Below are 56,712 nucleotides of genomic sequence, written 5' to 3'. Positions count from 1 at the left end.
GGATTCAACGATGTGAACGCTTTGCGTGGCCGGGGGCTGGGAGGGCCGGGGGATTTTTGTAGATTCCGCACGCAAAGAAGCGTCCAGTGGACGCTTCGTCTTGCGCAGGACCTGACCGAGAAAAAATCCCCCGGTCCTCCCAGCCCCGACTCGCACGAAGGGGATGTCGTTTCCCGATTTATGGATTTACCTGCACACATGAAGTTGCGGTGGCAATCGTCGCCGCATAAGCGTATAGTAACGACTGTTTTGTCGGCTCCTGCCGTCAATTCGTCATGCCCAAGACAGCCATCGCGGGTATGGCGCACGTCAGGAGGCACGAGGCTAACCCACGAGGCCAACCCCGTGCTTAAAACCCCAGTAAGGAGTGAAAATGGCTGAGGAGAAGTACATTCCCCGTCTCAAGACCAAGTACAACGACGAGGTCAAGCAGCTCATGCAGGACAAGTTCCAGTATGAGAACGTCATGATGATCCCCAAGTTCGAGAAGATCGTCGTGAACATGGGTGTCGGCGAGGCCGCCACCGATTCCAAGGCTATCGACGGCGCTGTTCGCGACCTGCGCGTCATCACCGGCCAGCAGCCCATGGTCACCCGCGCCCGCAAGTCCATCGCCTCCTTCAAGCTGCGCGCTGGCATGCCCATCGGCGCCAAGGTCACCCTGCGCGGCGACCGCATGTGGGAGTTTTTCGATCGTCTGACCTCCGTCGCCATCCCCCGTATCCGCGACTTCCGCGGCATCTCCGCCAAGTCCTTCGACGGCCGTGGCAACTTCTCGATGGGCGTCACCGAGCAGCTTATCTTCCCCGAGGTTGACTTCGACTCCGTCGACCACACCCGTGGTATGGACATCACCATCGTCACCACCGCGAAGACCGACGAAGAGGCCAAGGCCCTTCTCGACGCCTTCGGCTTCCCGTTCAAGAAATAGGTTCTTAAAGCCCCGGGTTCCACAGGCGGTGCGCGAAGAGCACGTGCCGCCTGTCCGAGGCGCATATATACGTATGTGAGGAGGAAATAAGTGGCTAAGACATCGATGATCGTCAAGTGCAATCGCAAGCAGAAGTTCTCGACCCGCGAGTACACGCGCTGCCAGCGCTGCGGCCGTCCGCACTCTGTGTACCGCAAGTTCGGCCTGTGCCGTGTCTGCTTCCGCGAGCTGGCGCTCAAGGGCGAGCTTCCCGGCATCAAGAAGGCCAGCTGGTAAGTCACTGCCAGCGCGCCCATCTCATCTATGAGGTGGAGCGTACGGAAGACGTGCCTTACAGGCTTCCCCGCTAAGGGTGGGGGAGTACCGAGGGCACGGACTCATCAAGAACGAAGGAGAATCCACATGAATCTCACCGACCCGATCGCAGACATGCTCACGCGCATCCGCAACGGCAATGCTGCGAACAAGGCCGAGGTCTCGATGCCGAGCTCCAAGAAGCTCGTCGAGATCGCTCGAGTCATCTACGAGGAGGGCTACATCGAGGGCTACACCGTTGAGGACACCGCCCCCGCCAAGACCCTTCACATCACCCTCAAGTACGGTCCCAAGAAGGCCAAGGTCATCAACGGCATCAAGCGCTACTCCAAGCCTGGTCTGCGCAAGTACGCCGGCGTGAAGGACCTCCCCCGCGTCCGCGGCGGCCTCGGTACCGCCATTGTTTCCACCAGCCAGGGTGTCATGGCCGACCGCGATGCTCGCAAGAAGGGCATCGGCGGCGAGGTCATCGCCCTCATCTGGTAATTCGCTTAGGCGAGTAGAAGGAAAGGAGAACACCGTGTCTCGTATCGGTAAGAAGCCTGTCCAGATTCCCGCCGGAGTCGAAGTGGCAGTTGACGGCACTCACGTGTCCGTGAAGGGCTCCAAGGGCACCCTTGAGGCCGATTTCTATGAGAAGCTCACCATCGAGGTCGCCGACGGCGTGCTGACCGTCTCCCGCCCCGACGACGAGCGTGAGACCCGTGCCCGCCACGGCCTCACCCGCGCCCTGATCCAGAACATGGTCATCGGCGTCTCCGAGGGCTACACCAAGGTCCTCGAGCTCGCCGGCGTTGGCTACCGTGTTCAGCTCAAGGGCAAGGACCTGGATCTGTCCCTTGGTTACTCTCACCCGGTGATCTACACCGCCCCCGAGGGCATCACCTTCGAGTGCCCGGACAACACCCACATCCACGTCAAGGGCATCGACAAGCAGCAGGTCGGCCAGGTTGCCGCCGAGATCCGTGCCAAGCGTCCGCCGGAGCCTTACAAGGGCAAGGGCATCCACTACCTGGGCGAGCACATCCGCCGCAAGCTCGGCAAGGCCGCTAAGTAGTAGAGCGCTTCCACGTCGTAAGACCAGCACCCCGTCAGGTGCTGGCAGGACTTCATAAGGAGTTTCACATGAACAAGCAACAGGCAAAGCGCGCCGGCCTCAAGCGTCGTCAGCGCCGTGTCCGCGGCAAGATCTTTGGCACCCCGGCTCGCCCGCGTCTGCGCGTCGTGCGTTCCAACGCCAACATCTACGCCATGATCGTCGACGACACCAAGGGTCACACCCTCGTCTCCGCCTCCACCCTCGAGGCCGAGTTCAAGGGCACGACCACCAGCAACAAGGAGGCTGCCGAGAAGGTCGGTAAGCTCGTGGGCGAGCGCGCCCTCGAGGCCGGCATCAAGACCGTTTCCTTCGACCGCGGTGGCCGCGTCTACCATGGTCGCGTCAAGGCCCTCGCCGACGGTGCTCGCGCCGCCGGTCTCGAATTCTAGGAGGTAAGAGCATGGCTCGTAATCAGCAGAAGCAGCAGCGCGAGGCCTCCGAGTTCGAGGAGCGCGTCGTTTTCATCAACCGCGTCGCCAAGACCGTCAAGGGCGGTCGTCGCATGAGCCTCGTGGCCCTCGTGGTCGTGGGCGACGGCAAGGGCAACGTCGGTCTGGGCATGGGCAAGTCCGCGGAGGTGCCGCTGGCTATCTCCAAGGCCTCCATCGACGCTAAGAAGCACATGTTCCACGTTCCCGTGACCGCCGAGGGTACCATTCCCCACGACGTTCAGGGTGAGTTCGGTGCTGCTAGCATCATCATGCGCCCCGCTGTCGAGGGTACCGGCGTCATCGCTGGCGGTGCCGTCCGTCCGCTCTTCGAGCTGGCCGGCATCAAGAACATTCTGTCCAAGTCGCTCGGTTCCGACAACGGCCTGAACATCATCAAGGCCGCTGCCGAGGGTCTCAAGCAGCTCTCCACCCCTGAGGATGTCGCTGCCCGCCGCGGCCTCACCGTCTCCGAGATGTTTGTTGGCAAGAAGGAGAACTAGGCATGGCTACCATCAAGATCAAGCAGGTCCGCAGCATCAACGGCTGCAAGGAGGATCAGCGCCGCACCGTCCGCGCCCTCGGCCTGCATCGCATCAACGACACCCGCGAGATCACCGACAATGAGGGCGTGCGTGGCATGATCTTCAAGGTCAAGCATCTCGTTGAGATTGTGGAGGAGTAACAATGCAGCTTCATGACCTTACTCCGGCTCAGGGTTCCACCCACAGCCGCAAGCGCGTCGGTCGCGGTAACTCCGGCAAGGGCGGCACCTACGCCGGTCGCGGCCTGAACGGCCAGGGCTCCCGCTCCGGCGGCACCAAGGGCGCCGGTTTCGAGGGCGGCCAGACCCCGCTCGCGATGCGTCTCCCCAAGCTCCCCGGCTTCAAGAATCCCCGTCGTATCGAGTTCACCGCTGTGAACGTCTCTACGCTCGAGGTCAAGTTCGAGGACGGTGCCGTTGTCGACGGTGCCTCCCTCAAGGCCGCTGGCATCACCAAGTCCGAGTTCGAGCCCGTCAAGGTGCTCGGCGACGGCGAGCTCTCCCGTAAGCTCACGGTCAAGGTCGACAAGGTCTCCGCTTCCGCGAAGGCCAAGATCGAGGCCGCTGGCGGAAAGGTCGAGCTTCCGTGCTAACTGGTTTGAAGAACACCTTCCGCATCAAAGAACTCCGCGGAAAGATTCTTTTTACCATCGCGATGCTCGTTGTGTACCGTATCGGTGCGCACGTTCCCGTGCCCGGCATCCCCTTCCAGGCGATGTCGGGCCTTTTCCAATCCGCTGGCGATACCTTCGCCAGCGGTGCGATGGCCCTGCTGAATCTTTTCTCGGGCGGTGCGCTCTCTTACGTGTCCGTCTTCTCCCTGGGCATCATGCCCTACATCACGAGCTCCATCATCATGCAGATGCTCCAGGCTGTTGTGCCCAGCCTGCATGAGCTGGCCCGTGAGGGTGAGGTTGGCCAGACCAAGATCACCCAGTACTCTCGTTACCTCACGCTCGGCCTCGCCCTGCTGAACTCCGTTGGTTACCTCTTCCTCTTCAAGAGCTTCGGTATCCAGTTCAACGGTGCGGGCGCCCCCGAGATCATCTTCGACATTATGATCGTGGGTACGCTCACCGCGGGCGCCATGCTCATCATGTGGATCGGTGAGCTCATCACCCAGCGCGGTATCGGCAACGGCATGAGCCTGATCATCTTCGCCAACATCATGGCCGGTCTGCCTCAGGCTATCTTCCAGTCCATCGAGGGCGGCAACATGGGCGTCATCACCACGCTCGTCATCCTCGTCGTGATCCTGTGCGTCATTCCGTTCATCGTGTACCTCGAGCGCGGTCAGCGTCGTATCCCGGTACAGTACGCCAAGCGCGTCGTCGGTCGTCGCATCATGGGTGGTCAGTCCACGTATCTGCCGATCAAGGTGAACACCGCCGGCGTCATTCCGATCATCTTCGCGAGCGCCCTGCTGTACTTCCCGGCTCAGCTTGCGGTCTTCTTCCCCAACGTCGGTTGGATGCAGGCCTTTGCCGGAGCACTGTCCAGCGGCTGGATCAACTGGATCCTGAACGTCGTCCTCATCGTGTTCTTTGCCTACTTCTATACGTCCATGGTCTTCAACCCGGACGAGACGGCTGAGAATCTCAAGAAGCAGGGCGGCTTCATCCCCGGCGTTCGTCCCGGTAAGCAGACGGCTCATTACATCAAGAATGCGCTGAACAAGATTACGCTCCCGAGCGCAATCTTCCTCGCATGCATCGCCATCGTCCCCTCGATCGTGTTCTCCTTTACGAACAACGCGCTCATCCAGGCCTTTGGGGGCACTTCGGTTCTGATCATGGTCGGTGTTGTCATGGACACCATCGACAAGGTCGAGAGCCAGCTCAAGATGTACGACTACGACGGTTTCTTCAAGTAGGTCTCAAAGGAGTCTCTCATGAACATCGTGTTGTTGGGCGCCCCCGGCGCCGGTAAGGGCACCCAGGCCCAGCGCCTCGTCGCCGACTACGGCGTGGCCCACATCTCCACCGGCGACCTGCTTCGCGCTGCCGTCAAGGCTCAGTCCGAGCTCGGCGTCGCCGCAAAGAAGTACATGGATGCAGGCGAGCTCGTCCCCGACCAGCTTGTGATCGATCTCGTCAAGGAGCGCCTTGCCGCCGATGACGCCCAGAAGGGCTTCATCCTCGACGGCTTCCCGCGTAACACCACCCAGGCTGTCACGCTCGACACCGAGCTTGCCGCCATGGGTCGCGAGCTCGACGGCGCCCTGCTGGTCGACGTCCCGGCAGAGGTCATCATCGACCGCCTGTCCTCTCGTCGCACCTGCCGTGACTGCGGCTACACCGCCGGTCCGGACACCACCGTGTGCCCGTCTTGCGCCGGTGAGATGTATCAGCGCGACGATGACAAGCCCGAGACCATCAAGAACCGCCTCGATGTGTACGAGAAGAACACCAGCCCGCTGGTCGAGTACTATCGCGGTCAGGGCATCCTCAAGGTCGTCGACGGCAACCGCGACATCGACCTGGTGTACACCGACGTGAAGGCTGAGCTCGGTCTATGATCAAGTTCAAGTCTGCCACCGAAATTGAGCAGATGAAGAAGGCCGGAGCGCTGTCTAAGATGGCGCTCCGTCACGTCGGGGCGATGATTCGTCCCGGCGTGTCCACCTTCGAGCTCGACCAACTCGCCGAGCAGATCATCCGCATGCATGGTGGAACCCCGGCCTTCAAGGGTTACGGCGGCTTCCCCGGCTCCATCTGTGCATCCTTGAACGATGCCGTCGTGCACGGCATCCCCAACCCTGATGTCATTCTGCGCGACGGCGACGTGATTTCCATCGACACCGGCGCCATCGTGGATGGTTGGGTGGGGGATAATGCCTGGACGTTTTACGTCGGCACCCCCTCTGTTGAGGTCAAGGGTCTGTGTGAGTGCACGCTCGACTGCCTGAAGGCTGCCATCGAGCAGGCCGTTCCCGGTAACCATATCGGTGATATCGGCCACGCGGTGCAGTCTCTCGCTGAGGCCAATGGCTACGGTGTGCTGCGCGACTACGTTGGTCACGGTATCGGCCGCGCCATGCACGAGGATCCCAATGTGCCGAACTACGGCAAGAAGGGTCGCGGTGTGAAGCTCGAGGCCGGCATGGTCATCGCAATTGAGCCGATGATCACGCTCGGATCCAACCGCGTTCACACCGGCGCGGACGGTTGGCTCGTCAGTACCAATGATGGCCTGCCCGCGGCTCACTACGAGAACACGGTTGCCATCACCGAGGATGGCCCCGTTATTCTCACCCAGGATGCCAAGGGTCCATGGTGCTCGATGTCCGGCGGTGTCATGTAAGCTGATCCATCATGACGGGTCAGGAAAAAATTATGTAGCGATTGGGAATTTCCCGATCGCGTCTTTGGCATGTAGTAACATGCAATGCTGCTGTCGTTTTCAAGAGAAAGATGATTGCCTTGAAGAAGGAAGACGCCATCGAACTTGAAGGTACGGTCACTGAGCCGCTGCCCAACGCCATGTTTCGCGTTGAGCTGGAGAACGGTGTGTCCGTTCTCTGCTCGATCTCCGGCAAGATTCGTATGAACTACATCCGCATTCTCCCGGGCGACAAGGTCACGGTGCAGCTGTCTCCGTACGACCTCACCCGCGGTCGCATCACCTATCGCTATAAGTAGCGACAGTCTTTGTGCCGGCACAGGAGGAAGGGGAGTGCTCTGCCCCCGATACCCGCGCCGTGCATCCAGCCATTCGTTGTAAACGCCTGCGGCTGGGCGAGTAGATAACATTCCACCTTGTAGCTTGAGCACTACCGAAAGGAAGAACGATGAAGGTACGCCCTTCCGTCAAGAAGATGTGCGATAAGTGCAAAATCATCCGCCGCCATGGCAAGGTCCTCGTGATCTGCGAGAACCCGCGCCACAAGCAGCGCCAGGGCTAAGAGAGGAGATCCACAGTGGCCCGTATTAACGGTGTCGACCTTCCGAACGAGAAGCGTGCGGAGATTGGTCTGACCTACATCTACGGCATCGGCCGCACCACCGCAGCGAAGATGTGCGCCGATCTCAACATTGTCGACGGCACTCGCATCAAGGACCTCACCGAGGAGCAGATCTCGGCGATCCGCGATTACATTGATCAGAACGGCCTGATGGTCGAGGGTGACCTCCGTCGTGAGCGCTCCCAGAACGTCAAGCGCCTCATGGACATCGGCTGCAACCGTGGCCTCCGTCACCGCAAGGGCCTCCCTGTTCGCGGCCAGCGCACCCACACCAACGCTCGTACCCGCAAGGGTCCGAAGCGTCAGATCGGTGCCAAGAAGAAGAAATAAGGGAGACTGACGCATAATGGCTACTGCAAAGAACAAGCGCGGCGCCGCCACCCGTATCAAGCGCGCCGACCGTAAGAACATTTCCGTGGGCCAGGCTCACATCCGTTCTACGTTCAACAACACCATCGTTTCCATCACCGATCCCGCGGGTAACGTCATCGCCTGGCAGTCGGCCGGCACGGTGGGCTTCAAGGGCTCCCGTAAGTCGACCCCGTTTGCCGCTCAGATGGCCGCCGAGGCTTGCGCCAAGGCCGCTATGGAGCACGGCATGCACAAGGTCGCCGTCTTCGTTAAGGGCCCCGGCTCGGGCCGCGAGACCGCGATCCGCTCCCTCCAGGCCGCCGGCCTCGAGGTCGCCAGCATCCAGGATAAGACCCCCATCCCGCACAACGGCTGCCGCCCCAAGAAGCGTCGCCGCGTGTAACTGAAAGGATCGATTTACTATGGCAATCGACAGGACTCCGGTTCTCAAGCGCTGCCGCCAGCTCGGGATCGATCCCGTTGAGCTGGGTTACAGCAGCAAGAAGGAATCTATCCGCCAGCCCAAGCGCCGTCGCAAGGAATCTGAGTACGGCATGCAGCTGCGCGAGAAGCAGAAGGTCAAGTTCATCTACGGTGTTCTTGAGAAGCAGTTCCACCACTACTACGAGCACGCTCTCCGCATGGACGGCGTCACCGGTGAGAACCTCATGACCATCCTCGAGACCCGTCTCGACAACGTTGTGTTCCGTCTCGGCTTCGCTCGCACCCGCAAGGAGGCTCGTCAGACCGTCCGTCACGGCCACTTCACCGTGAACGGCAAGCGCGTCGACATCCCGTCCTACCGCGTGAAGGCCGGCGACGTCATCGCCGTTGGCGAGAAGTTCCGCGACCTGCTCCCCATCAAGGAGGCCCTCATCTCCTCCGAGCGCTTTGAGGTTCCCGGCTGGCTCGAGGTCGACATCGAGAAGCTTTCCGGCAACGTCATCTCGCTGCCCTCTCGTGACCAGATCAGCGGCGATATCAACGAGCAGCTCATCGTCGAGCTTTACTCGAAGTAATCGTTCGCGCGCTACGCTGGAGGTATTACATGTCAGAATTCATCAGGCCCCAGGTTCACGTCGAGGAGATCAGCGACACCGCTGCTCGCGTCTCCGTCGAGCCTCTGGAGCGTGGATACGGCGACACGCTGGGTAACTCCCTGCGCCGTGTGCTGCTGTCCTCGCTCGAGGGTGCAGCCGTCGAGGCCATCCAGATCGATGGCGCCCAGCACGAGTTCACCACGATTCCCAACATGGTCGAGGATGTCACCGACATCGTCCTGAACGTGAAGGGTCTCGTGTTCCGCACGCTCGGTACCACGGACGAGGGCACTGCGACCATCTCGGTCGACGGTCCTTGCGAGGTTACCGGCGCTGACTTCTTCATCCCGTCCGAGTTCGAGCTCGTCAACCCCGATCAGCACATCGCTACCCTCACCGAGGGCGGTCACCTGACCATGAGCATGCGCATCGGGTATGGTCGCGGTTACGTGTCCTATGAGCAGAACAAGCGTGACAACGACCCGATCGGCATCATCCATGTCGACTCGCTCTTCTCGCCGGTCAAGCGCTGCGCCAAGCTCGTCGAGGCCTGCCGCGTTGGTCAGCACACCGACTACGATCGTCTGGTCCTCGAGATCGAGACCAATGGCGCGATTTCCCCGCGTGACGCCGTCGTCTCCGCTGCCAACATCATCAACCAGCACATGGCTGCGTTCATGACCCTGGCCGACGAGCCCGAGGCGGAGGAGGAAGTCTCCATCTTCGCCCCCGAGGTTACGAGCGACAATGCCGAGCTTGATAAGCAGATCGAGGATCTGGACCTTTCCGTCCGCTCCTACAACTGCCTCAAGCGCGCTGGCATTCACTCCGTGCGTCAGCTGGTCGAGTTCTCCGAGAACGACCTGCTGAACATCCGCAACTTCGGCGTGAAGTCGATTGAGGAAGTCAAGGACAAACTTGAGTCCATGGGTCTCAGCCTCAAGGCTTAACCCAGGTATTAGAGGAGAACCAGACCATGCGTCACAACAAGAAGAAGGGCCTGAAGCTCGGCACCGATGCCAGCCACACCAAGGCCATGAAGAAGAGCCTTACCAAGGCGCTCTTCGAGAACGATCGCATCAAGACCACCGAGACCCGCGCCAAGGCGCTGCGCAGCTACGCCGAGCCCATCATCACCTGGGCCAAGAAGGGCGACCTGCACTCTCGTCGTCTCGCCATCGCCAAGCTCGGCGACAAGAACCTCGTCGCCGAGATCTTCGACAAGGCCGCTCAGGGCATGTGGGCCGACCGCAACGGCGGTTACACCCGCATCATGAAGCTCGGCCCGCGCAAGGGCGACTGCGCCGAGATGGTCATCATCGAGATCGTCTCCGAGCCCTGCACCCCCAAGGCCAAGAAGGCTGCACCGGCCAAGAAGGCCGCTGCTCCCAAGGTCGTTGAGGCTGAGGAGGCTGCCGAGGTCGTCGAGACCGAGGCTGCCGAGGCTCCGGCTGAGGAGTCCGCTGAGTAGCTCATGCTACTTTGCTAGCTGCATACGAGGGCGGTTCTTCGGAACCGCCCTTTTTCGTATCCTGCATTGGTTTAGATTTGAGGGGAGTGACATGATCGACCTGCATGGGGTGTCTATTGCCTACGACGGCACCGCCGTGATTAACGGAATGTCCTTCAACATCGCTCCTGGAGAGATTGTTGCCCTGGTGGGGGAGAACGGATGTGGCAAGTCCACGCTTGGGCGCGCCATATGTGCAGCTCAGCTCGTTGACGGAGGTGCCGTGGTTGTTGACGGTCACGACCCTTCCGCCAGTGAGCTGGAACGCTTGCGCGTGCGCGAGCTGGTTGGCTACGTCCGACAGGATCCGCTCGATCAAATCGTCTCGTCGCTCGTTTTCGATGAGGTTGCGTTTGGACCTCGGAACCTCGGCATCGATGAAGACGAGGTTGCCCGTCGCGTCGACGAGGCCCTGGAATTGTCATTGCTTCACGGATTTGACCAGCGGGTAACAACAGAACTCTCCGGTGGTGAGCAGCAACGTCTTGCACTCGCCGGTGTGCTGGCAATGCGCCCGCGCTATCTGGTGCTCGACGAGCCTACCTCCCAACTTGACCCTCGCTCCCGTGAGCTTATGCGCGGCCTGTTCACCGCGCTCTCCCATGAACGCGGGTTGGGCCTCGTCCTCATAACCCATGATGACGACGAGATAGCGCTGGCTGATAGGGTCATCGTGTGTGACGGATCCGTTGCTCGCGGTTCGGCCTGTGGTGAGGCTCATTCTGGCGCCGAGACCCGCATCGAAGCTGGCTTACGAGTCGACGTTGGACGACGAGTCACTGGCGGAGCTGCAAGAGAGACCGTAGTGTCGCTCGATGGCGTTGTATCCTCTCGCGGCGGTCGAACGGTTCTCGACGGCGTGGACCTTGATCTGCACGCCGGTGAGCTTGTGATACTCGCCGGCGCGTCCGGCGCTGGAAAATCTACGCTCTCCTCCCTCGCTGCCGGTCTGCTCGAGCCCGATGCAGGCACTGTGCGTGTATGCGGGCATGCCGCGACGCCGGGGATGGTGGGAGTGGCGTTTCAGCAGCCGGAGGCGCAGTTCTTTCACGATACCGTCTTCGATGAGGTGGCCTTTGCCCCGCGCAACGCCGGCTTTGACGAGGGAGAGGTCCGCGTGCTTGTGGAGCGGTCCATCGGGGCGGTCGGGCTTCCTGTGGAAGTTCTTGAACGCTCTCCGTTTGAGCTTTCGGGTGGCCAGGCGCGCCGCGTGGCAATCGCCTCGGTCATTGCTTTGGATGCGCCGGCTTACATCTTCGATGAGCCGAGCGCTGCTCTTGACGCGGAGGGCCGTTCATTCATCCATCGACTCGCCTGTGAACTCGTCAATGAGGGACGCGCGGTGCTCGTTGTCACGCACGATCTGCCGGAGTGGGAGCGTCTTGCCGACCGTGTGCTCGTGCTGGAGGGCGGTGTGCTTCGCCCAGATCATCTTGAGGGCACTCAGGCCCGTGCTGCCCATGCCGACGAGCCATCGGCCCTCAAGAGGCCTTCTGCGCGTTCTCAGGCTCCTATGGGGCCATTTGGCGGTTATGTGGCGGGTACCCTGCTCGCCCATGTCGATGCGCGCGTTAAGATCGCGGTGCTCCTTGTCGCCACGCTGGGCGTCTTTACCGCTGCCGATGCGTGGGAGTGGTGCTTCTGGTTCGCCGCGCTTGCGGTCACGGTGTTCAGTGCGCGCATGGGCGCTCGCGATGTTTTGCGCGGCATGCGGCCCGTCGCCATCATCTTGATGTTTACGCTTGTGGCCAATCTCGTCTCATGCGACGGACATGGAGCGGTGCCGCTTGCGGGTCCCGCACGTCTCGATCCTGCCGGCGGGATGAGGGGCGTCACCGCCGTAGTGCGCATTTTGATTCTTGTGGGATTTTCCCTCGCGGTTTCGTCTTCAACCACCGCCACACAGATCAGCGATGCGGTCGTGCGCCTGCTTCGTCCCCTTGCGCATTTCGGCATGCCCGTGGCCGCCCTCGGAACGGTGCTGTCGCTGGCTTTGCGATTTATACCCTTGGTGAGCGAAGAGCTCGGCCGTATCCGTCTGGCGCAGCGCGCCCGCGGGGCCCGCTTCGATGAGGGCGGTCTTGTCGAGCGCATTCGCATATGGGGGTCGGTGCTCACACCGCTCGTGGTGGGCCTGTTCCGTCGTGCCGACCGTCTCGCCGAGGCCATGTCGGCCCGTTGCTACGATGCGTCTTCCGAAGGGCGGCTGCCCGTACCGCGACCGCTCGGCCGCCGTGACCGAGCGTTGCTTGTGGTCTCTCTGACGTCCATGGCGGCAGTGATCGCCGTTTCTTTGATAGGATGAGCCCGATGAAAGGGGATTCCATGACCAAGACCGCCACCGTTGACGCCTTGTCCGTGTCCGGGGCCTATCCAGCTGTCGATGAGCTCGATGGGACGCTCGTATTCCGCCTGGGTTATGACGGTGCCGCCTTCAGCGGATTTGCCGAGCAGCCCGAGGGCCTGAGGACCGTGGCGGGCGAGGTTCGAAGGGCGCTCGAGACGATCTTGCGCCGACCTGTCGATTTGACGTGCGCCGGTCGTACGGATGCCGGTGTTCACGCCGTATCGCAGTATGTGAGCATTCCCGCGCATGCCGATGAGCTTGCCATCACGCATGCCCGTTGGATGCGCGCCATGGCGGCCTTGCTGCCCTCCGATATCGCCTTGAACGCCGTATATCATGCGCGCCCGGGGTTCTCCGCCCGTTTTGACGCTCGCTCGCGTACCTACACGTATCGCATCGTCACGGGGGATGCGCGTCCGCTGCTCACGCGATCCGTCACGTGGTGGCATCGACTGCCGCTCGATATGGATGCCATGGAGCGTGCCGCGGCGTGCCTGGTGGGAGAGCATGATTTCAAGAGCTTCTGCAAGACATCCTCCGCTATCGACAAGCCCACGTGCCGCAATGTCATCGCCGTCTCGTTTGAGCGGGCATCGGCATTGGGGGAGGAGCACATCGCCTTTACTATCACCGGCAATGCCTTTCTGCATTCGATGGTGCGGACGATCGTGGGCAGCCTGGTCGAGGTCGGGGCGGGTCGAAGGGACGAGCGCTGGCTTTCCGACGCCCTGGCCGCCTGCGACCGCCGGGCCGCGGGCCCGACGGCGCCTGCACGCGGCCTGTGTTTCATGGACGTCGCCTATGACGAGGGTGCTCTGACATCGTGCCCGTAGGCCCTTGGAATCGTAAATTTTGCAACATTATTCACCTTGTGCTTATCAATTGAGCATTCTATGCAAGAATGGTTCAAGCATAAGTAAGAAGAGGTTCGAGAGGGCCTGAGTTACGGGCGTGTTCCGCTGCAAGCGGCGCGCCCGCAATGGGGACGGTGATTTCCATGGCTAAGAAACGCAACGGTCGTCAAGACGCTATCCGCGAGATCGTGCGCACTGCGGATGTTCGCACGCAACGGATGCTCGTCGATGAGCTCAAGGCGTGCGGTTTCGACTGCACCCAGGCGACCGTGTCGCGCGATATTGCCGACATGGGCCTGCACAAGCTTCCTGAGGGCATGTACGTCTTGGCGGAGGACCTGCATCTGCAGCGCATGGTCTCCGAGCTGGTGATCGGCGTGCAGCGCACTGAGAATCTCGTGATCATCAAGGCTCAGCCCGGTACGGCTCTCGGCATCGCCGCGGCCATCGATGCGGCCGAGCTGCCCGATGTCCTCGGTTCGCTTGCCGGCAACGACACCATCCTTGTCATTACGCGGACTGCCTCCGACGGCGAGCAGTTCGAGCTCATGATCGGCAAGTTGAGGAGTGTGCGCAAGTGAGCCCCATGATCGTGCACACCGTGCTGTTCACTTTGCTTGTGGTCCTTCCCATCGCCCTTATCGCGCTGCTCGTATCCTATTGGCGCCGTTCGAGGTAGGTCGCGTGATGAACGGTCGGTTGGCGTAGCGCACGTGCGGGTCTTAGGTGCCCGGTGCGCCTGTCACGCTGCCGGCTCGTTTCCTGCCGCGTGCCCATGACGGCCCTGGAGCTGCAATATGGATTGATATGAAATCGCCCCCGTCGCATGGCGGGGGCGATTTGCGTGTACCTGTGCAGGGTGCGTGCTATTGGGGCGTCGTGGGGGTTGTTCCGCCGGTCTCGGGGGCAGGAGTCACGGGAGGCTGCGGGGTCACGGGAGGCTGCGGGGTCACGGGAGGCTGCGGGGTCGTGGGGGTCTGAGGCTGCTCCTCCTGAGCCTCGTCATCTCCAGACTCCTCCTCTTGCTGAGCTTCTTCCTCGGCCTGCTGCTGTGCGGCGAGCTCCCCGGAGGACTTGGTGTGGGAGAACTTCCACTCGCTGTTGGGCTTGTACTCGGGCGTCGGACCCTCGGGGAATTCCTCTCGGGGCGTGTCGGCCAGGACGGCCTTCATGAAGGCCTTGAAGACGGGCAGGGTCATCGTGCTGTTGTTGACGTTCTTGATGGGCGTGTTCGTGCCGGAGTGGCCGACCCAGATCGAGACGGAGAGCTGGGGGGTGTAGCCGCAGAACCACAGGTCCGTGGTGTCGGAGGCAGTACCGGCGGTTCCCGTCTTGCCGGCGATGGGCTGCTTGATCCAGGGGTTGCCGGTAACGCCGGTGCCGCCACGCTCCATGACGGTTTCGAGGACCTCGGTCACGGCCGCGGCATCGCCGGCGGTGAGGGCCTGGGTCTTCTCGTCCTTGTGCGTGTACACGACCTCGCCGGTGCGCGACTTGATCTCGGTGATGGCAACGGGTGCGCGGTGCTCTCCGCCGTTGGCGAAGGAAGCGTAAGCGTTAGCCATTTGCAGCGTCGTGACGTCGCCGGTGCCCAACGTCATCGAGAGGACGTCGTGCATCGAGGAGGTGTCCAGACCGAGGCTCTTGCAGGTCTGCAGGATGTTCTGATTGCCGATGGTCTCGGCCAGCTGCACGTAGCCGGTGTTGGAAGACACAGCGGTCGCGGAGGCAAGGGAGCGGTACCCGTAGTTGTGATTACCAATGTTCTGGATCTTGATGTCCTCGCCACCGGGATTGTCCCAGTACATGGGGGACTCGCAGTTGATGGTGATGTTGGGATTCACACCCATCTTGATGGCGGTGGCCAGGGTGAAACTCTTGAAGGAGGACCCGGGCTGGCGTTTGGCGGTCGCATGGTTGACGTGGTTGGGGTCGGCATTGTAATCGCGGCCGCCGACCATGGCCTTGATGTGACCGGTTTTGGGGTCGACCACGCTCATGCCGATCTGCAGGTCGTTTGCGGCAGGGTACTTGTTGATGTTCTCGACGGCAGCGGTCTCGGCGGCCTGCTGGATCGCGGGGTCGATGGTGGTGGTCACGGTGAGGCCGCCCTTGAACAGGACGTCGGTGGAGAACTCCTCCTGCAGCAGGGATTTCACGTAGTCGACGAAGTAGGGATGCGCGTACACGGAGATGCCGGTGTCGGAGGTCTCGGTGACGTTGAGTGCGAGCGGCTCGGCTACGGCGGCGTCGTACTCATCCTGGGAGATGGTCCCGATGCGCAGCATGTTGCCGAGAACCTTGTTGCGGCGGTCGACGGCCACATCGGGGTTGACGGTGGGGTCGTAGTACGAGGGCGAGTTGGGCAGGCCGATGAGCAGCGCGGCCTCGGCGAGCGTGAGCTCGCTGGCATTCTTGGAGAGGTACGTCTTGGAGGCGGCCTGGATGCCGTAAGCGCCATGTCCGTAGTAGATGGTATTGAGGTACATCATGAGGATTTCGTCCTTGGAGAAGATCTTCTCCATCTCCATGGCGATGAAAGCCTCGCGCACCTTGCGCTCGATGGTCTGGTCAAACTGCTCTTCGGACAGGATGGTGTTGCGCACGAGCTGCTGGGTGATGGTCGAGGCGCCTTCGGATCGGCCGGAGAGCTGTGCCAGGACGGCGCGTCCGATGCCGATGATGTCGACGCCGCTGTGCTCGTAGAAACGCTCGTCCTCGACGTCGACGGTGCCCTTGAGGACCCACTCGGAGACCTTGTCGGCCGTGACGCTCTCGCGATTCTGGACAAAGAACGTGGCGATCTCGGTGCCCTGGGAGTCCAGGATATGCGTGGGCTCGCTCACGAGGTACTCGTCGGCATCCGTGTAATCGGGGAGATCGGAGAGCCAACGGTTGATGTTGCCGAGCATGCCGATGCCGAACGCGATGCCGGCGACGAGGAGAAAGCCCAGCACGGAGAAGAGCACGACGGGGGTGGCGTGCGTTTTTGCGCGAGAGCGCGCATGACGCTGGCGAGGACCCATAGTTGACCTCCTGCGATCCAATCGGGCGAGGAGCCCGGTCACGTACACATAGATAGCTGATACGATACCGCATGCGAGGACCAGCGCCCGCGTGGCGTCGGGTCCTTAAGCTAAATTACATGCTGGGAAAGGGCGAATATGGTTGAGCTTTTGGCGCCTGCGGGCACTCCCGACGCGTTGCGGGCGGCGATAGCCGCCGGCGCCGATGCCGTTTACGTGGGGCTCGGATCGTTCAACGCACGTGCGGCCAACGGGGGCTTCTCGCTTGCGGAGCTCTCTTCGGCGTGCGTGCTGGCGCACGCCCACGGGGCGCGTGTCTACGTGACGCTCAACGTGTACGTGCGGGATGACGAGCTCGGCGATGCCGTGGCGCTGGCGGGCAGCGCGCTTGCCGCGGGCGCCGACGCCCTAATCGTCGCGGATATGGGCCTCATTGCTCGTATCCGAGCCGCGTTGCCCGATGCCGAGCTGCATCTGTCCACCCAGGCAGGCGCGCAGTGCGCCGCCGCCGTGGACTTTGCCGCGCGCGAGCTCGGGGTCGAGCGCGTGACGTGTGCCCGTGAGCTGTCGGTGGCCGAGTTGGCCGAGCTGTGCGCCACGGGCGTTGAGATCGAGGCGTTCTGCCACGGGGCGATTTGCATCTGCTATTCCGGAGCCTGCTCATATTCAGCTTTGATGCGGGGCCGTTCGGCAAATCGAGGCGACTGCACCCAGCCGTGTCGCCTGGCTTATGAGTTGCAGGATGGCTCGGGCGCGGTCCTTGCGGGTGGTGCCTGGGAACGCGGGCGTGCGGCGGAAGAGCAGGCGATGCGCCCCGATGGCGATCGCCTGCTGTGCCCACGCGATTACCTTGGTATCCGGCATATCGCCGAAATGCTCGAGGCAGGTGTCTCGGCATTCAAGATCGAGGGCCGCATGAAGAGCCCCGACTATGTGTACAACGTGGTTCGATGCTATCGCGAGGCGCTCGATGCCGCCTTGGCAGGTCGAACGCTCGGCGATATCGAGCTCGACGGGTTGGAGGCGTGCCTGGCACGTTCGTTCAGCCGCGGTTTCACCTCGGGATACCTCGAGGGCGGGCATGCTGCCACCGGCAGCGATCTCATGAGTGTCGAGCGCGCTATCAACCAGGGCCTGCGGGTCGGGCATGTTGTGGAGCCGCGCTACGAGGGGGCGCTGGTGGCGTTCGACTGCGAGCTGGCTGCCGGTGACATGCTCGAGATTCGCTCGACCCCCGGCCCCGATGCGCCGGCCGACGTCCCCAAGCGCTGGCCGATCGTTCCGTGCCCGCGCGATGTGGCTTCGGGGGAGGAAGTGCTCATTCCCTGCAAGCGAAAAGTCGAGGCGGGCAGCGCCGTGCACGTGGTCCGCTCGGCGAGCACGATTTTGGAGGTCGAGGCCGCGGTGCGGGAGATGCGCGAAGAGGAGGTCCGCCTGGCCGCCGCAGAATCCGAGGGCGTGGCGCCCGGGGCGTGTCTCGAGGCGTCGGAAGCCGGTGCCGGACGTGAAGGGATTGCTGCCAGCGAGTTGGGCGTCGATTGCGCGTCTGCCGAACCCGCTCGCTTTGCCCATGTTCGCCGTCGCCGAGAAAATGGGGCGGTGGGCGAACCGGGCGCGGGCGGTGCGTGCGCGGTCGAGCCGGGTACGGTCGAACCGGGCGAGGGCGGTGCTTGCAAATCGCCTCATACCGCTGTCGACCTCGGCGAAGTTTGCCGACTCGAGGACCTCGAGGGCGTGCGAGCCGCTTGTGAGCGTGTCGTTCGCGGAGAAGCCCCCGCCGTCGTGGTTCGCAACATCGGTCAGATTCCGACGGTTCGTGCTGCCGGTGTACCCTGGGAGGTAGGGTCGCCGCTGCAGGTGTGGAACGCCGAGACTGCTCGCGTCCTGGTCCGCCTCGGTGCGCGTCGCGTTTGGCTCCCCGAGGAGCTCACAATAAAGGACCTCGCGTCGGTTAGGGCTCAGATGGAGGACCCCGCATTGGGGGACCCTGCGACGGGAGACCCCGTGCCGGAGGAACTCGCGTCGGCTCGGATGCATTGTGCCGGGGCGGCGGGTGCCTCATCTGCGGAGTCTGCGGAGAGCCCTCACGCCGTCGAGCACCATCATCCGGGCGACATCGTCGACATCGCGGCGGACGGCTCGGCGCCCCTCATGATCACAGAGCACTGCCTGCTTACTGCCGAGGGCCCATGTTCGAACAACTGTCCCACCTGCCCGCGCCGCCTCGCGAGTCGGACGGGCGATCGCTTCCTCGTCGAGCTCGATCGCAAAAGCTCGGGAGCGCGCCTTACCGTGCGTGTGGATGAGAAGGGCAGGACGCGCCTGTATCGCATGTGACGACGGTGCCGCCCGTGATGGGGTCGGCGTCGCATGATGTGCCCGGCGCAGGCGTGGGCGCTCGTGTCACGGGTGATTGCAGACGCTCGTTCAGTTCGGCTAAACTTAACTAATCTGTCGTTTCTCAGCACCGCCCGTTCGCGCCATCCGGGCGCGGTCGCGGCGAGGGTGCTATGACCCTCCAGGAAAGGTGCATCTCATGTTGCCCGTAGACGAGCAAATGCGCATCATCACCTCTGGCGCTTCCAAGATCGTGCCCGAGGCCGACCTCAAGAAGAAGCTCGAGCGCGGCGTGCCGCTCAACATCAAGCTGGGCGTCGACCCCACGAGCCCGGACCTTCACCTCGGCCATGCCGTCCCGCTGCGCAAGATGCGCCAGTTCCAGGACCTCGGCCACCGTGTGACCCTCATCATCGGCAACGGCACCGCCACCATCGGCGACCCGTCCGGCAAGAACTCCACGCGCCCGCAGCTCACCCAGGAGGAGGTCGAGGCCAACGCCGCGACTTACGTCTCCCAGGCCATGAAGATCCTCGACCCCGAGAAGACGACCATCGTCCACAACGGTGACTGGATGTTCCCCATGGACCTCAAGGAGCTCCTCTCTATCGCCTCCAAGTTCACCGTCGCCCGCATTCTCGAGCGCGATGACTTTACCAAGCGCTATCAGTCCCAGACGCCCATCGCGCTGCACGAGTTCCTGTACCCCATCATGCAGGCGTACGACTCGGTCAAGATCGAGGCCGACGTCGAGATGGGCGGCAGCGACCAGCTTTTCAACCTCCTCGCCGGCCGTGAGCTCATGGAGAAGATGGGCATGGAGCCGCAGATCGCGCTTACCATGCCGCTGCTCGAGGGCACCGATGGCACCCGCAAGATGTCCAAGTCCTACGGCAACTACATCGGCCTCACCGATGCGCCGGCCGATATGTTCGGTAAGACCATGTCGATTCCGGACGAGATGATCGGCAAGTACTATCGCCTGGCAAGCTCGCTCGCGCCCGCCGAGGTCGACGCCATCGATGCCGCGCTGGCCGACGGCTCCGCCAACCCCTACGAGCTCAAGCGCGCTCTTGGCCGTGATTTGGTGACCACCTATCACTCCGCCGAGGACGCCGTGGCGGCCGAGGCCGAGTTCGATCGCGTTCACAAGAATCACGACCTGCCCACCGACATTGCCGAGGTTTCCGTCGAGATCTCCGTCAATGACGAGGGTCTCGTGTACCTGCCCGCCGTGTTGCAGGCTGCCGGTCTGGTCCCGAGCGCCGGTCAGGCTCGTCGCGACATCGACGGCGGCGGCGTCAAGCTCGACGGTGAGGCCATCGCGCCCAAGACCTACAACGTGGACCCCGCGACCCTCAAACCCGGCACGGTCCTGCAGGTCGGCAAGCGCAAGTTCGCCCGCCTGGTCTAAGCTCCGCCCTGTGTAAAAGGGGACGGGTGCAAATTGCACATTCAAAAGGTCGATCGGTTTCCCGGCCGGCCTTTTTCTGTGAAATGCGGCCATTCGTCTTCGGTTCCGATGACGGGCGGGAGCCAATGGCGGGCCGGTGACGGGATCTGGCCGGTAATCGGCTGGCCGGGTCCTCTTGTGCGTTTCGATTGGGCGCGCGTGGGTACCATGGGTGAAATGTGAACGCGCGCGAAGGGCAGGTGCCGTGATATGGAACCCGATCTGGTCAAACTCATGCAGGCTTTGATCGATGTGGCCGAGGGCCGTGCGCCGGCGGACCTTGTGTTCGTGAATGCGCGCATCGTCGATGTGTATCGCTTGCGCGTGGCGCGCGGACAGGTTGCGGTGAAGTCCGGTTGCATCGCGGGCGTGCTGTTCGAGGGTCGCGATTGCGAGGACGCCTCCGTTCCCGCATGGGAGGCGATGCGCGTCGTCGACTGCCAGGGCCGTTACCTCGCCCCTGGCTTCATCGATGGCCACCTGCATATCGAGAGCTCGAATATCCGCCCGGCTGAGTATGCCCGCATGGCCCTCGCCCGCGGCACCACCACCGCCATCGCCGACAGCCACGAGATCGCCAACGTGTGCGGCCTCGACGGCCTTGCGTTCATGATTGAGGACGCCTCGCGCGCGCCGCTCGACATTAAGTTCATGATGCCCTCCTGTGTCCCCGCCCTTCCCGACGAGCAGGCGGGTGCGGTCATTACTGCGGCGGATATGCGGGCCTTCACGGACGAACATCGCGGCGCGATCTTCGGCCTGGGCGAGATGATGAACCTCCCCGGGGTCTTTGGCGCCGACGAGGAGACGTGCCGCCGCATCGCGGTCGGCGCGCAGACCGTCTCCGGCCAGGTGGACGGTCACGCGCCCATGACGGCGGGCAACGACCTCAACGCCTATGTCGCGGCCGGTGTCATCGCCGACCACGAGAACACGGGGGTGGAGGAGGCGCTCGACGAGCTCTCCCGCGGCATGTACGTGATGCTTCGCGAGGGCACCTGCAGCCACGACCTCGCCAGCCTCGCTCCGATCATCCTCGAGAACCCCGCGCTCGCGCGTCGCTGCTGTTTTGCGACGGACGATCGCGCCCCCTCGGACGCGCTCAATATCGGCATGATTGATAACGCTTGCCGCGTGGCGGTCGAGGAGGGGATCGACCCGGTGATCGCCATCTCCATGGCGACGCTCTCCACGGCGGACGTCTTCGGCCTCGACCACGGCACGCTGTGCGCGCAGGTCCGCCGCGGCTCGATCGCCCCGGGCAAGCGCGCCGACATCCTGCTGCTCGACGACCTCTCGTTCACCGAGCCGCCGCATCGCGTGTACAGTGCGGGTGAGCTCGTCGCCGAGGACGGCGCCTTTGTGGGACGCGTCGCCCCGGTTGACTCGCGCTGCGGCCTGCTTGAGCTGGAGGGCCGCCTGCGCGATACCGTCCATCTGCCCAAGCTCTCGCTCGACGTCTTTTCCTATGAATTCCGCCCCGGCGAGGCCGTCATCGACGTGCTTCCCGGCAACGCCGTCACCGGCACGGCGCATCCGGAAACGGATGAGGGTCTACGCCGCATCATGCTCATTGAGCGTCATGGCCGCGGCGTCGCGGCACAAGGGGCCGGCGTGGACGGCGGCGGGCCTGCGGGCGCGGGGCTGGCGGGAAAGCACATCGGCCAAGGTTGGGTGCGCGGTTTTACCATCACGGGCGGGGCCATCGCGAGCACCATCGGACACGATTCGCATAATGTCTGCGTGGTGGGAGACAACCCGGCGGACATGCTCGCGGCTGTCGAGGCCGTGGGGCAAGGCGGCTTCGTTCTCGTGCGGGACGGCGAGGTCGTCGCCAAGATCGACCTGCCGCTCGGCGGCCTCATGAGCGATAAGACGGCGGAAGAAGTCGCCCGCGAGCACGATTCCTTCATGGGGGCGGCCCGCGCGATGGGCATCGAGCCTCCACTCGACCCGATCATGGGCATGATCTTCCTGCCGCTGCCCGTCATTCCCACCCTGCGCATCAGGCCCGAGGGCATGTTCGACGTGACCAGGTTCCAGTACGCATAGGGGATTGAAGCGCCCTGAGCGAGCGTCCTGAGCTGCCCTCGGTTTGAAGCTCCTTTGATGGGGGCTGCTTGCGACGTGGCCGACTGGGTACCCTAAGGTGAAGCCGCAGGATCCGTGCGATTGCGTCTGCCGACGCGCGGACCTGCCGATATTTTGGGAGGTCACACGTATGGCCAGCAAGATAAAACTCATCGCCTCCGATATGGATGGCACGCTCCTCGACGAAAACGGCCAAGTGCCGCCGGAGACGTTCGACCTCATCCTCGCCCTGAGGGGGCGCGGCGTGCGTTTCGTCGCGAGCTCCGGGCGCCGGTACGATCGCCTCTGCGATTTTTTCTCTCCGGTGAAGGACCGTATGGATTTTGTCGCGTCCAACGGCGCCCAGGTCTTTGCCGATGGCGTACAGATCGATCGCGAGGTCTATTCGCACCTTGCGATTCGTCGGCTCGCCAAGACGGTCGCCATGTTCCCCAACATGCACCTGGCGCTGTTCGACCGGACCAAGTCCTATCTTCTCGACGATGAGGACAAGTTCGTGCGCGAAGTCGATAAGGACCTGCCCAATGTCGAGCGTATCTACGAGCTGCCCTCGCCGCAGGTGAGCATCATCAAAGCGAGTATCTTCTGCGATGACGGCAACGTGATGGACAACGCCTACGTGCTCCAGCGCGAGCTCGGTGGCCTTTTCACGTTCGCCCCCTCGGGTAGTTCCTACATCGACGCCATGCAGCCAGGCATATCGAAGGCATCGGGCATCGCCCAGGTCATGGAGTATCACGGTATCGATGCGTCCGAGGTCATGGCGTTCGGCGACGCGATGAACGACTATGAGATCATCCGCTTTGTGGGGACGGGCTGTGCGATGGCGAACGGAAGACCCGCCTTGCGTGCCGTGGCAGATCGCGTGATCGGCAGCAATGTCGAGCATGCGGTGCAGTCCGAGATGCGACGCGTTCTCGAATCTCTGTAACGGGCGAGAGCCTTCGCCCCCTCGACCGTGGATTGTACGTGGTCGGAGGCGAAATCGGATAGACTAGGAGCACTGCATCGCAATGGAGTGCGCTTCACCACAAGGTCGATTGCGCCGCCTCACATCGTTCGAAAGGACCCCCTCATGACAGAGACACCTTCCAGCCGCGTGGTCATCACCGTCCTTGGCAAGAACCGCCCTGGGATCGTCGCCGGTGTGACGAGCATCCTCTCCGAGGCGAACGTGGATATTCGCGATATCACCCAGAGCATCATCGAGGATATCTTCACCATGACGCTTCTCGCGGACGTTTCCAGCGCGACGCTCGATTTCACGCAGCTCCAGGAGGAGCTTGTTTCCGCCGGTGAGACACTCGGCGTGACGGTCGAGATGCAGCGCGAGGACGTCTTCCAATTCATGTACCGCCTGTAGCGGCATGTGCCGCGGGATGGGCATTGCTCCATCCGTCGGCTCGCTGCGCCAGACTCGTTCAGCCCGCCCCGGCCGCGTGCCGGGGCGCTCGTCAAAGAAGGAGCCCCATGTCCTACGACGCGCATAACATCTACTATCGCTTTGACGATCACTTGAGTCGCCTCGTCCTCGACTACGAGGCGAGCCGTCGTGTGGACGGGGCGTCCGAGCGCCTGTATCACGACATTCCCTCGGAGGAATACGGTGAGGATATCTTCCACGCCTACGACGTCAAGCGCGGCCTGCGAAATGTCGACGGGTCCGGCGTCGTTGCCGGTCTCACGCGCATCTCCGATGTCCATGGCTACAAGCGCGTCGATGGGAAAGTCGTGCCCGATGAGGGTCATCTGATCCTGCGCGGCTACGACATCGAGGATCTCATCACCAATGCGCAGGCCGAGGGCCGCTTTGGCTACGAGGAGGTCGCCTACCTACTCATCACCGGCGAGCTTCCGACTGCCGAGGAACTCGATGATTTCAACGGCCGCCTCGGTGCCTATCGTCACCTGTCGAGCGAATTCGTTCGTCAGTTCCCGATCACCACAGTGAGTCCCTCGATCATGAATGCGCTCCAGCGCGCCGTTCTGTTGCTGTACGCGTTTGATGCAGACCCCGACAACATCACGCCCGAACATGAGGTCGACGTCGCGATCTCGCTGCTGTCCCGTTTGCCGCGTCTGGCTGCGTTCGCGCAGACCTTCCATAGCGCCCAGGTGAGCGGCAAACGCGCGTCTGTCCCCATTCCCGAGGCGGGTTTTTCGACCGCCGAGGCGATCTTGCAGATCCTGCGCGGCGAGGACGGTTACACGCGTGAAGATGCCATGCTTCTCGACGTCATGCTCATGCTTCACGCGGAGCATGGCGGTGGCAACAACTCCACCTTCGCCTGCCGCGTGCTTTCGAGTTCCGGAACGGATGCCTATTCCGCTTATGCCGCGGCGATCGGCTCGCTCAAGGGCCCGCGCCATGGCGGCGCCAACGCCAAGGTCATGGCGATGCACGAGGACATCCGCGCCAACGTTGGTGACTGGGAGAACGAAGACGAGCTGGCTGCCTATCTCGAAAAGATCCTGCGCCGCCAGGCGTTCGACGGCAGCGGCCTCATCTACGGCATGGGACACGCGGTCTACACGCTTTCCGACCCGCGTGCGGTGCTGTGCAAGCGCTACGCCCGCGGCCTTGCGAACGCCAAGGGCATGGGGGCGGAGTTCGAGCTCATTGAGCGCATCGAGAAGCTCGCGCCCCAGGTGATGGTCGATGTCCGCGGCACCACCAAGCCCATCTGCGCGAACATCGACTTGTACACCGGTTTCATCTACAAGATGCTTGGAATTCCCGAGGCCATGTTCACGCCGCTGTTCGCCGTCGCCCGTACCGCGGGCTGGGCTGCCCACCGCATGGAGGAGCTCATTTGCGCTCACCGCATCATCCGTCCGGCATATCGCTCGGTGCTCGAGTCCGGTGAGTACATTCCGCTGGACAAGCGCGCCAAGTACCGCGGCTGTATCGCGGGATAGGGACGCGTCGTCTGCCGAATTGGGGACGTGGTGCTTTTGTGCACCCGTCCCCTTTCCTTGTCGGTGTGGTAGCATTGACAAGATATTTTGACTTGGTCGGAAACCAAGTCACCCCTTTGTCCTGGTCGGTAACCAGGACGCGACCAGAAGAGGAGCCCTGCCATGAAGTCTGGCATCCATCCCGAGTATGTGGAGTGCACGGTGCGCTGCAGCTGCGGCAACACCTTCAAGACCCATTCCACCAAGTCCGAGATCCAGGTCGAGCTCTGCAACGAGTGCCACCCGTTCTACACCGGCCAGCAGAAGTTCGTCGACACCGGTGGACGCGTCCAGCGCTTCGCCGACAAGTTCGGTGGCGCCGCTCAGGCCGCCCTCGAGCGCGAGGCCGCCAAGAAGGCCGCCAAGCAGGCCGCTGCCGAGGAGGCCGCTGCCAAGAAGGCTGCCGAGCGCGAGGCCAAGCTTGCCGAGAAGGCCAAGCGTGCCGCTGAGTACGAGAAGAAGGCTGCCGCTGAGGCCGCCAAGAAGGCCGAGGAGGCTCCTGTCGAGGAGACCGCCGCTGAGGCCGAGGTCGAGACCGAGGCTGCTGCCGAGTAGCTTTCGTCTGGCATGACGTACGCATAAAGCCCCGTGCCCGTTTGGGTGCGGGGCTTTATGCATATATGTGCGCGAGACATGTGCTACGACGCGGGCGTTCGAGGGGCCATAAGCGCTACGGAGATAGTTTCCCTGTGAGGACGTATATCTTGCGCATAGTATGCGTTCCATTTGGCTAAAGTTTCCTTAATTGTGTCTATGCCCCATGCATAGCAGCATGCGGATGCTCCGTGTGCGTGTGTATGGGTCATCGTGAAGAGGAAACCAAATGGGATTCGTTTCTAAGCTGCTCTCCTTCGGCGCCGACAAGGACCTGAAGCGTTATTGGAAGACCGTCGATGCCATCAACGGTCTCGAGCCCAAGTACCAGGCCATGGACTCCGAGGAGCTCCAGGATCAGACGAGGGTCCTGCGCGAGCGACTCGCAGCGGGGGAGACCCTCGACGACCTGCTGCCCGATGCTTTCGCCGTTGTGCGTGAGGCCTCTCGCCGCACGCTCGGCCTGCGCCATTTCGACGTGCAGCTCATCGGCGGAATGGCTCTGCATGACGGTATGATTTCCGAGATGAAGACGGGCGAGGGCAAGACCCTCGTCTCCACGCTTGCCGGCTATCTCAACGCACTCGCCGGTAAGGGCGTCCATATCGTCACCGTCAACGACTATCTCGCCAAGCGCGACTCCGAGTGGATGGGCCATATCTACCGCTTCCTCAAGCTCGAGGTCGGTCTGCTGCAGAATGGCATGCCGCTCGATCAGAAGCGCCGCGCTTACGATGCCGATGTCACATACGGCACCAACTCCGAGTTCGGTTTCGACTACCTGCGTGACAACATGGTTCTGCGCGCCGGTCAGCGCGTTCAGCGCGGCCACGCATTCGCCATCGTCGACGAGGTTGACTCCATCTTGATCGATGAGGCGCGCACGCCCCTCATCATCTCCGGTGCCGGCACCAAGAGTGCCAGCACCTACAAGGATTTCGCCCGCGCCGTCCGCGGCCTCACTCAGGGTGAGGAGGTCAATTTCGACATGCTTTCCGGTGAGGCGGTCGAGGCCACCGGTGACTTCGTCATGGACGAGGCCAAGCACACCATCGCCGCCACCGAGCAGGGCCTGAAGAAGATCGAGCAGCGCCTCGGTATCGAAGATATCTACAGCGATCTGTCCGGCGCCCTCGTCAACCATCTGCAGCAGGCGCTCAAAGCCCAGTACATGTTCCACCGCGACAAGCAGTACGTGGTGACCAACGGCGAGGTCAAGATCGTCGATGAGTTCACCGGCCGCATCATGGAGGGCCGTCGCTACTCCGAGGGCCTGCATCAGGCCATCGAGGCCAAAGAGGGCGTGCTGGTCCGCGAGGAGAACCAGACGCTGGCCACCATCACCCTGCAGAACTACTTCCGCCTCTACGACAAGCTCTCCGGCATGACCGGTACGGCCATCACCGAGGATGCCGAGTTCCGCGAGATCTACAACCTGCCCGTTCAGGTCATCCCCACCAACCGCCCCGTCGCCCGCGTCGATCACGACGACCTGGTGTACCGCACCATCGACGCCAAGTTCAACGCGGTCGCCGATGAGATCGAGCAGCGCCATGCTGCCGGTCAGCCCGTCTTGGTGGGCACCGTGTCCATCGAGAGCTCCGAGCGTCTGTCTCGCCTGCTCAACAAGCGCGGCATCAAGCACGAGGTCCTGAACGCCAAGTTCCATGAGCGCGAGGCTCAGATCGTCGCTCAGGCCGGTCGCCTGGGCGCCGTGACCATCGCCACCAACATGGCCGGCCGTGGTACGGACATCTTGCTCGGTGGCAATGCCGAGGAGATGACCGTCGAGGAGCTCATGGGCTTCGACTTTGGCGTGGACGCCACGGTTGTCGAGCGCATTCTGCGCGAGGCGAACTGGGAGCTCGTGGATGGCATCGAGCGCGGTGCCGAGCGCGTGGGCGAGCCCGCCGAGCGCGAGGGCTTCCCGCTCATGCTCACCGGCCTGCAGGAGCTCGGCATCGATATCACCGCCGAGCAGCTCGCCGATATCGCCCTCAAGCGCGAGCAGATCGGCGACAAGATGGCCGCCATGTGCCGTGCCGAGCACGATCGCGTTGTCGCGGCTGGCGGTTTGACTGTCATTGGCACCGAGCGCCACGAATCTCGTCGTATCGACAACCAGCTTCGCGGCCGCGCCGGCCGTCAGGGCGACGCGGGTGAGACTCAGTTCTACCTTTCGCTCGAGGACGACCTCATGCGTATGTTCGGCGGCGAGCGCATGGAGAAGATCTCCAACCTCATGGTCGCCACCGAGATGGGCGACGACATGCCCATCCAGCACAAGATGATTTCCAAGGCCGTCGAGGGTGCCCAGCGCAAGGTCGAGAACATCAACTTCTCCATGCGTAAGAACGTTCTCGAGTATGACGACGTCATGAACAAGCAGCGTCAGGTCATTTACGCCGAGCGTAACAAGATCCTGGATGGCAAGGACCTCTCCGATCATATCGACGAGGTCATTGGCGACACCATCAACCGCTGTGTGACGGAGTTCTGCCCCGTCGACTCCCATGATGGCGAGCGCGATCTCGAGGGTCTGCATAAGTGGGTCGTCGAGCTCACCGGACGCCCGGACGCCCCCGCGTTCGAAGATGCGCCCTACAACGCTCTGTGCGAGCAGGTCCTCGACTTTGTGAAGCACATGTACGACGCCAAGGCCGAGCGCCTGGGCTCCGACCTCATGGGCGAGCTCGACCGTCAGGTCATGCTGCGCGTGATCGACACGCGCTGGATGGGCTACCTGCAGGAGATGGACTACCTCAAGCAGGGTATCGGCCTGCGCGGCTTCGGCCAGCGCGATCCTCTCGTCGAGTACAAGACGGAGGCCTTCCGTGCCTTCCGCATGTTGGTTGACACCATGTACGAGGATTATCTTCGCACCGTTTTGCGCACCGAGTTCAAGGACCCGGGTGCGGTCCGCAACCGTCTTGAGGCCGAGAAGGCCCCGGCCCTGTCCGGTGTCCGCATGAGCGGCCCGGCCGAGGTCGACGGCGACACCGGCTCTTCGACCATCCAGCAGCACGCCGCCCAGCAGGCTGCCACCGCCGGCGCCGGTCATGCCCCGCAGGGTGCCGATGGCACGGCCGGCTCCACCGTGCGCACGTATCGCAAGGACGAGAGCGGCGACCCGTATGCCAACGTGGGCCGCAATGATCCCTGCCCCTGTGGCAGCGGCAAGAAGTTCAAGAACTGCCATGGCAGGAACCGCTAATGGCCGATGAGAGCCGCAGCGTTGTGACCCCCGCCGATCTGGACGCCCTCGAGGCGCGCCTTACCGAGGTCGAGGCATATCTGCACATCGATGAGGCCCGCGGCCGCGTGGGCGAATTGGAGCAGGCGAGCGCCGCCCCCGGTTTTTGGGACGATGCCGATGCGGCTCGCGCGCACATGGCCGAGCTCGCCCAGGTGAAGGGTGACGTGGCGCTTGTGGATGGCGCGCGTGAGCGCCTGTCCGACGCCCGCGCCGCCCTCGAGCTCGCCGAGGAGATGGGGGAGGAGGGCGGCGCTGAATTCGTCGCCGAGGCCACCGAGGCCGCTGCCGAACTCACGCACTCCATCGATGAGATGGAGCTCTCCAGCTGGTTCACCGGTGAATTCGACCATGGCAGCGCGATTCTGTCCATCAAGCCCGGGCAGGGTGGCCTGGAGGCCCAGGATTGGACCTTCATGCTGTTCAAGATGTACATGAAGTACTGCGCCCGCCGCGGTTGGAAGGTCACGGTCAACGATTGCCCCGCCGCCGAAGTCATCGGTATCGACCGAGCCACCATCACGGTCGAGGGCAAGGACGCGTTCGGCATGCTTCGCGCTGAGGCCGGTGTGCACCGCCTGGTGCGCATCAGCCCCACGGATGCCAAGAAGCGCCGCCAGACCACCTTCGCCGGCGTCGAGGTCATTCCCGTTCTTCCCGATGACATCCAGATCGAGGTTGCGCCCGACGATATTCGTGTGGACGTCTACCATGCGAGTGGCCCCGGTGGCCAGGGCGTCAACACCACCGACTCCGCGGTCCGCGTGACGCACATCCCCACGGGCATCGTGGTCACCTGTCAAAACGAGCGCAGCCAGATTCAGAACAAGGCCGCGTGCATGCAGATCCTGAAGGCTCGCCTCTACGAGCTCGAACTGCAGAAGCGCGAGGACACGCTCGACGAGATTCGAGGTCCCAAGACTGAGATCGGCTTTGGCAACCAGATTCGCAGCTACGTCCTGTATCCGTATCAGATGGTGAAGGACCTGCGCTGCGGCGTGGAGACGAGTAACGTCGACGGCGTGCTGGAGGATGGCGACCTGGACCCGTTCATCATCGGGTATCACCGTTGGGCAACCGAGCAGGCGGAGTAGGGCACATGGCACGGCGTATCGACATCAACCGCATCATTCAATCTCAATTCATGCGTGACCTGCCGGCCATCATGCTCGGTTGCGCCATCGCTGCGTTCGCCACGGACGTGTTCATGATTCCCAACGGTCTCGCGGCAGGCGGGCTCACCGGTCTTGCAACCATCATCGCCGAGCTCGGCCGTAGGGCCGGCATCAGCCTGCCCGTCGGTATACAGACCATCGTCATGAACGCGCTGCTGCTGCTTGTGGTGGTGCGCTCCGGTGGCCTCAAGTACGTCGTGCAGACCGTCACCGGTTTTGTGCTCTTCGGCTTCTTCACCGACCTGTTCGCCCCGTTCGTCCTGCACCTGCAGCATGAGGACATCATGCTTTCGGCGCTGTGGGGCGGCATCGTGTCGGGCATCGGTTACGGCCTGGTGTTCCGCTGCGGCGCCAACACGGGTGGGTCGGATACCATCGGCCAGATCATCGCTCGCAAGAGCTCCCTGCCCGTGGGCGCCACGGTCATGGCGATCGACGTGGCGGTGTGTGCGGCGTCGGCGCCGGTGTTCTCGGTTGCCAACGCATTGTACGCAGCCCTGTCCATGGTGCTCATGGGCTATGTAGTGGATATGGTCGTCGACGGCGGCAACACCCAGCGCGCCGCATTCATCATCTCCGACCATTTCGAGGATATCGAGCACGACATCCTGCATGCCATGGACCGCGGATGCACGCGCCTGATGGCTCAGGGTTCCTGGACCAAGAAGGACCGTCCGGTCCTGTTCTTCGTGCTTTCCCGTCGCGAGATCTCGATCATCAAGACCATCGTTTACGAGCACGATGCCGACGCGATGCTCATCATCACCGACGTGAACGAGGCCATCGGCTACGGCTTCAAGTCCGTCGGCTAGCGCGCGCCACGGACCTCAATGTAGGGATAGTCCCTAAATTGAGGCGGGCGCGTCTGCCGTGTTGCTTTGATGGTAGCGGCCCCATCTTGCTAAAATATTCAAGTCTGTAGTTCAAACGCACGACTCTAAGGAGCTCTAGTGGGTAACCACTTCCGTACGCCGAGCGAAGAGCCGGTGACGCCGCAGGTGCCGCAGGTCGGCACGCCCGCGCCGTCGCACGCCGAGCCTTCGTCCTCCGCGCAGGACCGCCTGTTTGAGCAGCCTGTCCAGCATTCCGTATTCGATGCCTCCGCACCTGCCGCCGACATTGCCTCGGCTGAGGGCTTTGCGCCCTTGCACCAGCGCGAGGCGGCCGCGGCGCCTCAGGCTGCCGCCAATCCCCTGTTCAGCGTTCCCTCGCCCGAGGATGTCCCGGCCTCGCGCCCGAACATCCCCTCGCCGATGGATCCCGCTGTGCCGGCGCCCCAGGAGACCGCCCAGCCCGGTGTCTTCATGACGCAGGCCGGTCCCGCCTCCGGCGTCATCACCGCCGATCAGGCAGATGAGGTCGCATCCCTGGACGCGGCGCTCGCTAACAACCCCGACTTCACCACGGTGTTCGCCCCGGTCGAGGATTCCCGTGCCCGCCAGGCCCGCGAGGCTGGTGTCGAGCCCGTGATCCTCATGGAGCACGTCACCAAGGTCTACCCCGCGCAGCCCAACAAGCCCGCGCTGGACGACGTGAACCTCGAGATCTATCCCGGTGAGTTCGTCTTTCTCGTCGGTCACTCCGGTTCCGGCAAGACCACGCTGCTCAACACGATGCTTCGCAACGTCAAGCCCACGAGCGGCCGCGTGATCGTCGCGGGCCAGGACCTCATGAAGATCAAGAACCGCAAGATCCCGTTCCTCCGCCGTCAGATCGGCGCCGTGTTCCAGGACTACAAGCTCCTGCCCAATCGCACGGCTTACGAGAACGTGGCGTTCGCCCTGCAGTGCATCGGCAAGCCCAAGGCCGTCATCAAGGCCCAGGTTCCCGAGGTGCTGCGCCTGGTCGGCCTGGCCGAGCAGATGGACTCCCTGCCCGATCAGCTCTCCGGTGGCGAGCAGCAGCGCGTCTCCGTTGCCCGCGCCATGGTCAACCGCCCGCCGCTGCTCATCTGCGACGAGCCCACGGGCAATCTCGACCCTGCGATCTCGCTGGGCATCATGAAGCTCCTCGAGCGCATCAACCGCACCGGCACGACCGTGATCGTGGCCACGCATGACCGCGCGATGGTCGACTCCATGCAGCGCCGCGTCATCGCCCTCGAGGGCGGCCGCGTGATCCGCGACCAGGAGAGGGGAGGCTACGGCAACTATGGCGCCTTCTAATTTCGGCTATTCCATCAAAGAGGCTTTCCGCCACTTCTTCCGCAACTGGACGACGTCCTTCGGCGCCGTCATCACTATCTTCCTGTCGCTGTTCATCATCGGCCTGTTCATCATCGGCTCCGTGCTGGTGAACTCCGCGATCGGCAACGTCGAGGACCAGGTGACCATCCAGGCTTACATCTCCGACAGCGCTTCCGATGAGGATGTCGAGGATTACCAGGATGAGCTCGAGCGCATGGACAACGTCAAGAACGTCGAGTTCGTGAGCAAGGAGGACGCGCTGGAGGAGTACAGCTCCACCATCTCCGGCAACGCCGACGCGACGCTTTCCGCTCTGGACGGTCAGAACCCCCTGCCGCGCTCCTTCCGCATCGAGATGGAGGACCCGTCCCAGGTCGAGGCCATGGCCGAGAAGATCAAGGACGATTCGGGCTTCCGCAAGATCGTCGATGACGCCGATCCCGAGGTCGACGACAAAGACGCCGATGTGGCTGAGAACGTTCGTTATGGTCAGGAGGAGGTCGGTCGCCTCTTCCAGCTGACTGGCTACATTCGCGTGGCCGCTGTGGTGTTGGTTGCCCTGCTCACCTTCGTGGCGTTCATCTTCATCAACAACACCATCCGTCTGTCCATCACCGCCCGTCGTCGCGAGATCGCCATCATGCGTCTCGTCGGCGCCTCCAACGGCTTCATCCGCGGGCCCTTTATCACCGAGGGTGTGCTGCAGGCCCTGCTCGGCGCCCTGTTCTCCATCGGCGTGCTTGAGCTGTTCCGCAACCTCGTCATCCCCAAGGTTGCTGAGAGCATCAGTTGGATGAGCTTCGCCGTGCCGATGAACATCTACTTCGCAACGTACGGCTCGCTTGTGCTGCTCGGCGTGATCATCGGCCTGTTCGGCTCGGCTATCGCCATGAGGCGCTACCTCAAGGTGTAGCGCGCGAACATTGTTCGATCCCATCGGAGACCCCCTGGGATATCCCACGTAAACGTCCTTGACCGGCGAGCTATGCTCGTCGGTCTGCGGAATGTTTACTTAGGGATGTCCCAGGGGGTCTCCTGCTCTCACGATGCTGCGCGCGTGTTGGGCATGGTCGTGGGGGTGATGTTGGCCCTGGTGATGCCTTGGCTTCGGCGGCTTGGCTTTTGGTGCGGACCGGGCAGGGGCTTGTTGGGTTGGGTAAAAGGGGCGGTAGCTTAGATTTCACCCTGTGATTGAAAGGAATGCATGGGTAGAGGTAGACATTCGAAGAACGGACGGCGTGGGCCCGCTCGGTCGCGGAGGCTTCCGGGACTGACGGGAACGGTGCGGGTGTATGACGCTCGCGCTGAGGTGGAGACGGCCGAGGGCGTGTATCGCCTGGGATCGCGCTCCATGCGCGAGGCCATGCCGGGAGATCGCGTATATGTGAGTTTGCATCGCGGCAAGGGCGGAGCCCGTCGTGCCGTTGTGGAGCACGTGATCGATCGTGCCGTCGCGGCGATTGTGGGCGTGTTCGAGCCTGCGGGGCCGTTGGGCGCCGTGCGCCCGCTTGACGCGCGCATCAAGCAGGATTTCTTCGTGCTGCCAGCCGACGATTCCCCGCGGCGTTTGGGTGTGGAGCCGGGCGACATCGTGTCCGCGCGCATCGTGGACTATCCGTCGCGCACGGAGTCCGGCGTGGTGACGCTCGAGCGGCGCATCGGCGATGCCAACGAGCCGAGTCTGGGCATCGAGTGCGTCATGGCCCGTTATGGGCTCGTGGACGGCTATCCGCAGGCAGCGGTCGACGAGGCTGCGTCGCTTGCGGTCGATGTCGAAGGCGCCCTGGCCGATCCACTGCGTCGTGATATCCGTGACCGCTTCGCTATAACCATCGACCCGGTGGATGCGCGCGATTTCGACGATGCCATTTCCGTCGCGCGCACGGTTCGCGGCGGATGGATGCTCGGTGTGCACATCGCGGACGTCTCGCACTACGTCGACTGGGAGAGCGCCATAGACCTCGAGGCGCGCCGCCGCTCGACCTCGGTGTACCTGGCCGATCGCGTGCTGCCCATGTTGCCTGAGCGTCTGTGCAACGACCTATGCTCTTTGCGGCCCGATGAGGACCGTCTTGCCTTCACGGTCGACATCGAGCTCGACGCCCAGGGTCGCGTGCGGACGTACGAGCCCTATCCGAGCGTGATTCGCTCTCGCGTGCGCATGGATTACGGTGCGGCCGACGCGCTGCTGCGGGAGGGCGAGCCGGATGGCGCCGCACTCGACGCCGCGGCACGTGGACGCGCCGAGCTTGCCGTGGAAGCCGCTCGCGACAACGGCGTGGACCTGCGCGCATTCCTTCGCAACGCCGATGCACTGGCCCGTGCACGCCGTGAGATCCGCCACAAGCGGGGCTCGATCGACTTCGACACGCCGGAGGTCCACGTCCTGCTCGATGAGGCGGGCATGCCCGTCGATATCGTCACGCGCGAGCGCACGGCCGCGACGAGCCTGGTCGAGGAGGCCATGCTGCTCGCCAACGAATGCGTCGCCGAGTTCCTGGCCGATCGCGATCTGGTTTCTGCCTATCGCGTTCATGAGGACCCCTCTCCCGACAGCTTGGCCTCGGCGGCCAAAACGCTCACGGAACTCGGGGCCGTGGAGGGTGGGCTCGCTGCGGGCATCATGCTCGGCGACCCTCGCGCTATTAACGCGGCGGTCGAGGATGCGGCGGGCACGGCGTTTGCCCCACAGGTCAATGCGCTGCTCCTGCGCGCTCAGCAGCGAGCCGTGTACAAATCTCATAACGAGGGTCACTACGCCCTCGGTGCTCGGGCGTACTGCCATTTCACCAGTCCGATTCGCCGATACCCCGATCTGATTGCGCATCGCGTTCTCAAGGTCGCCCTCGCCAAGCATGAGCTTGGGAAGAAGGAGGCGGCTGCTCGTGCTCCGCGACTCACGGGCAAGGGTCCGCAGGCGCTCGGGGCGATTTGCCCGCAGCTCTGCCGACAGGCGAGTGACAACGAGCGAGCGGCCGATGCGGCTGCGAACGCCTCGCAGAAGGTGAAGGTTGCGCAGTTGTACGCCGGTCGTATTGGAGAGCGGGACACGGGAACCGTCTCTTGGATCTCCGACCTCGGTGCATTCGTTCGTCTCGATGCGACAGGTGCGGAGGGGCTGATCCGCATGAACGCCCTGGGTGCCGAGTGGTGGGATTTCGACGATGTGCGCCTCACACTCACGGGCGAGTCGACGGGGACGAGGGTCGGCCTCGGCTGCCGTGTGGTGGTGGAGGTTGCGAGCGTGAACGTCCTGCGCGGACACCTTGACCTCAAGCTGCTTCACGTGAGCGGGTCGGCGTCGTAGTTGACTTTGGCTTAAGCGGTGGGGCGTCGCGCCCGTCCGCTCCGTGCGCTACACTGAGATTTCGACTCTATCAAGGAGGACACTATGGAAATGCCCATTGCGGCGCATGACATCGACTATGCCGAGAATCTGCTCGCCGAGGGTGAGCTTGAGACAGCGGCCGTGTTGTTGGAGGAGCTCGCGTCTGAGGCGGGGGAGTATGCCGACACCGCGTGCATCGCCACGGACGCCCGCCAGTGGTTCAGCTTCTCGAGCCCGTTCGAGTATCTTGCCTATCGCCGTGTCGAGCGCGATCCTCGCGAGCTCTCACAGGTCGAGGCGCCTTTCGATCGCCTGTATGCCGACCTGGCCTACATCTACATCCAGCGTCATGAGTACGAGTCCGCGCGCGACGCCCTCAAGCAGGCTGTGCGCTGGAACCCGATGAACTGCGCGCATCGTCTGAACCTTGCCGAGGTGTTTCGAGCTCTGGGCGACACACAGGAGTGGGCCGCGCTTTCCGCTTCCGTGCTTGACCGCGCGACCACGCCGCAGGCCCTTGCTCGTGCTTTCGCCAACCTTGGTCAGTATTTCCTTGCGGGCGAGAACCTGGCCGCTGCTGAGGGCTGCCGTCGTGCCGCGATTCGCGCCTGCGATGCCGATGCCGCTGCAACCGCTCTCGCCGCGCAGCTCGATAAGGAACATCCCGAGCTCGGCGAGCTTTCGGACGAGGTTGTGAACAAGCAGCTCGAGGAGCATGGCATTGGCACCGGTGCGAACGCCGAGATCGCCGTTTGCCTTCTCATGTGCGCGACAGATGCCGCTTCCGAGGGCGATCGCAACGAGGCGACCCGCTTGACCCTGCTCGCACGTGACTTGGTGGGCGCCCCCGCATGCGAGGCGCTCATCCGCCTGATTCGCGAGTCCGACGCCGAGCTCGCCCGCGAGCGTGAGGAAGCGGCCGCTGGCCAGGGAGCCGCGTCCGCAGAGTCCGACGACGGCGAGGCGACCGATGCCGCACCCGCCGCGCCAGCCGGCTCCGCGTCTTCGGATTCCGTCGACTTCAAGGACGGTGAGTAGCCATGGCCGATGGATTCGCCCGCAAGCCGCGCCGGGAGAAGAAGCTGATCGCCAAGAATCGCTCCGCGCATCATGAGTATTTCATCGATGAGACGTTTGAGTGCGGTCTTGAGCTCGCCGGCACCGAGGTTCGCAGCTTGCGTGAGCGCGCGTGTCAGATCACCGACTCCTTCGCCCTCATTCGCAACGGCGAATGCTGGCTGCACAACGTGCATATCCACCCGTACTCCAACGGCTCGATCTTCAATCGCGACCCCGATCGTCGCCGCAAGTTGCTGTTGCATCGCAAGCAGATCGACTACCTCGACGGCAAGTTGCGCATGCGCGGTGTTGCGCTCGTCCCGCTTGAGCTCTACTTCAACGAGGACGGCCGTGTGAAGCTGTTGCTTGGCCTCGGTCGCGGCAAGAAGCTCTACGACAAGCGCGAGGACATGGCAAAGCGCGACATGCAGCGTGAGATCGACCGCGCCCTCAAGCAGCGAAGCCGATAGTTGGCCGGGATTGTCGAGTGTCCGTCTGCGCCTATTTCGGCCGTCCGCGCCAAGTCCTATACTGGAGGCAAGCGCCTTCAGAAAGGGGAGTGCCATGGCAATCGATTCAACTGCGATGTTCGCTATGAGTTACGGGTTGTACGTGGTGTCCGCCGAGGCCGACGGCCTCAAGGCGGGATGCGTCGTGAACACCGCGGTGCAGGTCACGGCGGACCCGATTCGCATGAGCGTGGCGGTCCACAAGGACAACGTGACCGCCGGCGTCATCAAAAGCGCGGGCGCGTTCACGATTACCGCGATCGATCAGACGGCCGACATGCCCTATATCGGTAACTTCGGCTTCCGTACTAGCGACACGTATGACAAGTTCGCCAAATACGAGACTGCGGTCTCCGAGGTGGGGAGTCCGTATTGTCCCGAGCATGCATGCGCCGTGTACGGCTGTCGCTTGATCGACACGGTCGACGTGGGTACGCATTACTTGTTTGTCGGCGAGGTGGAGCAGGCCGAGCGCCTTTCGGATGAACCCCCGCTCACGTATGCGTACTATCACAGCACGCTCAAGGGCAAGACGCCTCCCAAGGCGAGTTCGTATCAGGCCGAGTAAAAAGCTCTTGCTAATAGGAAACAATTCCAGTAACATATTGGCAACGAGAGGTTCCGAGGTTCATTCCGCCTGTGTGTGGCATTTGGAACTTGGGTATACTCTGCTTACGTTCATTCGCCTGTGAAAGGAGCCATCATGGCTGACAAGACTTACAAGTTCGTTTGCGTTGTTTGCGGCTTCGAGGTCGAGGTCGACACCCCCGAGCTGCCCGAGGACTACGTCTGCCCCGTGTGCGGCGTTGGCCCGGATGAGTTCGAGGCCGTCGAGGAGTAACTCACATCCGCCACTGCCAGGTAACTGGATCATCAAGGGGACGTCTCTTCGGAGACGTCCCTTTTTGTGTGTCTGGTGAAGGGGCGGGGTCTTGGCCCGCCGCGATGGCGGGCACTTGGCCCACCGCGATTGCGGGCAATTGGTCCGCCGCGACGGCGGGCTCCTATGGGGGGATCCTGATCTTCAGTGCGCTTTTTAATCTTCGGTGCACCTGTCGACGAAAATTGCCGTGGAAATTGGCCTGTAAGTGCACCGAAGATTCCAAAGTGCACCGACGTTTGCCGAACTGCACCGAAGATGTGTTCGGTGACGAGGGTCATCCTGGAATCGAAGGCCTGTCCGGGACCCCAGGATCGGTTGCCAGCCCGGAATCGTCTGAAACCTACAATGTTCTCTCTCCGGCAAGCGGTACGCCGGCGGTGGCCAGTAGCTGAAAGAAATAAGACGTGTCGAGAGCCTGGGCAAATGAGAATCGGAGGATGACCGCTCCTGTCAAGTTGAGGTGCGATTCGCGTAGCCTTTCGGCTCGCATGGACTGGACGGCCAACTCGGTTTTCTCGACTTTGGAATGGCGTGCGCCCTTGGTGAGATATTTTGCAAATCCATCGAGCTCGGCAAGAATGTATCTGCCATCCGATAGTTTCCAGCCTAAATCTGCTCGCTTCGACACTCCGGGCATCATCGGATCCTCAATTTCGATTTGAAGCTCCGGTGTTTCAAATCCGAGCTCTATGATGACTGCCCGGACAATAGATTCCCCACCGTTTTCGCTTCGCCCATCGGCGTATTTAAGTGTTTCTCGCGCTTGCCTGATTCCACGTCGGCCCTTGCCATGCGCGGCGAAGTATTCGATCAACTGCTCTTTCGTCGCGAGACGATGATGGAGGACGGAGTCGACAATCGCGAGGCCTTGGCGAAAAGTGGAGGCGCAAAGGCAATCTAACGTCGTTTGCATGAGGGTGGTGCAAGGGATGTTATCCGCGAGTACGTGCCCACCCCCTTTATCAATGTGACAGGCGACTTGGCCGGGATGCTTGCGGCGGCTTTCGCTGGGCGATATCGCGACGTGCATCCGGGAAAGCAGTTCTTGCGGAACTTGAAGGCCGTGTGCCGCTGCCGCCGAAAACAAGCAAAACGTCCAGCCGGGATGAAGCGTATGGGCGGCTTTGAGCGTCATGCGAGCTTGCACCCGCGGATCGAGCTTGTTGAATGACTCGACGAGCGCATAGGCTCCTGGAAACGGCATGCAGACAATCCCCCTTGCCAGGCGATAGTCGAGTCTTCTCTTCTCATTTGGGTCTTTCGGAATCAATAGATATCCGTGTCGTATGGCTAATTCGAGCCTGCGTTCTGTCGTATTTCCAGAGTTCACGCCTCATCTCCGTTTCAGTGGGGTCCCACGGTGACCATACCGAAAACGCGTTCTGATGGTGTCGTTGTCCACCTGTCAAAAAACTGACCGTACTGGTATCGAGATGGAGCTCCTCCATAATGCATGCATTCACCATTTTCTTCGGAGGAATTGCGCATGCTTTTGCCTGGCAATGCAAGGCGGATCGGAGCGTTTCTTGGTATCGACCTTTTACACGGGGATCAGCCGACCGGTGTCGTTGTCACTCGATTGCATCACGTTCGCTCGAGATGGGCTGTTGTTTGAGCCGTCGAGCAATGCCCCGATTGTCCGGGCAGAATTCATCGAGCAGGGTGTGGAAGCGGGCGTTGTGGCTCGGCTCCAGAAGGTGCACGAGCTCGTGCGCCACCACGAACTCCAGGCACTCGGGCGGATAGGCGGCCAGTCGGGCGTTGATGCGGATTGCGCCGGTTTTCGGCGTGCACGAACCCCAGCGTGTTTTCATCACGCGAACGCTCCAACGCGTCGCATGGACGCCGATGCGGGCCTCCATGCGCTCGACCACATCGGGCAGCGCGCGCAGCACTTCGGTGCGGTAGAGCTCGTCGAGGGCGGCTTGATCTATGGTGGTTTGACCAGGGGCGCCCTGATCGCCAGCGTCCCGGCCAGAAGCGGCCTGACCGGGGATCGCCCGACCGCCGGCACCCTGCCCGCCGACGGCCTGACCTGAGTTCGCGTGAATGGAGTCGCGTGGGACGAGCTTTCCCCAGAGCGGTATGCGGTTGGGCAGCTCGCCGGCAAAGTCCGGCGAGGGCCTGCGCTCGATGTTGTGGCGGACGCGCTCGGCGATCCAGTTGCCCTTGCGTTCGAGGAACTCTTGTGCGCGGGCGAGCGGTAGATGCTGCGGGATGCTGAGCGTGACGGTCCCGTCCGCGCGAACGCGCAAGTTGAGGTTTTTCACGCGTTTGCGGACGACGCTCACGGGAATCTCGAGTCCGTCAACGTTGAGGATGATGCCTGCGCCCATCGTTGCGGACTCCTTTCGCTGATCTGCGACACTGCGGTCCCGTTCGTAAAGACCTGCCGACCAAGATGTGCTCCCGTGGGGAATTGTTCGCCCATGGGGCGTCCAACACGGTACCATAGACCGAATGTCACCAATCGAAAGGAGCGCCCATGAGTCACCATGAGCGCGAGGTCATCGGCGTCGATGACCGAGTCTCGCCCGCCCGCGCCATCCCGCTGGGCATCCAGCACATGATGAGCATGTTCGGCTCTACGGTGCTCGTGCCCGTGCTGACCGGCCTCGACCCCAATGTCGCCATCATGTGCTCGGGCATCGGCACCATCTGCTACCTGCTCGTCACCGGTAATAAGATCCCCAGCTACTTGGGCAGTTCATTCGCCTTCATCAGCCCCATCATCGCGGTCGGCGCCACACAGGGGCTCGATGCGGCCATGTCCGGCGTGATTGTCGCCGGTGCGGTGTTCCTGGTGGTGGCTGGCATCATCAAGTTCGTCGGCACCGGCTGGCTCGACCGCCTGCTGCCGCCCGTGCTCGTCGCCTCGGTCATGGTGGTCATTGGCGTGGGGCTCTCGGCCACCGCCGCAAACATGGCCTTCATGGGCACCGACGCTGCGGGAGCATCGGTTTTCAACCCGCAGGGCGCCATCGTGGCCGCCATCACCCTGCTCGCGGCCGTGATTTTCTCCGGCCGTGGCGGCATCGTCGGCACGGTGCCGGTCCTGCTTGCCATCGTCGTGGGGTACGCGGTCGCCATCGCCTTTGGCATGGTCGATTTCGCGCCCATCGCCGAGGCCGCATGGGTCGGTCTGCCCAACGTGAGCTTTCCCAAGTTCGACATGGGCGCTATTGCGCTGATTGCGCCGGTCGCCGTTGTGACGGTCATCGAGCACATCGGTCACCTGCTCGCCGTGGGCGAGATCGTCGACAAGGATTATCGCCCGTTGTTGCCGCGTTCGCTCGCCGGCGACGGTCTGTCCACCATGATCTCGGGCTTCCTCGGCGGTCCTCCCACCACCACGTATGCCGAGAACATCGGCGTCATGAGCGTCACGCGCGTGTATTCGACCCAGATCTTCTGGTATGCCGGTGGATTCGCGCTCATCGTCGGCGGCCTGTGCCCCAAGCTCGCCGCGCTCATCAACTCCATCCCCAGCCCGGTCATGGGCGGCGTGTGCCTGCTGCTGTTCGGCCTCATCGCCTCCAACGGCCTGCGCATGCTCGTGTCAAACGGCGTCGACTTCGACGTCAACCGCAACCTCATGATAGCCTCCGTCGTGATCATCCTGGGTGTGGGCATGGAGACCTCCGGCATCGCCATCCCGCTGGGCGACTACACCCTGCCCGGCATGGCGACCTCCACGCTCGTGGGCATCATCTTGAACCTGGTGCTCCCGCAGGAGAAGAAGGGCGAGGCGAGGGCTTAAGCTTCCACGCGCTCGGGTATAGTGGTTCCACGTGCCGGCGGGCAGAACGCGCTCGTTTCGGCAATCTCAGAAGCTTTCCGCCTCCATCCAGGCGGGGCCACAACGATAGAAAGAGGATGCACATGTCCAACCAGGGTAAGACGGTCAAGGCCCACTACCGCGGCACGCTCGACGACGGCACCCAGTTCGATTCCAGCTACGATCGCGGCGAGCCCATCGAGTTCGTGGCCGGCGCCGGCCAGATGATCAAGGGCTTCGACGCCGCCGTGCTCGACATGGAGGTGGGCGAGAAGAAGACCGTCCACATCCCGGCTGCCGAGGCTTATGGCGAGCGCTCCGAGGATATGATCCTCTTCTTCCCGGCCGACCAGGTGCCGGATTTCGAGAAGATCGAGGTCGGCATGAAGCTCTTCCTGCAGGGGCCTGGCGGTATGCCCGTGCCCGTGACGGTCGTCGAGGTCTCGCCCGAGGGCGTCAAGCTCGACGCCAACCACGAGCTGGCCGGCTGCGACCTCAACTTCGATATCGAGCTCGTCGAGGTCGTGGAGTAACGCCGCTCTCGCACAGATGAAATGGGATGCCCGGGCCCTTGAGGCTCGGGCATTTTGTTTTCCGGTCGTGCTTATGGCCGTCGTGGCTCGGGCATTTTGTTTTCCGTGCATGTCCTTGTCCGGGCTGGTCGAGCATTTCCCGATGCGCGAGTGCCTTTGGCCGCCCACGACGTTTACAAGCATAGTCTTTTGGGCAGAAGCAAAACGTTACTCAGGATATGACATTACGGCTGCCGCGAGCCGTCTGCCATGTGCGGCGAATCCGGCCGGCGGCCGTGAACATCACAAGAACGGAGACCCACATGTTTGAATCCCCGTCCCGCGTGCTTTTCGACCGCGACCCCGCCATCGCGCAGGCGATCCAGGGGGAGCTCACCCGCGAGCGTCGAAGCATCGAACTCATCGCCTCCGAGAATTTCACCAGTCCGGCCGTGCTCGAGGCAGTGGGCAGCGTGCTCACCAACAAGTATGCCGAAGGCTACCCCGCGCATCGTTACTACGGCGGATGCGAGCAGGTCGACGTGGTGGAGGATCTGGCCCGCGAGCGCGCTTGCAGGCTGTTCGGGTGCAAGCATGCCAATGTGCAGCCCTACTGCGGCGCAAACGCCAATCTGGCGGCCTACGCGGCCCTTGTGAAGCCTGGCGACACGATCCTCGGCATGAGCCTCGACCATGGCGGCCATCTCACCCACGGCAGCCCGGTGAACTTCTCGGGCAAGCTGTATAACTTCGTTCCCTACGGCCTGTCTCTCGAGACTGAGATCATCGACTATGACGAGCTCGAGCGCCTGGCCGAGGCCGAGCACCCGGCGCTGATCGTGGCTGGCGCCTCCGCCTACGCGCGCACTATCGATTTTGAGCGCATCGCAGCCATCGCGCATGGCGTGGGCGCCTGTCTCATGGTGGACATGGCGCATATCGCCGGCTTGGTTGCGACGGGCGCGCATCCCTCGCCCTTTCCGCATGCCGATGTCGTTACCTCGACGAGCCACAAGACCTTGCGCGGTCCGCGCGGCGGCTTTATCCTCACCAATGACGACGACCTGGCTCGCGCCATCGACAAGGCGGTGTTTCCGGGCACGCAGGGCGGCCCGCTCATGCATGTGATCGCGGGTAAGGCGGTGGCATTCGGCGAGGCCCTGCGCCCCGAGTTCAAGGCGTATATCGACCATGTGGTCGAGAACGCCGCGGCACTTGGCGAGGGGATGGCGGCAGGCGGCCTGCGACTCGTGTCCGGTGGGACCGATAACCACCTGTGTCTGGTCGATCTCACGGCCGCGGGCATCTCGGGCAAGGATGCCGAGACGCTGCTCGATGCGGTGGGGCTCACCGTCAACAAGAACTCGATTCCCGGTGAGACGCGTTCCCCGTTTGTGACGAGCGGCATCCGCGTGGGGTCTGCCGCGGCCACTACGCGTGGCTTCACGGCCGAGGAGTTTCATGAGATCGGCGGCCTTATCGCGCGCGTGGTGTTTGCTCCGCAAGACGCGAGGGAGCGCATGTGCGTGCGCAAGCGCGTGGAAACCCTGCTCGAGGCGCATCCGCTGTATCCGGGGATGGCGTAGCCGGGTCTTCGCTGCTGTCGAGGTCTCCGCTGCTGTTGGGACGTCCACCGCTACTGGGACGTCTCGACAGCCGAGGTCCCTGCCGCTGTCGGGACGTCCGCCGCCGCCGAGGTCCCTGCCGCCGCCGCGGACGTCTCTGCAGCCTAGGCTCTTACCGCCGTTTGGTGGCGAGGCGCACGGTGAGCGCCGCGAGCGCCCATGCGACGAGCGAGAACGCAGCGCCCACCAGGCCCACGTACGGCATGCCGGGCCCGGAGATGACCGCGCCGCCCACGGCGGTGCCGAAGGCGATGCCCACGTTGAACGCCGTGGGCTCCAGCGAGCTTGCCAGCGTGAGTGCCTGCGGGTACTCCTCGGCGGCGGTGGTCATGAACAGCGAGATGCACGGCGTGCTCACCACGTACATGGTGAGGGCGATGCCGAGGATGATCGCGAGGGCCCAGGGCATGGCGGGGCCGACCGCCCAGAGGCCGAAGAGCAAGACTGCCTGGATCGGAAAGCTCACGAGCATGGTCTTCACGCCGAAGCGCGCGTCGCACCAGCCGCTGAGCAGGTTGGAGGCGAAGCACATGCCGCCGTACGCCATGAGCGCGCCGCTCGCCTCGAGGGTTCCCATGCCGAGGATGTTCTCGAGGTAGGGCGTTACGTAGCCGTAGAACACGTAGATGGAGCCCACGCCGAACATGAAGATGGCGGTTCCGGCGATGATGCGCGGGTCGCGCAGGAGCGGCATCTGCTCGCGTGCGGTGGCCGGGATATCGGTCGCGCCGGTGCGGGGCAGCACGAGGATGAGCGCCGCACACACGACGAGGGACATGACGAGCGTGCCGATGACGGCGTAGTGCCACTCCCAGGTGGCGGCGATGAACTTGCCCGCCGAGGTGGAGATGACCATGGCGATGGAGAACGCGGCGTATACGAGCGAGATGCAGATCGAGATGCGCTTCATGCCGGCGAGCTCGGGGATGTAGGTCGCGCCGATGGCGAGTAGGGCGCCCGAGACCAGGCCGATGAGCACGCGGGCCGCAAGCAGCATCTCGAAGCTCGTGGCGAGCACCGCGGCGCTGTTGCCAGCGCAAAATAGGACGGAGTAGCCGATCAACAGCGTGCGGTGGGGGATGCGGCCGGTGCTGAGGGCCAACACGGGCGTTGCGATGGCGTAGGTGATGGAGAACGCGCTCATGAGCATACCCGCTTGGGAAAGTGGAACGCCGAAATCACGCGCGATCTCGGGTTGGATGCCGATCACGATGAACTCGGAGCAGCCGAGTGAGAACCCGAGCGCGATGAGCAGGCCGATGCACAGCAGCGCGTACGGGGTGAGGTGGACGGTGTCCTGAGGCGCGGCGGGTGCGACCGGGGTGTCGGTGCGAGTACTCGGTGTCACGGGTGCTCCCATCGTGATTTGGGCGTCATCGGTGTTCAAATTGACCATTATGCCATGGCTGGGAGCCGGCGGGCGAGCGCCCTCGACGAGGGGCGCCGTGCTCGCGAAAAGCGGTTTGCCGGCCTGACTCGGCCTCCCACGATGCAAAACGCCCCGTCGGGATCGACGGGGCGTCATATGGGTGATGCGGGCGTGTTCTCGCGTCGCTAGCAATCTTTCACGTTCATTGCGCGCATGGCGTTGAGGATGGCGATCACCGCTACGCCCACGTCGCCGAACACGGCGAGCCACATGTTGGCGATGCCCACCGCGGCGAGCGCGAGGATGAGCAGCTTCACGCCGATCGCGAACACGATGTTCTGGTGCACGATGCGCATGGTCTTGCGCGCGACCCGGATGGCGCGGGCGATATTGCTCGGCTTGTCGTCCATGAGCACGATGTCGGCAGCCTCGATGGCGGCGTCTGAGCCCATGGCGCCCATGGCGATGCCCACGTCGGCGCGGGTGAGGACCGGCGCGTCGTTGATGCCGTCGCCCACGAAGGCGAGGTTGCCTCGGGTGGAGTCGAGGATGCGCTCCACCTGTTCGACCTTGTCGCCGGGCAGCAGCTGGGCATGGTACTCGTCAAGACCGAGGTCGGAGGCCACGGAGCGGGCCACCTCCTCGCGGTCGCCCGTGAGCATGATGCAGCGCTCCACGCCCGCGGCGTGCAGGTCGGCGATGGCCTGGGCAGCGTCGTCTTTCACGGTGTCGGCGATGACGATGTGGCCGGCGTAGCTGCCGTCGATCGCCACATGCAAGATGGTGCCGGTGAGTTCGCAATCGGGGCAGGAGATGCCGTGAGCGCCCATGAGTTTGTCATTGCCCACCAGGACGGCATGTCCGTCGACGGTCGCCTTCACGCCGTGTCCCGACTCCTCGGCGGCACCCTCGATGCGCGCTTGGTCGATGATGCGCTCCGAATCCGCGGGAGCCTCGTCCAGATACGCCTTCTTGACCGAGAGGGCGATGGGGTGGTCGGAGAATGCCTCGGCATGCGCGGCCACGGCGAGCAGCTGGTCGCCGTCGATAGCGTCTGCCGGGTGCACGCCCACGACGCCGAAGGTGCCCGAGGTGAGGGTGCCCGTCTTGTCGAAAACGACCGTGTCGACTTGTGCGAGTGCCTCGAGATAGTTGGAGCCCTTCACCAGGATGCCCAGGCGGCTCGCGCCACCGATACCGCCAAAGAACGACAACGGCACGGAGATGACGAGCGCGCACGGGCAGCTCACCACGAGGAAGGTCAGGCCGCGCAGGATCCAGCCGGCCCAGGCGCCCATGCCCAGCAGCGGCGGGACCACGGCAATGGCGACGGCGGCGAGGGTGACGATGGGGGTGTAGACGCGGGCGAAGCGCGTGATGAAGTTCTCGGTGCGCGCCTTCTTCTCGCTGGCGTTCTCCACGAGCTCGAGGATGCGGCTCACGGTCGACGCGCCGAAGAGCTTGGTGGTGCGGATGCGCAGGACGCCGGTCATGTTGATGCAGCCGGAGATGACCTCACCGCCCACCTCGATGTGACGCGGCACAGACTCGCCGGTAAGGGCGGCCGTGTCGAGCTGCGAGGTGCCGTCGACCACGACGCCGTCGATCGGCACGCGCTCGCCGGGCTTGACCACGATGATGTCGCCGACCTGCACCTCATCCGGATCGACTTCCACGAGCTCGCCATTACGCTCGATGTTGGCGTAGTCGGGGGCGATGTCCATCATGGCGGCGATGGACTTGCGGCTCTTGCCCACGGCATAGCTTTGGAACAGTTCGCCCACCTGGTAGAAGAGCATGACGGCAGCGCCCTCGGCCATGTGCGGTTCGGTTTCGGGGAAGAAGATCATGGCGAATGCGCCGATGGTGGCGACGGCCATGAGGAAGCTCTCGTCGAAGGCCTCGCCGCGGCGGATGTTGCGCCATGCCTTGAGCAGGACGTCGTGCCCGGCGATGAGGTAGGGGATGAGGTAGAGCGCGAAGCTCGCGTACAGTGCGCCCGGCTCGCCGAAGATGCCCGCGAGCACGCCGAGCTCGTCGAGCGCCATGACGGTGAAGAAGAGCGCGAGCGCGAGCAGAATGCGCTTCAACCACTTCTTTTGCTTTTTGTTCATGAATGGTCCAATCGATGGGGCTCGCCGGTCGTCGGCGAATCACAGGTATCTGTGCGGGCTGGGCGGGCGGTCGGTGACCGCGCAGTTCGCTCAGCGCCGTCGGCGGGCGTCGGGCAGCGCGTGCGTCTTAGCGCAGGATCTCGCAGTCGGGCTCGACCTCGGCGGTGAGCTTGACCACGGCGTCGAGCACGGCGTCGAAGTCCTCGTCGGCGGCCTCGAGGGTGAGCTTCTGGGTGAGGAAGTTGATCTTGGCGTCCTGCACGCCGTCGAGCTTCTTGATGGCGTCTTCGAGCTTGCCGGCGCAGACGGCGCAGTCGATCTCGTCGAGCTTGAAAACCTTACGCATGATGGGGTCCTTTCGGTTGGTTGGGAAGACTATCGAGACCGTCCGGGTGGACGCTTGCTCGCGGTTCCTCAATGTAGGGACAGTCCCTACATTGAGGTGGGGGTTACTCGCAGATGTGGGTAAGGCCCTGGTCGAGGATGGTCAGGACGTGGTCGTCGGCGAGCGAGTAGTGGATGTTGCGGCCGTCGCGACGGAATTTGACCAGATGCGCCTGCTTGAGGATGCGCAGCTGGTGGGAGACTGCGGATTGCGAGGCGCCGAGGTTCTCGGCGATCTCGTTGACGCTCTTTTCATCGTTCATGAGGGCGTAGAGGATCTTGATGCGCGTGGTGTCGCTGAAGACCTTGAAGAGGTCGGCCAGGTCGTAGAGCAGCTCCTCCTCGGGGAGGGACTCCGCGGCGTCGTCCAGAGCGCGCTCCGGCGTGTCGGCGTTCAGGCCGCACTGGTTCTCATGGGTATCCATAGTACCTCCTTTCATATGAACACATAATCATATATCTACTACAAATGATTATATGAACGTATGCTCATATGTCAAGGAGACTATGGTGAATCTTCGGAAATCGGCCGACGCCAACCTCATATCGACCGATTTGCCCTGCATTCCGGATCAACTGCTTGAACTGGATGAGCTTTTTCGTATCGATTTGAGGAATCACAAAGTAGCTGGAGCGCATTGCTCGAGTGAATCCTGCGGTTTTAAGGAGGGCGAAGCGTTATATATCAGGCGGATTCAGGAATCGATACGAAAAAGCTCACTGAGCCTGAGATGGGCTCAGCGATTTGTTCCCGATGGACGGTTTTCGTGGTAGGGCCAAGCGCGGAAAAGCGCGTCACGCATCTCGGATTGCTTTCGGGCCAATCTCGGTGTGGGACTTGGCAGCTTTGTATTCAGGGTGTTGGAGAGGCGTTGTGCGAGCAGCTCGAAACGCGCACGGTCCGAAATCTGCTTATAGGAGATGCGGATTACCTCGATGCCCATGCTTTCCAATGCGAGCGCCCGGTCGTCATCGGCTTGCGCTCTCCCGCGGCTGTCGTGCACCATTTCACCTTGGCATTCCACGATGACCATAGGGTGATCGGGTGTCTCCTCCCACACGATGTCACCGTACGCCTTTTTCAGTCCGCAAATGCGCCGGGCGCTGTCATCGAGCTTGATTTCAAGGTTGTTTTTAAGCCCGCCGAGCCCAAGACCTCCTAACCGTTGAGGCGACCCGATTAGGATGGAGGCTTTCGCCTCGAAGGGGGAGGCGACTTTCCCGGTGACGTATCGCATCGCCTTTGCAAGTTGGTTCCGTCCGCGCATCCCCTTCCCAGCGTTGAGGATGTAGCGGATATCGTCGAATTCGAGAAGGGGCGGCCTGGTCCACAAATCTGAAGGCTTCCCCTGGGTATCGGTTATGCATTGCCAGGAATCGAGTCTCTTGAATTCGCTTTGTATTACCGACTGATAGATGGCGTCGTCCATTTTAATGTTGGGGGAATAGAACGAAAACGAACCGGTGAATTCGTATATCAGCAAGGCCGTGCTGATGGGGTCGAGATGAGTTGAGAGCATCAACAACGTAAGGAGAGGAGATGTGACGGAGACGTCGAACGGCGTGTCGACAATCGCCTCCGCGGGCATGTCTTTGGTCCACAGATGCTGTTTCACAAGCGTTGAGGTCAGGCGGTCGCGCCCGAAGCTCAGTGCATGGATCGGGATGTGTATGATGCCTGTCGCGACTGGGCTTTGACGGAGTCGGGCTCGTCCATAGGGGGTATCGAAGTCGGGGATCGGGGGAAGGGCATAAAGGTAGCGGGGCGGTGTCCTGTAGTACCGCAGTGCGGATATGTCGCAGAGAACCTTTGTCATGGCGGACAGGATAAGGGACGTCTGCCCGTGGGGCAATGGATTCCCCCGAACGGTAGCCAATGGCAAATTAGCGGTTCTACCTGTATGTTCAATACAAATAATTGTCAGAAATACGACGGGTCCACGTTGGATGACGTCAGGCGGCCCGTCAGATTGAGGGCAGATGCACGGCATGGGGCGGTTGTCTGCCGGGCGATTGACGAATTTCGCATGAGGTGCGAGCGACTTGGGCTCGAGCTGCGGCCAGGGGATGGCGTGCCCTAGCCTCGCGGAGCTTTTTCGTACTAATTTGGAGGTTGGTCGAGTATGGGGCATGTTTTGGTGCGTGTATTTGCAGGAAAAGCTTACATACGCCAGGGCTCTATAACGCAAATCGTCAAATCGATACGAAAAAGCTCCACGAGGGGCTGCGGCCTTATATCTGGGTGCCGCCGATCTCCGGTGGCAGGGAAATCGAGCGCTTTGCGGCGACGGGCGTGAGCAGCAGCCCCACGATGGGACAGAGAAAAATGCTCGGCATCGAGGCGTTTTGGGCGTGGCCGAACGCCATGAGGATGAGGTCGGTCGCGACGCCGGCTATCGCGGATGGGGTGCACGTGATCCCCAGGAGCACAATCGCGAGGATGAGGCCATCGGCCCCGGTCCACGTCTTAGGGATGCGGCAACGCTTCCGCTAGAACACGATGCCCAGAACGGAAGTGGTGAACAGCGCGGCAGCGATGGCGCCTACGAACGGGGCGATGCCGGGCACCACCAGGCCGTAGAGCCAGTTGTTGTCCACCTTGTTGCGAATGGGCAGCAGCTGGTAGGCGATGCGGGGGCCGAGGTCGCGCGCCTGGTTCATGGCGAAGCCGGTCACGCCGCCCAGGCCCATGCCCACGGCCCAGACGAGCAGCCCCACGCCGATCCCCAGCGCGAGCAGGTTATCGCCCGCCTGCGCCGCGATCGCGAGGATGCCGGTGAGGAACACGAAGGTGTCGAACGCCTCGATGCAGAAGTTGCGGACCAGGTTGTAGGACTCGGGCGTGGGGTTGGTCGAGAAGATGTTGCGGATGGCGACGCCGTCGACCTCGCCTTCGGAGGCGCGGAAATCATCTGCGTAGATGAGCCATGCGATGCATGCGCCCGCAACGCCGCCCAGCATCTCGGCGATGGCAAAGGGCACCACGCTGCTCCAGGGGATGAGGCCAACGATCGCCTGGCAAAGGGCCATGGCGGGGTTCATGCACACGCCGCCGAAGATGAACAGACACACGCTGATGCCAAACGACCAGGTGGTGATCGCGAACATGTGGCCGGAGCCGCGGTACTTGCTGCCCTTGAGCGTGATATCGCAGTGCACGCCGACGCCGAAGACGATCATGAGGGCGGTCGAGGCGAATTCGGCGAAGATGTGGTTGATCATGAGGTTCCTTTCGATGGTCGTTTCGTCTGAGGCGATCGTTGCCGCGGTGTGTCGTGCTGGTCTGTCGGCGGCGGCGATCTTATTTGGCGGGCCGAGTCGTTAGCGCTGAACGACGACGCCGAGCCCATCGGGGATGACGGCGAAGCGCGCGTTCGGCCCCTTGAGCTCACGCGCCAGCTGCACGGCCTCGTCGACGGTGCTTGCGGGTGTCATGTGCATGGCTCGGATCATGTCGTGGTCGCACAGGTCGCTCACGAGGATGACCGGATGATGGGCGAGGATGCGCGCGAAGATTTGGGCGGTCCACTGGTCGGGCAGCGTCTGGTCCTTGGGACGGTCGATGCAGGAGCGTTCGAACGCGGCGGGGTCATTTTCCGCGATGTTCTTGAAGAAGCCCTCTCCGCCGTGGCCGTCGGCGCATCCCGCGACCGCGATGATGACGCCGCCTTCGTCGAGTGTTGCTTCAGCGGCGGTCATGCCCTTGACGGCCTGGTAGATGTTCTGGTCGAGCGGGTAGCCGCCGTTGGTGGTGATGGCAACGTCGCAGTCCACGGCGCTCACGCCGGCGAGCCCGCGCACAAAATCGCAGCCCGCCTCGTGCGCCGCATGGATGTCGCCCGCGAACGCCCCGATGACATGGTGCTCTCCGTCCAGCACGACGTTCAAAATGAAAGCGAGGCCCGCCATTTCGGCGGCGGCCATCATGTCGTCGTGCACGCGGTTGCCCTCGATGATGCCCGCTCGCGACCGCGGGTCGTGCACGAACTGCCCGTTGTGGTTGTACATGATGGTCTTGTAGGAGGCCACGCCCGGCAGCACCGACTTGCGAGACCCCGAGAAGCCGGCGAAGAAATGCGGCTCGATGAAGCCCTCGGCGAGCAGCAGGTCGGCTTCGGCGGCGATACGGTTGATGATGCACTTGCCGCCGGAGGGCAGGGTCCCGATTTCGACCATCGCCTCGTCGTCGGTGGCGACGTGCATCACGATCTCCTCTTCGGCGACGATGCGTTCGCCATACTTGTCCACGAGCTCCTCATGTGTGGACGCACGGTGCATGCCGGTCGCCACGAGGATACGCACGCGCGCCTCGGGTGCCGCCGCGTGGATGCGACGCAGCAGGATGGGCATCGTCACGCGTGAGGGAACCGGGCGCGTGTGATCGGAGCTGATGATCACGATGTCACGTTTGCCCTGGCAGAGCTGCTCGAGTGTGGGCGAATCGTAAGGGGTGTCGAGCGCCCGCTCGACGAGCTCCTCCTGCCCAGCGTCGGGCGTGAAGTCTCCCTGTTTGCCCGCGAGCACGCCGACGACGCTTTCATCCGGCAGGCTCAGATGCATCCGTCCTCGGTCATATGGCAAATCTATATCAAACATGTGTGCCCCTCTCTTGGTTGATTGCCGGTACGGACGAGGGGTAACTATGGTTGTGATGGCATCGGGGCGGTCTGACCTTTGTTGTTACCATTTGGTGCAGCTTCGGCTTCACAGTCCGATAGAGTTGCGCTTTCCAGAGGTCAGGTAGGGGAGGGGTGCGCGTGATCGAGAGATCTGACTATCTCGTCGACTTTTTGCGCGAGCGGGGATTTCACGAGATGCGCAAAGCTCGCCATGAGTATCTCTCGTACTACGGCTTCGATCAGGAGTACGTGTTCGTTCTTGTGGAGGGCGTGGTCAAGGCGAGTGTCACGCTGCGCGAGGGCACCCGGTTCAACATCTCCTACATCAAGGGTCCGAGCCCCGTCTCGCTTCTCCGCGACGAGGTGAGCAGCCGTGCGAAATCCCCCTACAGCGTGCGCGTGGAATCTCCCGAGGCGATCTACATGGCGGTTCCCCGCGTGAGGTTCTGGGAGTTCGTGAATGAGGATTCTCGCCTGCTGGGCTATGTGAAGGACTATTACCGCGCGAGCCTGGAGGAGAGCCTCTATCGCATGCGTTACCTGACGATGAACGGGAAGGTCGGCGCCGTGGGAGGGTTCTTGTACGACCTGAACGAGCGCTTCGGCGTGCCGTGCGACGAGGGGAGCGTGATCGCCCTCGATGTCACAAACGAGGACATCGCGCAGTTCTGCGGGACCTCGTCGCGCACGAGCGTGAACCGCATCCTACGCGGTTTCAGAGAGCAGGGCGTCATTTCGACGAGCGGGCACGATGGCCGCATCGTCATCCACGACGCGTCCATGCTGGAGCGCTATGTGATGGACTGACCCAGGTCGGGTGAGCATGGGCTCGCCGGGCGCCCGCGAGTCGGCACGCGCGAGGGCGAATTCATTTCTGCTGGCTGTCGCCGGCGCGTCCTATCCGTTCACCAGGGCGATAAACGAATCGAGCGAATACTCTCCGGAGATGCGCACGCGCGGGAGGGCGGTGACGTCGTCGCCCACATGCGCCCACGAGTTTTGCGTGGTGAAGGCGCAGAGGATGCCGGCGTCTCGCACAGCCGCGCGGCCGTCGTCGGTGACGTCGCCAAAGGGATAGGCGAAGGCCTGGGTCCCGCCCACGATCTCCTGCGCGTGCTTGAGATCTGCCGTGATCTCATCGCGGCTCATGGCGCTGATGATGCCGCCGTGCCCCACGTTGCCGCCGGGTTTGTGCATCCCAAAGGAATGGGACTCGAAGGCGACGTAAGGGCTGCGGTGGTCGATGACCTTTTGGGCGGCGTCGGCGTCGCTGGCGATGACGAACGAAGTCGCGGGCACTTGATACTTTTCGAGCAGGGGCACACCGACGTTTAGGAAGCCCATCTCGCCGTCATCGAACGTGAGGACGACGCTCTTTGCCGGAAGGCTGTGCTTCCCCTCGATGAAGGCCTTCACCTCGGGATACGACGGGAAGTAGAAATCGTTTTCCTTGAGGTAAGAGAGCTGCTGCTCAAACGCGGTGCTGGCGATGAAGTTGCCGTTGAGGTCCGCCGGTGGGTTTGCGGGGTCGTATACGTAGTGGTACATGAGGATGGGCACGCCGCCCTGCATGGTTTCCATCGACTCGACAACATGCACGGTGCGCACTGCCTTTGCGGTATGACCGGACGAGTCCGACACGCGATAGGTCACTTTGTACGTGCCGGGTTTGGAGGTGTCGACCTTGCCCGAGGTTTTAATCTTGGCGTTGAGCAAGCCGTCGGCGGGCTCGGCGGCATGGGCACCCGCCTCGAGGTATTCCTCTCCCTTGAGCACATAGGTGTCTTTGGATCCGTTGAGGCCGATGACGATCTCGCCGGCGCCGCCGTCGGCCGTGCTGTCTTCTATGATGGGCGCGCTGCCGGGCTTATCCTGCGAGGGGTTGCCGCCTTTGGACATGGCTCGGAAGAGGGCCGTTCCTCCCATGCCGACAAGCGCGATGAGGACGAGCGCCGCGGCGATTCCTGCGATGCGCGTGCGCGAATTGCGCGGGGTCCGGCTGGAGCGCGGGACCTGGCTGGAGCGCGAGGTCTGGTCGTAGCGCGGGGCCTGACCGAGGCGCGGGGCTTGACGGGAGCCTGTCGCTCGATTGGGGCGCGGTGCTCGGCGCATGTGCGGTTTGGCAGGGGCCTGCGGATGATGTGTGACCTGGGGGCGAGCCACGCCCTGTTGACGAGCGGGTTGCTGCGGATGGCGCGCGCCCTGAGGGCGGGGTGCGTGTCGGTTGCGATCGCTGGGGTTCACGTCGGCCTCCTGCGGACGATGGGCGTCATGGCGTCGAGTGTAACGCGAAAACGCTCCGAGAATAGGAGCGTTTTTTGCGAGTCATCTTATTAAATTGTCACGCAGTCGTTGGTGGCGGAGCTTTTTCGTACTGATTTTGAGAAACCCGGAGTATGAGAGGTCTTGAGAGCGACAAAACCGCAGGTTGCGTCAAGGCGCAAGGAGTATGTACTCGGCAAATCGGGAAAACAGTACGAAAAAGCTCGACCTTTCAGCGGGGTCACCGCCCCGGCGCAGCACGACCCTACTTGAGGAACATGTTCTTGAGGTTAAACTCCGCCTGCACGGTGCGCAGCATGAGGTCCGTGTCGTCGAGGCCCAGGTGCAGCTCGTTCTCGTCGGCGGCAAGCGTTCCGCGGCGGCGCGCCCAGTTCTGCAGGCTGGCGGGCGCGCTCTCACGCGGGAGGGTGCGGACCTCGCCGTCGACGGAGCGGCAAATGTGGCGTGAGTCGATGACGATGATCTTGCCCGCGCGGCGCGCCTCGGCGTAACCGGGCAGGTGCAGCATGAACCAGCTGTCCTCGAAGGCTGCGTTGTGCGCCATGATGGGGTAGCGCTTCATGAGCTTGAGCAGCTCCTTTTGCAGCTTCACGTCCTCGCGGAAGGGCGTCTTGCCGTCGAGGTCGGACCACTGGATATGGTGGATGTCGGCCAGCGGCACACCCGTCTCGCGGTACATATCGGGGATGCCGCAGTAGAACGCCTGCGGGTCGTGCGGCACGGCGTCGCTGGTGAGCTCCATGATCTCCCAGCCCACGTTGATGATGTAGCCGCGCTCGGGTGCACGCCCGGTGGTCTCGATGTCGATGCCGAGCACCGTGCCCTTGATGGGCTTGCGCACGTAGGCGACGGAGTAGGCGTCGCGGTCGCCGCGGACCTCGCGAGCGACGGCGCTGGCGGCACGGCCCTGCATCTTGCCGATGCCGGCGCACAGGTCGGCGTCCGTTAGGTTGCGCGCGAGCAGCGGGCTCGAGAGGTTGCGCAGGCGCGCCTCGCCGATCTGATCGCACAGCTCACGGTTCTGATCGGCCAGCGTGAGGATGACGCCGAAATCGAAGCCGGGCTCCTCGTTTGTGCGCCATTCGTCGAGCAGTGCCTTCATGGCCTCCTCGCCGCGCTGGCGCTCGGATTCCATGGCGTCGTAGTCGCCGTAGATGAACATGGGGATGAAGGGCTGCATCGAGTATTCGAGTGCCTGCTGTGCGTTCATGGGAAGAGCTCCTATCGTTAAGAATGCGGCCGCGCGGCGGTGCTCGTCGGGGTACTTTGGCGGGCCCGTGCGCGGTCGAAGATCGTTCGAACACGAGTATAGAGGGTCTCGGCGGGGCTGAAGTGTTTGAGGTGTGAAACTTATTTAGTGACAATTCGGATGCGGCCAACGTGGCCGAGACGATATCCATCGGAACGAACTAGTTCCCGATCGCCGAGCGGCGGATCCAGATCTGCATATGTGTCGCCCGACTGCGGAAGACCGCGGTCGGGCGGCTTTTTGTTGTCTGGAAGGACTGCTGTCTGTCACGAGTTATCCAAAGGCAACTTTTAGTATACTGGTTCACTCGCATATCGTGCGTTTGCCAAGTGGTGCGCGGGGTATGTAAACAGCTACGCCTCGGGGCCCTGGGCCCCGTTGAATGTTCCCGTTGAGGAGAGTTGGCCGTGGATCTGCTGCTGCATTTCATAGAGCATGCGCTCGAGGATACCCTTGCGCTCGTGCCGTTCCTGTTCGTGACCTATATTGCGCTCGAGGCGCTCGAGCATGCCGCGGGCGCCCGTGCGAACGCGGTGTTCGCCGC

General features: G+C 62.8%; 55 protein-coding genes. 42 read left to right on the top strand and 13 right to left on the bottom strand.

All coding sequences use genetic code 11. The annotated features are described in order from the left end of the window. Nucleotides 1–373: 373 nt before the first annotated feature. The 21 genes from rplE (at nucleotide 374) to COLINT_RS03645 (ending at nucleotide 13,964) form a co-directional block, all read left to right on the top strand. Nucleotides 374–931: a 50S ribosomal protein L5 gene (rplE, locus tag COLINT_RS03745; protein ID WP_006723039.1), complete on the top strand. Its 558-nt coding sequence runs from the start codon at nucleotides 374–376 to the stop codon at nucleotides 929–931. A gap of 90 nt (nucleotides 932–1,021) precedes the next feature. Beyond that, entirely contained in the window at nucleotides 1,022–1,207 is a 186-nt protein-coding gene (locus COLINT_RS03740; RefSeq protein WP_039910329.1) for a type Z 30S ribosomal protein S14, read from the top strand. A 126-nt stretch (nucleotides 1,208–1,333) separates the two neighbouring features. Next, complete coding sequence (rpsH, locus tag COLINT_RS03735) at nucleotides 1,334–1,732, top strand: 30S ribosomal protein S8 (RefSeq protein WP_006723038.1); 399 nt, start codon at nucleotides 1,334–1,336, stop codon at nucleotides 1,730–1,732. Nucleotides 1,733–1,766: 34 nt separating this feature from the next. Then, nucleotides 1,767–2,303 carry a 50S ribosomal protein L6 gene (gene rplF, locus COLINT_RS03730; protein ID WP_006723037.1) on the top strand — a complete coding sequence of 179 codons (537 nt, stop codon included), beginning with the start codon at nucleotides 1,767–1,769 and terminating at the stop codon, nucleotides 2,301–2,303. 68 nt (nucleotides 2,304–2,371) lie between these two features. Next, entirely contained in the window at nucleotides 2,372–2,734 is a 363-nt protein-coding gene (gene rplR / locus COLINT_RS03725) for a 50S ribosomal protein L18 (protein ID WP_006723036.1), read from the top strand. A gap of 11 nt (nucleotides 2,735–2,745) precedes the next feature. Then, nucleotides 2,746–3,276 carry a 30S ribosomal protein S5 gene (gene rpsE, locus COLINT_RS03720; RefSeq protein ID WP_006723035.1) on the top strand — a complete coding sequence of 177 codons (531 nt, stop codon included), beginning with the start codon at nucleotides 2,746–2,748 and terminating at the stop codon, nucleotides 3,274–3,276. A gap of 2 nt (nucleotides 3,277–3,278) precedes the next feature. After that, nucleotides 3,279–3,458 (top strand): 50S ribosomal protein L30, encoded by a 180-nt coding sequence (rpmD, locus tag COLINT_RS03715; RefSeq protein ID WP_006723034.1) that lies wholly within the window; start codon nucleotides 3,279–3,281, stop codon nucleotides 3,456–3,458. 2 nt (nucleotides 3,459–3,460) lie between these two features. Beyond that, nucleotides 3,461–3,910 carry a 50S ribosomal protein L15 gene (gene rplO / locus COLINT_RS03710; protein ID WP_006723033.1) on the top strand — a complete coding sequence of 150 codons (450 nt, stop codon included), beginning with the start codon at nucleotides 3,461–3,463 and terminating at the stop codon, nucleotides 3,908–3,910. Further along, complete coding sequence (gene secY, locus COLINT_RS03705; protein WP_006723032.1) at nucleotides 3,904–5,190, top strand: preprotein translocase subunit SecY; 1,287 nt, start codon at nucleotides 3,904–3,906, stop codon at nucleotides 5,188–5,190. Before rplO ends, secY begins: the two co-directional genes overlap by 7 nt. 18 nt (nucleotides 5,191–5,208) lie before the next feature. Further along, the gene (locus tag COLINT_RS03700) at nucleotides 5,209–5,835 is read left to right on the top strand and encodes an adenylate kinase (RefSeq protein ID WP_006723031.1); all 627 of its coding nucleotides are present in this window, start codon (nucleotides 5,209–5,211) and stop codon (nucleotides 5,833–5,835) included. Then, complete coding sequence (map, locus tag COLINT_RS03695) at nucleotides 5,832–6,620, top strand: type I methionyl aminopeptidase (RefSeq protein WP_006723030.1); 789 nt, start codon at nucleotides 5,832–5,834, stop codon at nucleotides 6,618–6,620. Before COLINT_RS03700 ends, map begins: the two co-directional genes overlap by 4 nt. A gap of 119 nt (nucleotides 6,621–6,739) precedes the next feature. After that, nucleotides 6,740–6,958, top strand: a complete 219-nt coding sequence (gene infA / locus COLINT_RS03690; protein WP_039910571.1) for a translation initiation factor IF-1 — start codon at nucleotides 6,740–6,742, stop codon at nucleotides 6,956–6,958. 149 nt (nucleotides 6,959–7,107) lie between these two features. Beyond that, entirely contained in the window at nucleotides 7,108–7,221 is a 114-nt protein-coding gene (rpmJ, locus tag COLINT_RS03685; protein ID WP_006363204.1) for a 50S ribosomal protein L36, read from the top strand. A gap of 15 nt (nucleotides 7,222–7,236) precedes the next feature. After that, nucleotides 7,237–7,611, top strand: a complete 375-nt coding sequence (gene rpsM / locus COLINT_RS03680; protein ID WP_006723027.1) for a 30S ribosomal protein S13 — start codon at nucleotides 7,237–7,239, stop codon at nucleotides 7,609–7,611. Nucleotides 7,612–7,627: 16 nt separating this feature from the next. Then, nucleotides 7,628–8,035: a 30S ribosomal protein S11 gene (gene rpsK / locus COLINT_RS03675; RefSeq protein ID WP_006723026.1), complete on the top strand. Its 408-nt coding sequence runs from the start codon at nucleotides 7,628–7,630 to the stop codon at nucleotides 8,033–8,035. Between the two features lie 19 nt (nucleotides 8,036–8,054). Then, nucleotides 8,055–8,651 (top strand): 30S ribosomal protein S4, encoded by a 597-nt coding sequence (rpsD, locus tag COLINT_RS03670; protein WP_006723025.1) that lies wholly within the window; start codon nucleotides 8,055–8,057, stop codon nucleotides 8,649–8,651. Between the two features lie 29 nt (nucleotides 8,652–8,680). Further along, a complete protein-coding gene (locus COLINT_RS03665; protein WP_006723024.1) occupies nucleotides 8,681–9,622 on the top strand; it encodes a DNA-directed RNA polymerase subunit alpha in 942 nt (313 codons plus the stop codon). A 26-nt stretch (nucleotides 9,623–9,648) separates the two neighbouring features. Continuing rightward, nucleotides 9,649–10,143 carry a 50S ribosomal protein L17 gene (gene rplQ / locus COLINT_RS03660; RefSeq protein ID WP_006723023.1) on the top strand — a complete coding sequence of 165 codons (495 nt, stop codon included), beginning with the start codon at nucleotides 9,649–9,651 and terminating at the stop codon, nucleotides 10,141–10,143. 91 nt (nucleotides 10,144–10,234) lie between these two features. Further along, complete coding sequence (locus COLINT_RS03655; RefSeq protein ID WP_006723022.1) at nucleotides 10,235–12,487, top strand: ATP-binding cassette domain-containing protein; 2,253 nt, start codon at nucleotides 10,235–10,237, stop codon at nucleotides 12,485–12,487. 20 nt (nucleotides 12,488–12,507) lie between these two features. Beyond that, on the top strand, nucleotides 12,508–13,362 hold the full coding sequence (truA, locus tag COLINT_RS03650; protein WP_156780320.1) for a tRNA pseudouridine(38-40) synthase TruA: 855 nt from the start codon (nucleotides 12,508–12,510) through the stop codon (nucleotides 13,360–13,362). A 164-nt stretch (nucleotides 13,363–13,526) separates the two neighbouring features. Continuing rightward, nucleotides 13,527–13,964, top strand: coding sequence for an arginine repressor (locus tag COLINT_RS03645; RefSeq protein ID WP_039910324.1), 438 nt, complete (start codon nucleotides 13,527–13,529; stop codon nucleotides 13,962–13,964). Between the two features lie 285 nt (nucleotides 13,965–14,249). On the opposite strand, the gene COLINT_RS03640 is transcribed toward COLINT_RS03645, so the two are convergent. Continuing rightward, nucleotides 14,250–16,409 (bottom strand): transglycosylase domain-containing protein, encoded by a 2,160-nt coding sequence (locus COLINT_RS03640; protein ID WP_039910322.1) that lies wholly within the window; start codon nucleotides 16,407–16,409, stop codon nucleotides 14,250–14,252. 138 nt (nucleotides 16,410–16,547) lie between these two features. Between COLINT_RS03640 and COLINT_RS08135 the strand changes: the two genes are divergently transcribed. From COLINT_RS08135 to COLINT_RS03555, 17 genes are all read left to right on the top strand, one after another. Next, nucleotides 16,548–18,746 carry a peptidase U32 family protein gene (locus COLINT_RS08135; RefSeq protein ID WP_006723017.1) on the top strand — a complete coding sequence of 733 codons (2,199 nt, stop codon included), beginning with the start codon at nucleotides 16,548–16,550 and terminating at the stop codon, nucleotides 18,744–18,746. Between the two features lie 199 nt (nucleotides 18,747–18,945). Next, nucleotides 18,946–20,160 carry a tyrosine--tRNA ligase gene (gene tyrS / locus COLINT_RS03630; protein ID WP_006723016.1) on the top strand — a complete coding sequence of 405 codons (1,215 nt, stop codon included), beginning with the start codon at nucleotides 18,946–18,948 and terminating at the stop codon, nucleotides 20,158–20,160. A 249-nt stretch (nucleotides 20,161–20,409) separates the two neighbouring features. Continuing rightward, entirely contained in the window at nucleotides 20,410–22,251 is a 1,842-nt protein-coding gene (locus tag COLINT_RS03625) for an adenine deaminase (protein WP_006723015.1), read from the top strand. Between the two features lie 169 nt (nucleotides 22,252–22,420). After that, nucleotides 22,421–23,221 (top strand): Cof-type HAD-IIB family hydrolase, encoded by an 801-nt coding sequence (locus COLINT_RS03620; RefSeq protein ID WP_006723014.1) that lies wholly within the window; start codon nucleotides 22,421–22,423, stop codon nucleotides 23,219–23,221. Between the two features lie 144 nt (nucleotides 23,222–23,365). Beyond that, nucleotides 23,366–23,653, top strand: coding sequence for an ACT domain-containing protein (locus tag COLINT_RS03615; protein WP_006723013.1), 288 nt, complete (start codon nucleotides 23,366–23,368; stop codon nucleotides 23,651–23,653). Nucleotides 23,654–23,760: 107 nt separating this feature from the next. Further along, a complete protein-coding gene (locus tag COLINT_RS03610; RefSeq protein WP_006723012.1) occupies nucleotides 23,761–25,209 on the top strand; it encodes a citrate synthase in 1,449 nt (482 codons plus the stop codon). A gap of 162 nt (nucleotides 25,210–25,371) precedes the next feature. Further along, nucleotides 25,372–25,803, top strand: coding sequence for a 50S ribosomal protein L31 (gene rpmE / locus COLINT_RS03605; protein ID WP_006723011.1), 432 nt, complete (start codon nucleotides 25,372–25,374; stop codon nucleotides 25,801–25,803). Nucleotides 25,804–26,071: 268 nt separating this feature from the next. Next, the gene (gene secA / locus COLINT_RS03600) at nucleotides 26,072–29,056 is read left to right on the top strand and encodes a preprotein translocase subunit SecA (protein ID WP_006723010.1); all 2,985 of its coding nucleotides are present in this window, start codon (nucleotides 26,072–26,074) and stop codon (nucleotides 29,054–29,056) included. Further along, nucleotides 29,056–30,189 carry a peptide chain release factor 2 gene (prfB, locus tag COLINT_RS03595; RefSeq protein WP_006723009.1) on the top strand — a complete coding sequence of 378 codons (1,134 nt, stop codon included), beginning with the start codon at nucleotides 29,056–29,058 and terminating at the stop codon, nucleotides 30,187–30,189. Before secA ends, prfB begins: the two co-directional genes overlap by 1 nt. Before the next feature lie 5 nt (nucleotides 30,190–30,194). Beyond that, entirely contained in the window at nucleotides 30,195–31,082 is an 888-nt protein-coding gene (locus COLINT_RS03590; RefSeq protein WP_006723008.1) for a YitT family protein, read from the top strand. A gap of 138 nt (nucleotides 31,083–31,220) precedes the next feature. After that, nucleotides 31,221–32,435 carry a cell division ATP-binding protein FtsE gene (ftsE, locus tag COLINT_RS03585; RefSeq protein ID WP_006723007.1) on the top strand — a complete coding sequence of 405 codons (1,215 nt, stop codon included), beginning with the start codon at nucleotides 31,221–31,223 and terminating at the stop codon, nucleotides 32,433–32,435. Then, nucleotides 32,422–33,369 carry a permease-like cell division protein FtsX gene (ftsX, locus tag COLINT_RS03580; protein ID WP_006723006.1) on the top strand — a complete coding sequence of 316 codons (948 nt, stop codon included), beginning with the start codon at nucleotides 32,422–32,424 and terminating at the stop codon, nucleotides 33,367–33,369. Before ftsE ends, ftsX begins: the two co-directional genes overlap by 14 nt. Before the next feature lie 369 nt (nucleotides 33,370–33,738). Next, nucleotides 33,739–35,763, top strand: a complete 2,025-nt coding sequence (locus tag COLINT_RS03575) for a ribonuclease R family protein (RefSeq protein ID WP_006723004.1) — start codon at nucleotides 33,739–33,741, stop codon at nucleotides 35,761–35,763. Nucleotides 35,764–35,847: 84 nt separating this feature from the next. Next, nucleotides 35,848–36,822 (top strand): tetratricopeptide repeat protein, encoded by a 975-nt coding sequence (locus COLINT_RS03570; RefSeq protein WP_006723003.1) that lies wholly within the window; start codon nucleotides 35,848–35,850, stop codon nucleotides 36,820–36,822. A 2-nt stretch (nucleotides 36,823–36,824) separates the two neighbouring features. After that, complete coding sequence (gene smpB / locus COLINT_RS03565) at nucleotides 36,825–37,313, top strand: SsrA-binding protein SmpB (protein WP_006723002.1); 489 nt, start codon at nucleotides 36,825–36,827, stop codon at nucleotides 37,311–37,313. Between the two features lie 94 nt (nucleotides 37,314–37,407). Next, a complete protein-coding gene (locus tag COLINT_RS03560) occupies nucleotides 37,408–37,920 on the top strand; it encodes a flavin reductase family protein (RefSeq protein ID WP_006723001.1) in 513 nt (170 codons plus the stop codon). Nucleotides 37,921–38,055: 135 nt separating this feature from the next. Next, a complete protein-coding gene (locus tag COLINT_RS03555) occupies nucleotides 38,056–38,193 on the top strand; it encodes a rubredoxin-like domain-containing protein (RefSeq protein WP_006723000.1) in 138 nt (45 codons plus the stop codon). A gap of 382 nt (nucleotides 38,194–38,575) precedes the next feature. Here COLINT_RS03555 and COLINT_RS03550 read toward each other — a convergent pair whose 3' ends face one another. Both COLINT_RS03550 and COLINT_RS03545 read right to left on the bottom strand, forming a co-directional pair. Beyond that, the gene (locus COLINT_RS03550) at nucleotides 38,576–39,565 is read right to left on the bottom strand and encodes a hypothetical protein (RefSeq protein ID WP_039910320.1); all 990 of its coding nucleotides are present in this window, start codon (nucleotides 39,563–39,565) and stop codon (nucleotides 38,576–38,578) included. 241 nt (nucleotides 39,566–39,806) lie between these two features. Then, the gene (locus tag COLINT_RS03545) at nucleotides 39,807–40,571 is read right to left on the bottom strand and encodes a M48 family metallopeptidase (RefSeq protein WP_006722997.1); all 765 of its coding nucleotides are present in this window, start codon (nucleotides 40,569–40,571) and stop codon (nucleotides 39,807–39,809) included. Between the two features lie 149 nt (nucleotides 40,572–40,720). On the opposite strand from COLINT_RS03545, the gene COLINT_RS03540 reads away from it, so the two are divergent. From COLINT_RS03540 to glyA, 3 genes are all read left to right on the top strand, one after another. Continuing rightward, nucleotides 40,721–41,995, top strand: coding sequence for a uracil-xanthine permease family protein (locus COLINT_RS03540; RefSeq protein WP_006722996.1), 1,275 nt, complete (start codon nucleotides 40,721–40,723; stop codon nucleotides 41,993–41,995). A gap of 122 nt (nucleotides 41,996–42,117) precedes the next feature. Then, on the top strand, nucleotides 42,118–42,546 hold the full coding sequence (locus COLINT_RS03535) for an FKBP-type peptidyl-prolyl cis-trans isomerase (protein WP_039910319.1): 429 nt from the start codon (nucleotides 42,118–42,120) through the stop codon (nucleotides 42,544–42,546). 302 nt (nucleotides 42,547–42,848) lie between these two features. Further along, nucleotides 42,849–44,111, top strand: a complete 1,263-nt coding sequence (gene glyA, locus COLINT_RS03530) for a serine hydroxymethyltransferase (RefSeq protein ID WP_006722994.1) — start codon at nucleotides 42,849–42,851, stop codon at nucleotides 44,109–44,111. Nucleotides 44,112–44,262: 151 nt separating this feature from the next. Here glyA and COLINT_RS03525 read toward each other — a convergent pair whose 3' ends face one another. The 8 genes from COLINT_RS03525 to larA all read right to left on the bottom strand — a co-directional run bounded on the left by COLINT_RS03525 (nucleotide 44,263) and on the right by larA (nucleotide 52,613). After that, the gene (locus tag COLINT_RS03525; RefSeq protein WP_233418331.1) at nucleotides 44,263–45,498 is read right to left on the bottom strand and encodes an MFS transporter; all 1,236 of its coding nucleotides are present in this window, start codon (nucleotides 45,496–45,498) and stop codon (nucleotides 44,263–44,265) included. Nucleotides 45,499–45,704: 206 nt separating this feature from the next. Continuing rightward, on the bottom strand, nucleotides 45,705–47,633 hold the full coding sequence (locus tag COLINT_RS03520) for a heavy metal translocating P-type ATPase (RefSeq protein WP_006722991.1): 1,929 nt from the start codon (nucleotides 47,631–47,633) through the stop codon (nucleotides 45,705–45,707). A 127-nt stretch (nucleotides 47,634–47,760) separates the two neighbouring features. Further along, nucleotides 47,761–47,979: a cation transporter gene (locus COLINT_RS03515; RefSeq protein ID WP_039910316.1), complete on the bottom strand. Its 219-nt coding sequence runs from the start codon at nucleotides 47,977–47,979 to the stop codon at nucleotides 47,761–47,763. A gap of 103 nt (nucleotides 47,980–48,082) precedes the next feature. Further along, nucleotides 48,083–48,442, bottom strand: coding sequence for an ArsR/SmtB family transcription factor (locus COLINT_RS03510; protein WP_182282019.1), 360 nt, complete (start codon nucleotides 48,440–48,442; stop codon nucleotides 48,083–48,085). 312 nt (nucleotides 48,443–48,754) lie between these two features. Further along, nucleotides 48,755–49,633, bottom strand: coding sequence for a hypothetical protein (locus COLINT_RS03505; protein ID WP_211203988.1), 879 nt, complete (start codon nucleotides 49,631–49,633; stop codon nucleotides 48,755–48,757). Between the two features lie 616 nt (nucleotides 49,634–50,249). After that, nucleotides 50,250–50,447 carry a hypothetical protein gene (locus COLINT_RS08715; RefSeq protein WP_156780317.1) on the bottom strand — a complete coding sequence of 66 codons (198 nt, stop codon included), beginning with the start codon at nucleotides 50,445–50,447 and terminating at the stop codon, nucleotides 50,250–50,252. Nucleotides 50,448–50,507: 60 nt separating this feature from the next. After that, on the bottom strand, nucleotides 50,508–51,239 hold the full coding sequence (gene larD, locus COLINT_RS03495; protein ID WP_006722985.1) for a D/L-lactic acid transporter LarD: 732 nt from the start codon (nucleotides 51,237–51,239) through the stop codon (nucleotides 50,508–50,510). 99 nt (nucleotides 51,240–51,338) lie between these two features. After that, nucleotides 51,339–52,613: a nickel-dependent lactate racemase gene (larA, locus tag COLINT_RS03490; protein WP_039910314.1), complete on the bottom strand. Its 1,275-nt coding sequence runs from the start codon at nucleotides 52,611–52,613 to the stop codon at nucleotides 51,339–51,341. A 161-nt stretch (nucleotides 52,614–52,774) separates the two neighbouring features. Between larA and COLINT_RS03485 the strand changes: the two genes are divergently transcribed. Further along, a complete protein-coding gene (locus COLINT_RS03485) occupies nucleotides 52,775–53,443 on the top strand; it encodes a Crp/Fnr family transcriptional regulator (RefSeq protein WP_050750538.1) in 669 nt (222 codons plus the stop codon). Nucleotides 53,444–53,533: 90 nt separating this feature from the next. On the opposite strand, the gene COLINT_RS03480 is transcribed toward COLINT_RS03485, so the two are convergent. Together COLINT_RS03480 and COLINT_RS03470 are read right to left on the bottom strand one after the other, a co-directional pair. Further along, nucleotides 53,534–54,799, bottom strand: a complete 1,266-nt coding sequence (locus COLINT_RS03480; protein WP_211203987.1) for an immunoglobulin-like domain-containing protein — start codon at nucleotides 54,797–54,799, stop codon at nucleotides 53,534–53,536. Between the two features lie 364 nt (nucleotides 54,800–55,163). Then, entirely contained in the window at nucleotides 55,164–56,129 is a 966-nt protein-coding gene (locus COLINT_RS03470; protein ID WP_006722980.1) for a 3'-5' exonuclease, read from the bottom strand. Nucleotides 56,130–56,712 lie beyond the last annotated feature (583 nt).

The organism is Collinsella intestinalis DSM 13280, assembly GCF_000156175.1.
Classification (GTDB): domain Bacteria; phylum Actinomycetota; class Coriobacteriia; order Coriobacteriales; family Coriobacteriaceae; genus Collinsella; species Collinsella intestinalis.
This window is presented reverse-complemented; position numbering and strand designations above follow the sequence as displayed.

What these genes read in the sequence shown, in the direction of transcription:
- COLINT_RS03645 (WP_039910324.1), top strand. Translation starts at nt 13,527, where the DNA reads ATGGCTAAGAAACGCAACGGTCGTCAAGACGCTATCCGCGAGATCGTG.
- COLINT_RS03560 (WP_006723001.1), top strand. Translation starts at nt 37,408, where the DNA reads ATGGCAATCGATTCAACTGCGATGTTCGCTATGAGTTACGGGTTGTAC.
- rplR (WP_006723036.1), top strand. Translation starts at nt 2,372, where the DNA reads ATGAACAAGCAACAGGCAAAGCGCGCCGGCCTCAAGCGTCGTCAGCGC.
- map (WP_006723030.1), top strand. Translation starts at nt 5,832, where the DNA reads ATGATCAAGTTCAAGTCTGCCACCGAAATTGAGCAGATGAAGAAGGCC.
- tyrS (WP_006723016.1), top strand. Translation starts at nt 18,946, where the DNA reads ATGTTGCCCGTAGACGAGCAAATGCGCATCATCACCTCTGGCGCTTCC.
- COLINT_RS03515 (WP_039910316.1), bottom strand. Translation starts at nt 47,979, where the DNA reads ATGCGTAAGGTTTTCAAGCTCGACGAGATCGACTGCGCCGTCTGCGCC.
- COLINT_RS08135 (WP_006723017.1), top strand. Translation starts at nt 16,548, where the DNA reads ATGGTTGAGCTTTTGGCGCCTGCGGGCACTCCCGACGCGTTGCGGGCG.
- rplE (WP_006723039.1), top strand. Translation starts at nt 374, where the DNA reads ATGGCTGAGGAGAAGTACATTCCCCGTCTCAAGACCAAGTACAACGAC.
- COLINT_RS03510 (WP_182282019.1), bottom strand. Translation starts at nt 48,442, where the DNA reads ATGGATACCCATGAGAACCAGTGCGGCCTGAACGCCGACACGCCGGAG.
- COLINT_RS03545 (WP_006722997.1), bottom strand. Translation starts at nt 40,571, where the DNA reads ATGGGCGCAGGCATCATCCTCAACGTTGACGGACTCGAGATTCCCGTG.
- COLINT_RS03570 (WP_006723003.1), top strand. Translation starts at nt 35,848, where the DNA reads ATGGAAATGCCCATTGCGGCGCATGACATCGACTATGCCGAGAATCTG.
- COLINT_RS03665 (WP_006723024.1), top strand. Translation starts at nt 8,681, where the DNA reads ATGTCAGAATTCATCAGGCCCCAGGTTCACGTCGAGGAGATCAGCGAC.
- rpsD (WP_006723025.1), top strand. Translation starts at nt 8,055, where the DNA reads ATGGCAATCGACAGGACTCCGGTTCTCAAGCGCTGCCGCCAGCTCGGG.
- rpsH (WP_006723038.1), top strand. Translation starts at nt 1,334, where the DNA reads ATGAATCTCACCGACCCGATCGCAGACATGCTCACGCGCATCCGCAAC.
- COLINT_RS03590 (WP_006723008.1), top strand. Translation starts at nt 30,195, where the DNA reads ATGGCACGGCGTATCGACATCAACCGCATCATTCAATCTCAATTCATG.
- COLINT_RS03535 (WP_039910319.1), top strand. Translation starts at nt 42,118, where the DNA reads ATGTCCAACCAGGGTAAGACGGTCAAGGCCCACTACCGCGGCACGCTC.
- COLINT_RS03540 (WP_006722996.1), top strand. Translation starts at nt 40,721, where the DNA reads ATGAGTCACCATGAGCGCGAGGTCATCGGCGTCGATGACCGAGTCTCG.
- COLINT_RS03620 (WP_006723014.1), top strand. Translation starts at nt 22,421, where the DNA reads ATGGCCAGCAAGATAAAACTCATCGCCTCCGATATGGATGGCACGCTC.
- rpmJ (WP_006363204.1), top strand. Translation starts at nt 7,108, where the DNA reads ATGAAGGTACGCCCTTCCGTCAAGAAGATGTGCGATAAGTGCAAAATC.
- rplO (WP_006723033.1), top strand. Translation starts at nt 3,461, where the DNA reads ATGCAGCTTCATGACCTTACTCCGGCTCAGGGTTCCACCCACAGCCGC.
- COLINT_RS03470 (WP_006722980.1), bottom strand. Translation starts at nt 56,129, where the DNA reads ATGAACGCACAGCAGGCACTCGAATACTCGATGCAGCCCTTCATCCCC.
- rplQ (WP_006723023.1), top strand. Translation starts at nt 9,649, where the DNA reads ATGCGTCACAACAAGAAGAAGGGCCTGAAGCTCGGCACCGATGCCAGC.
- rpsK (WP_006723026.1), top strand. Translation starts at nt 7,628, where the DNA reads ATGGCTACTGCAAAGAACAAGCGCGGCGCCGCCACCCGTATCAAGCGC.
- truA (WP_156780320.1), top strand. Translation starts at nt 12,508, where the DNA reads ATGACCAAGACCGCCACCGTTGACGCCTTGTCCGTGTCCGGGGCCTAT.
- larD (WP_006722985.1), bottom strand. Translation starts at nt 51,239, where the DNA reads ATGATCAACCACATCTTCGCCGAATTCGCCTCGACCGCCCTCATGATC.
- larA (WP_039910314.1), bottom strand. Translation starts at nt 52,613, where the DNA reads ATGTTTGATATAGATTTGCCATATGACCGAGGACGGATGCATCTGAGC.
- rpmD (WP_006723034.1), top strand. Translation starts at nt 3,279, where the DNA reads ATGGCTACCATCAAGATCAAGCAGGTCCGCAGCATCAACGGCTGCAAG.
- COLINT_RS03700 (WP_006723031.1), top strand. Translation starts at nt 5,209, where the DNA reads ATGAACATCGTGTTGTTGGGCGCCCCCGGCGCCGGTAAGGGCACCCAG.
- COLINT_RS03640 (WP_039910322.1), bottom strand. Translation starts at nt 16,409, where the DNA reads ATGGGTCCTCGCCAGCGTCATGCGCGCTCTCGCGCAAAAACGCACGCC.
- glyA (WP_006722994.1), top strand. Translation starts at nt 42,849, where the DNA reads ATGTTTGAATCCCCGTCCCGCGTGCTTTTCGACCGCGACCCCGCCATC.
- prfB (WP_006723009.1), top strand. Translation starts at nt 29,056, where the DNA reads ATGGCCGATGAGAGCCGCAGCGTTGTGACCCCCGCCGATCTGGACGCC.
- COLINT_RS03655 (WP_006723022.1), top strand. Translation starts at nt 10,235, where the DNA reads ATGATCGACCTGCATGGGGTGTCTATTGCCTACGACGGCACCGCCGTG.
- COLINT_RS03520 (WP_006722991.1), bottom strand. Translation starts at nt 47,633, where the DNA reads ATGAACAAAAAGCAAAAGAAGTGGTTGAAGCGCATTCTGCTCGCGCTC.
- smpB (WP_006723002.1), top strand. Translation starts at nt 36,825, where the DNA reads ATGGCCGATGGATTCGCCCGCAAGCCGCGCCGGGAGAAGAAGCTGATC.
- rpmE (WP_006723011.1), top strand. Translation starts at nt 25,372, where the DNA reads ATGAAGTCTGGCATCCATCCCGAGTATGTGGAGTGCACGGTGCGCTGC.
- COLINT_RS03555 (WP_006723000.1), top strand. Translation starts at nt 38,056, where the DNA reads ATGGCTGACAAGACTTACAAGTTCGTTTGCGTTGTTTGCGGCTTCGAG.
- COLINT_RS03610 (WP_006723012.1), top strand. Translation starts at nt 23,761, where the DNA reads ATGTCCTACGACGCGCATAACATCTACTATCGCTTTGACGATCACTTG.
- ftsX (WP_006723006.1), top strand. Translation starts at nt 32,422, where the DNA reads ATGGCGCCTTCTAATTTCGGCTATTCCATCAAAGAGGCTTTCCGCCAC.
- rpsE (WP_006723035.1), top strand. Translation starts at nt 2,746, where the DNA reads ATGGCTCGTAATCAGCAGAAGCAGCAGCGCGAGGCCTCCGAGTTCGAG.
- COLINT_RS03615 (WP_006723013.1), top strand. Translation starts at nt 23,366, where the DNA reads ATGACAGAGACACCTTCCAGCCGCGTGGTCATCACCGTCCTTGGCAAG.
- secA (WP_006723010.1), top strand. Translation starts at nt 26,072, where the DNA reads ATGGGATTCGTTTCTAAGCTGCTCTCCTTCGGCGCCGACAAGGACCTG.
- COLINT_RS03625 (WP_006723015.1), top strand. Translation starts at nt 20,410, where the DNA reads ATGGAACCCGATCTGGTCAAACTCATGCAGGCTTTGATCGATGTGGCC.